Below are 56,476 nucleotides of genomic sequence, written 5' to 3'. Positions count from 1 at the left end.
TCGCATCAGCGGAGGCGCTGCTGATCTTGGATCCACTGCGCGAAAGCGCCTACCGCGCGGTCATGGCCGGATACATGACGCTCGGTGAGAGGGGACAAGCATTGCAGGCGGCCGCGAGATGCCGTCTCGCTCTGGACCGCGAACTCGGTACCGCACCGTCGGCCGAGACGGAGGCGCTGTATCTCCGGATCCTGCGGGCCGACGAGCCCGCGGCCCAGGCGCCACGACCGGCAGACGACGTCGGTGATTACTTCGTCGGACGTGAACGGGAATTGTCGGCGGTGGCCAACGCCGTGGGCCGCGCCGACCGGGGCCGCGGGCAGTTCGTGGTCGTCACCGGCGAGGCCGGAAGCGGCAAGACCACCATCGCGCTCGAGATCATGAAACGTGCGCGTGCGGCCGGCGCTCATGTCCTATTCGGCCGGTGCAGCGAAGAAGCCGTCATGCCGTTCGAGCCATTCGTGGAGGCGATCGGTTGCGAGCTGGACGCATTGAGCCCGTCTGAGATTCGAAAGTGGTTGGAAGTCAACGGTACCGATGTTTTGCGTCTTGTTCCGAGGGTGGCGCGGCGCATGGGCGAGACGGTGCCGACACGGACGGAGGGCGACGAGAGGGTCGCCGTGATGACCGCGGTCTTCGAATGGTTGACCTCGCCGGTCAGGTCGGGACCCACCGTCTTGATCGTCGACGATCTGCAGTGGTCGTCGACGACCACCCTGGCTGTCCTGCGGTATTTGGTCCATGCTTCCGAGCAGACCCGCCTGTGCGTCATAGCCACCGTCCGCGCGGAGTACGCCGACGACACTGACGTCCGCGCGACACTGTCGGGGTTGACGCGGAACAGCGGGATGCACCGAGTCCACTTGGGTGGGCTGAGTTTGGCTGAAGTCGGCGCCCTTGTCGAGGCGGAGGGCAGCACACTCGACCCGACCGCGCTTCACGAACGCACCGACGGCCTCCCCTTGTTCGTCGTTTCGTTGATCAATGCGGATCAGTCCGGTTCCGATGCGACGTTCCCGGTGTCCGTCGCCGAGTCCGTGGCCCAGCGCGAACGTCTACTGACGCCGGCGGCTCGCGGGTTGTTGCGGGTGTGCTCGGTGGTGGGCATGGTCTCCCAACGTCTCGTCTTGCGTTCTGCGGTCGACGATCTCGACGACGTTGCGTTCGCCGACGCGCTCGACGAATTGGAACGCCACCGGTTGGTCGTCGAGACGACTTCGGGCAGCGAGATCCGCTTGCGTCACCCGCTGGTACAGGAGGCCGTATACGAGGGCATCAGCGGCCGCCGTCGTGCGCAGTTGCACACCCGCGTGGCACTCGTGACGGAGCGTCTAGGTGGTGCCACGGCCGCCGAGGATTATGCGCGGCTCGCATATCACTTCTCTCGCGGCTTGGACACCGAACGCCGCCGCGCTGCAGATTTCTCCCGACGGGCCGGCGACCGCGCCATGGCGCTCGGCGCCTATGAGGACGCCGTGGTGTTCTACACCAAGGCCACCGAACAGTTGACGTCGCGTGGGGACTCGGCAGCGCGTTGTCAGATGTTGATCGGTTTGGGCCGCGCCCAGCGCAAGTCACTTGACTCCGCCTTTCGAGACACCCTCTTCGAGGCGGTCGCGATGGCCAGACGACTGGGCGACACGCAATTGCAGGTGGCCGCGACACTTGCAAACGACCGGCCCGGCACTCTCTACGCCCACATTCATCACGATCCCGACCGGATCGACACGCTCCTCGAGGCGCTGCACATCCTGGAATCCGCCGGACATGCCGACGGGTCGGCGGCCGCTCTTCTCTTGGCGCAGTTGGCTATCGAACAAGTCTGGGTGGCCGACTCCGGCGCTCTTCGTGACCTGCTCGACCAATCCATCGAGCTGGCCCGATCCTCCGGCGACAAAGATGCACTCATTGCCGCCCTGTTCGCTGTTTTGGTGGTTCTGCGGGTGCCGTCTAGCGCCGACGTCCGTGAGTCGGCGTACACGGAGCTGATGGGACTGCTAGACGGGTTGCCGTCGCGACGGGTCGACCCCTTGGTGTTGACGTGGGTCGCGCGCCATCAAATCGAGTACGGACTCGTCGTCCACGCCAGGCAGACCCGGTCCACTCTGACCGAGGCGCGCGTCGGGCGCGATCCCGAGTTGGCGTGGATGGTGGCCAACGTCGACTTCGGCATCGACTTGGCCACCGGCAGGCTTCGGCGGTGCGACGAAAACTTCGACGCGCTCCGCGACGTTCCCTCGTCGCCGGCTGTGTCCTACTCCTACGGACGATTGATGGGGCAACTCTTCGCACTTCGTACATTGCGCGGCGACATGGGCGACCTCGTCGCCGCGGCATCGGACATCACCGAACGATTCGACGTCGTCCCCACCTACCGCGCATGCCTGGCGACCGCACACGTCGACGTGGGAAACCTCGAGGCCGCCGTCGAGCTCGTCGACTGGTACGACCGACGACGCATCGAGGACATCCCCGTCGACAACATGTGGCTGAGCACCATCGCCACCATCGGCCGAGTGGCGGCCCAGGTCGGCAACACCGAGGTGTGCGAAATCGTCTACGACCTTCTGGCCGAACACACTGGTAAGACCACGATTTCGTGGGCGTCGATCTTTGGTGTCGTAGACCATCACCTTACCGAGCTGGCCATTGCCCTGCGCCGCTTCGACTTGGCGGCCGAACATCTCGAGGGTGCCCTCTCCGAGCATCAGAAACACGGGTTCCGTGGTTGGCTCGCCGAAACGAGCTATCTCGCCGTCCTTCTGGAGGCGCGACGAGACGGACGTCCGTCGACTCAAGCCGTTACCCGTGCCCGTCGACTAGCCGACGACGTCGGCGCCACCGCCGTGCGTCGACGCGTCGACGTGGTCGCAACACCACCTGACTAGGGGCGGCTGGAGCCGCGACATCAGAAGACGTTGTAGGTGTACGGCGGCAGCCACCCGGGCTCGTCGGGCAGCACCGTGCTGGGTGCCACCGGGTAGGTCTCCTGCGTCTGGACGGTTTCCGGGCGGTAGCCACCGAGGCAAATCGGACCGTTCTCGGGGTGAGAGGGGTTCGTCCAGCAGTTGACGGGCGTGTCGCGTTCCGGGGTGAAGACGGTCCGGGTGCGCTGCCAGGTTCCGTCCGACTGCTGGGGGCCGTCGCAGACCTTGCGGCGGTCGTTGCCGAAGGCGCCCCAGTGGATGACTTCGCATCCCATGGTGGGGCCGGCGGTGGGTCCGGGGTCGGCATGGCCAACGGCGGGGACACCTAGGGCAATCAACGCCGACGCTCCGCTCAGGACGATTCCCCCCAAGAGGCGGCGCATCCGGAGCGAGGTGGAGGTGGTGGTCATCGTGAATCCCCTGTCGTCGGTTGTTCTTTGACACTCTGCGCGGCTGGTGCCGGCGATGTATGAAGCGTGCCGCAGCCCATTGGCCACGTCTGTCCCGCGATCGGACACGGCGCCAGATGAAACACCTGTCCCCCGATCAGGGGACGCCCGCGTGCCCGCTGGTAGTAACCTTCGGCATGGCCGTTGCGCTCGAACCCGCCGTCGACGACGACGTAGAGGGCTGGTTCCTGGAACGGGGACTGCCTGCCGTGCTGACGGTTCGGGCCCGCGCACGGCACCTGTTGTCCCGGTCGGCCCCTGCGCTCGCCGCGTACGCGGTGGTGGTGCTGGCGCTGCTGGTGGTGTACGCCCTAACCGGTACCAGCGAGATCTACATCGACGGCGCCCCGACGCCCGCCGAGCGGATCGTCCTGGCCGTCGTCGCCCTCACCGTTCCGCTGGCGGTGCTGGTCGGCCGCGTGGTGTCACACCGCCTCAGCCGTAGGACGCAGCTCATCACGTCGATCATCGCGGCGCTGGTCGCGGTCGTGGCTGGAGTAATTCAAGGCGGTGTCTCGCATTTGGTGGGCAGCGTCGTCGTCGTCTCGGTCGTCGCGGTTGGTACGGCGACCGGGGCTGGCGCGGTGTTGGGCTGGGCGGTCCGACTGACGATGGTGCAGGCCGTGGCGATGGGGGCCTTGTTCGTCCGCGCGCTGCCGGTGCTTCTGTTGACCGTGGTGGTGTTCCTCAATAGCTACACGTGGATCTTGGCGTCGACGATCAGCCGGACGCGGTTAATGGTCGCGCTGCTCTTCTTGCTCGCGATAAGCATCGCTTTCCTTGTCTCGGTCAGCAATTCGCGCGTCGGCTCGATGCTGTCAGAGGCGGTCACCGGTCCGCACCGCGACACCCATGACTTGAGTTCCAGCCCATTCGCCGCGACGCCGAATCCGGCCGCCGCCGATCCGCTCACCTGGGGCGAGCGGTGCAATGTCGTCGTCGTGCTGGCAGCCGCCCAGGTCGCACATCTCATGATGGTCGCGATCTCAATCGCCGCCATCTACTTCGTCTTGGGATTGATCGTGCTGAGCCCGGAGCTGCTGGGGAAGTGGACTGGTGGCGGGGCCAGCGACGGGACTGTGCTGGGCATGACGATTCCCGTGCCGCAGTCGTTGATCCACATGACCCTCATCCTGTGCGCCCTGACGTTCATGTACGTGAGCGCCCGCACGGTCGGCGACGAAGACTACAAGAAGGACTTCCTCAACCCCCTCATCGAGGAATTGCACGTCACCCTCATCGCCCGCAACCGCTACCGCAGGTTGTCAGACGCACATGAGGCGTAGCGGACGTCCACCGGCTTGCCAACACGGCCGACGCCGGACGCCTGAGCAGCGTGCTCCCCACTGACAATTGTTCATTGGCCGTACGTGCAGCCACGGTCGCACCGGCTGACGATTGGGATTGCAGAGATCGTCGAAAATCGCTGCGGGAGGGGCGGGCTGATTTCGCCTGCGGGAAGCAATGTCCTTCATCAGTTCTCCCGTAGTGGATGTTCATCTCGATCGCTGGCGATCCCCGCTCCCCCAACCGAACCCTGCTCTCTACGTGGAGAACGCTAGTCGCCATGCCGACGTCGTGGTGATACCTCGCCTCGGAGAACCCACGGTTTCATACCGACGACCTGAACTGCTGCCGCAGTCTCCCGTCCCCACGCACCTCCGATGGCACTGACTCGCAACGTCTCCCAGCCACCGTCGATGCTTTCGGCGACCCCGAATCGTCGAGCCACGATGCCGGCCAGCCGGGTTTCATCCCCCTCGTTCATGTTCCCCAGTCAACGCCGCGGCTCAGCTTTCGAGCAACCGATTTTCGTTCAGCGCCGCGTCTTCCTCGGTCGCATCAGATGCCGGCTGAGTGGCTTCAGCGGGTTGTACCGTCAAAGGATCGACGTGCTACCGGCGTTGGCGAGGGTTGTCAGCGATGGCAACCAATTCATCGACCACCTCAGCGAGCGGACGGGTGGTGACGATCTCGTGGGTGGCCGCCTGCCGTAAGAGCGGTTCGACTCGGGAAATGTCGGCGGCAATCTGCCGACGTTGGGCTCGAGTCTTGCCGAATGGATTATTGGTGCGGTGGGCAAGGCGCTCGAATACGACGTCCGGGGGCGCACTCAGCAGCACGACGGCATCGAAGCGGTCGTAGAAGCATCCCTGGTTGGCGACCGTTCCTTGGACGAACAGTGGTGTCGCGCGGGGTCGCGCCAAAAGCTCGTCGATGAGGGCCTCTATCCACAGCGGTTCGCCGTCGAGGACATGAATCCAGTGGGCATCGTCGGTGTCGATGGCGGTGAACCCGCGTCGGGTCAACTCAAGCAACGCCGCCGACTTCCCCACGCCAGACATCCCCGTCACCAAGATCGCCGAGTGGCCCACCATGAGCCACATTCAATCGTTCAACGGGCTCAAGACCAAGACCCGTCCGGCGCGAGTGTCGTCAGCTGAGACCGTTCGACGGGGTCGTCCGCACCCAGCGGCGACGCTCGGCGGTTCGACGATGCCCGTCTGCCCGGTGGTAGTAGCCTTCGGCATGCCCGTTGCACTCGAACCCGCCACCGACGACGACGTCGCCACGTACCTCATCGACGCCGCCGAGTCGTATCGGGTCAATCTGGAGGCCGCCGGCGTCCCTGCGTCCATAGCCAGTACAACCGCGGCGGACACGTTCGCCCGGGACTTCCCGGGCGGACGCGCGGCCCCGGGTCACCTCGTCTTCCGCATCGAAGACGAGGGATTCAACGCCGGCCTGCTGTGGATTGGACCGCAGTCGGCCGAGCAACCCCAGCACTGGTGGGTATTCGACATCATCGTCGCCGAAGCGCGGCGGGGTCGCGGCCTCGGCAGGCAGGTGATGGTTCTGGCCGAACAGGTGGCGCTCCGACACGGCGCTGTAGACCTGGGACTGAACGTCTTTGGCCACAATGCGGTCGCGGTAGGTCTCTATCAATCCTTGGGCTACGAGATGACGTCGATGCGGATGCGCAAGGCACTCCCCTAATCGTCGGTAGTCGATCTTGGGGCGGCGCATCGGCGGCACCGTCATCCGATGAGGAATGCGGCACCAACCAACACAGCGGCAAACACGAGCGTCGTCACCCATTGTGCGCGCACCCGGTGCGTCATGCCGAACGCCGTTGCGCTCACCAACAGGACGGCGTTGACGGCGCCGTCTCGAGTCAGAGGCCAGGCGTCGAATGCAGCCCAGTTCATGAGCATCGCCACCGCCTTGTAGACCGCCACGACGGCTACCGCCCAGTGGCCGTCCTTGTCGAAGTAGTCGCGCAGTGTCTCCCCTGCTCGGAGCTCGTGGGACGGGAGTATCAGCGCAGCGGCCACGTACAGCAGCGTCGCTTCGCTCAGAACCACCAGGAATTTGGGAAATGTCCAGTTTGTGTCGACTTGCGCCAAGTACAAAGTCGCCCAGGATAATTGCAGTAACAGCAGGAAGATCGACCCCGCCCAGACGACGGCCATCCAATCCATCTTGACCTGGTCGCGGACACGGAACAGTGATACGCCCGTCGTCAGAAGACGCGTCAGCCCCAGGGCTAGGACGATGCCCAAAGTCGAGGTGACCCAGTGAAGTTTGTCCATCAGCCTCCCTTCCTCGACGAGTCCTCACCTACACACACCGTCGACGGATCAACCCCCCACGTCACCCGCTCGACTGACGACACAGCGAGAAGAAGACCACCACGATGTCAGTGGATGCGGGCCAGTAGGAGCCGGGTGACCGCGGCCACCAGGGTTCGGTCGTAGGTGAGGACGAAGTCGAAGAGCCGGTCGTCGTCACGTGGATCGGCGCCCGGGTCGTGCTCGCGGGCGATCAGCGCCGAGGCGGTACGCGGGCCCAGGGTGACCACCGTCCATTCCAGACACAACGGATCAGCGGAATCAAGGTCGACGCCTCGAACACCTGGGGCCGGTCGTGGTCCGACGTCATGGCCGAGGATGGCTACCAGCGGCGCGGTCACGGCGAGTCGTTCATAGCGGTGGCGGGTGGCAGGGGTGAGGTTGTGCCCGTGTTGCAGCGCCGTGAGGATCATGGCGGGATCCACGATGTCTGCGGCTTGCCGCTCGATGTGGCGAGAGAATGCGGTGAGGACTTCCTTCCGTGCGGTGCGCACGGTGCGGGTCCAGTCGGTACTCAGCAGGTCGAAGGGTGAGCGTGGTGACTCGGCGGGTGTCGGCCACCCAAAGTGGTGTCCTGACAACGGCATTGGTCGAGGTCGGATCGCCGCGACCTCCGCCGGGGTCGGTGAATGGGGGTGACCGTACAGATAGCCTTGGCCCAGCGTTGCGCCCACTGCCATCGCCCGTTCGAGATGTTCGACGGTCTCGATGCCCTCGGCGAGGATCACCGCGCCGGTCCGTTCGTGGTAAGCGAGAATTGCCGCCAGGGTCTGGGATTGGTGCCGGCGGGTATGCCGCTGGATCAGCTGCCAATCCAATTTCACGATCTCGGGGGCCAAGACGTCGAGCAGCGCAAGCGATTCGGCATTGGCGCCGACGTCGTCCAATGCGACGACGAACCCGTCGTCGCGGATCGCAGCAGCCTTGGCCAACAACGCCGCTGGCTGTTGAAGCAGGGATCGTTCGGTGAGTTCGAACACGATCGCGAACGCGTCGGCAGCGCGATCGAGGAGGGCGTCGTCGTCACGCCCGCTGTAGACGCTGTTGGGTTCGCAGTTCACCGCGAGCATCGCCCCATTGGGGACGCCTGCCCTCACCCCCGATTCGATCGCCGCCCCGATGCACGACCGGTCGAGGGTGTCCAACCGACCTGTGCGCGCAGCGTGGGCGAACACGGCGGCGGGGTCCACTCCCGGAGACGGCCAACGCGCCAACGCCTCGTATCCGACGACCTCCGCATCCGGCAACGCCACGATGGGTTGCAGCAGCGAAAACAAGCCCACGCCCCCGGCCGCGGCCTCCAGCGACACACCACCATCGTCGCGAGCGGGCATCACGTTTGCCAGACTAGCTGCTGTAACGACAAACTGCTGGAAGACGGAACCCGACACCGGTTACCGCCCTTTACAAGATCATTTGACGCGCGGTGACTTGACACCGCGGGGCGGCCACGAACATCGTTGCCATGCGCCGGAGACTGGGCCCTAGCCGTAGTCGCCGGATCTACCAAGTTCTCAAATTCCCGGCGCGGCCGTGACCCATGCAAATGCACGGCCAGTCGCAAGCGGCCGGCCGTGCACCTGTCCAGCGGGTCTTAGGACTTCTCTGCAGCCTTCTGACGCGCTTCTTGGGTCTTGGCTTCCGCGCGGGCCTTCTCGGCCTCCGCTTCCTTCTTGGCGACGTCCTTCTCGGCCTCGGCCTTGTCGACCTGAGCCTTGCCCTGCTCCTGCAGACGGTCGTTGCCAATCAAGATTCCGATGACCTGCTTGGTGAGGCCCACGCTGCCGTCGATGAGGGCTCGTAGAGCCGCGATGGGTCCGCTGGTGTTGTCCGCCATGCCAATCCTTCCGTGGTGAACACCGCAGAATCCTTCTTGGGCCCTTGCGGTGTCGCGGTTGAGTCCGGGCCTGAGGAAGGTGTTCCCGCTGGCGCTAGCAAAAGTACGCAGTTGTTAGCAGGATCTCACTATTGCCCAGATTTACAGGCGGAACCCGGTGGGCCGTCCCCGTAAACCGCCACCGCTCCCCCGTTGGCGGTCGACGCTTCGACGTCCCGAGGCGCCGCCAGGAATTCTGAGTAGGGTTGGTCGCGCCGACGAGGTCGCTGCTAAGTGCCTGTTCATCGCGGGATAAGCGGCCTCGCGCATGGCCACAACCCAAACCGCCGTCGACGGAGGTCTTCTGATCACGACCGATCCCCGACTGCCGATCGTCACGCTCGGCGGCACCGCCCGCGAACGCGGCGCCCAGTACGGCGAACAAGTCGCCGACCGAGTGCGGCGGACCCGCGACGCCTACGCCGAGGTCTACGCCCACTTCGCGAGATGGGATTGGGACCGCGCCCGCGAAGAGGCCGAGGCCTTCGTCGACCCCATCAGGCGATTCCATCCCGCATCCGTCGAGGAAATGGCCGGAATCGCGGAGGGTGCCGGTCTCGACTTCGCCGACGTGCTGGCGATGAACCTGCGCACCGAGATCCTATTCGCGGCGAAGGTTCGGGGTGCCGGCGCGCACCTGCCTCCAATCCTCGAGTGCACGTCCTTCGCCGCGCGGACCGTCGACGGTGAACAGCTCATCGGCCAAACCTGGGACTGGCTGACGTTCTCCGCCGACACCATCGTGCTCGTCGAGGCCGAACCCGACGAAGGTCCGTCATTCATGACGGTCGTCGAGGCCGGGCTTTTGGCCAAGTTCGGGATGAACTCCAGCGGCCTCGCATTGGCGACCAACGCCCTGGTTTGCTCGGCCGATGCGGGCCAACCCGGGGTGCCTTATCACGTCATGCTCCGCGCGCTACTCGACTGCCGGACCGCCGCCGAGGCTGCGACCCTGCTGCAGGCGAGCCGGCGGTCCTCCTCGGCCAATTACCTGTTCGGCACCGGAGAAGGTCTGGTGGCCAACGCAGAGACGCGGCCGGGAGGCTACGCCGAGGTCGTCTGGGGTGTGCCCGACGACGACGGACTCCTGTTGCACGCCAACCACTTCTCCCAGGCACCTGCGGGCACCGTCGAGGATGCCGGCGCCATGCTGATGGCAGACTCCTTGTTTCGGCTGCAACGGGTGCGCAGGCTGGCCCGCGAAACGCCGCACGCCGGAGTCGAGGGGTGGAAACGCATCCTCGCCGACCACGCCGGCAGCCCGGCGGGAATCTGCTGCCATCCGGATCGCGGGATGCACGCGCTGGATCAGTGGACCACGGCCGTCGGGGTGATCTTCGAGCCCGCCCGTCGGCGCGCGCACGTCTCGGTCGGCAATCCGTGCGAGGGGACCTGGCTGACCCGGGACTACGCGCACGCGTGGGCGTGACCAGCTCCGCTCGAGAGTGACGAAAGGTGGCGCCTGCCCGCCAATTCCACGGGCGCCGAGTACCCGCTTGGCACTCTTACCCGCGTCAGCCGGAGTTGCTCGGTTCGACCGCGCTCAACCGTCGCAGGAACAGCTTGAGTACCGGCGAGGTGTTGGCCCTCGAGTAGCCCATCACCACCTCGATCGTCGGCGTTGGGCCCTCGAGCGGGCGACTGACCACCGACTGCGGAAGCAACCCCAGCGCGTAGGCGGGCATCAACGCCAACCCCCGGGTGGAGGCAACCAACGACATGGCCATCGCCATGTTGTCCACGCCGTGATCCACCGCGGCGTCGATGCCACGGCGCCGCAGATAGTCCTCGGTGACCGCTTGCAGGACGCCGGCCTTGTTCGATCCGCCGATGAAGGTCTCCCCGATCAGTTCCCGCGGCGACACGGCGTCGACGGTGGCGAGGCGATGGTCCCTCGGCATCAGCACGATGAGCGGTTCACGTTCCACCACGACGTATTCCAAGGGGTAGGCGGGTTCCGCTCTCATGAAGGCAACGTCCATCCGGCCCCGGGTGAGCGCGTCAGCCAGGTTCGGTGAGTAGTCACTGGAGACCACCACTTGGATGTTCGGCAACCGATCCTGCAAGGCCTCCATCGCCTGCGGCAACCACGTCGGCTCCAGCCCTGTCAGGAAGCCGACGGTGAAGGTTCGCCGCATCGGTTGCGCTGCTCGCCGTGCCGCCTCGACACTCGCCTCGACCTGCATCACGATTGCTCGCGCGTGAGCCAAGAAGACCCGCCCCGCCTCGGTCAACTCGACACCGCGCACGCTGCGGCTCAGCAGATCCACGCCCACCTGGTGTTCCAGATCGCGGATCTGACGGCTGAGCGAGGGCTGCGACGTGTGCAGTCGCCGCGCGGCCGCCTCGGTGAGACTTCCCGTCTCCGCGACGGCCACGAAATAGCGGAGGTGACGCAACTCGAGCGATCCCATGCTTCCAAGATATGCCCTCAGCTTCGAAAGACCTTTCCAGAACACTAACGGCTGCATAGCGTCATACCCAGACGGCTCACTGCGGTCGCACATCGTGCGGCGTCCACCGGTGGCTCACGACGAAAGCAGCCTCATGTCTGACCTGACCTCCAAGGTCGCCCTCGTCACGGGGGCATCTCGCGGCATCGGTGCCGCCATTGCCAAGCGCCTCGCCCACGACGGCGCGATCGTGGCCATCACCTACGCCAAGGGCGCCGAGGACGCCGCCAGGGTCGTGTCTGCGATCGAAGCCGCCGGTGGCACCGCGGTCGCACTACAGGCAGACGCCACCGACGCCGCGGCCGTGTCGTCTGCGGTAGAGGAGGTGGTCACCCTCTACGGGCGGCTCGACATCCTGGTCAACAACGCCGGCACCGCCATCCCGAAGCCCTTCGAGGAAACCACCCTCGAGGAACTCGACCACGTACTGAACCTCAACGTCCGCGGCCTATTCGTGACCACCCAAGCTGCGCTCAAGCATCTACCCGACGGCGGACGCATCATCTCCATCGGCTCCTGCGTCGGCGAGAGGATGATGACTCCCGGCTTGGTCGCCTACTCCGCGACCAAGGGCGCGGTGAGGATGTTCACCCAGGGCTTGGCCCGCGAGGTTGGACCGCGCGGCATCACCGTCAACAACATTCAGCCTGGACCCATCGACACCGACCTCAACCCAGCCGACGACCAGTGGGCCGAACCTCAACTCGCGGCCACCGCACTCAAACGCTACGGCCACGTCGACGACATCGCCCCGTTGGTCTCATTCATCGCCGGACCAGAAGCCGGCTACATCACCGGCGCAAGCCTCACCGTGGACGGGGGCACCAACGCCTGACGTCACGCCGAACCGATACGGCGGCACACGGCGTCGTCACCATCCCGCTCCCACCTCCCTGCCCACCCGGAAGCCAATCCTTGGAGATCTCTGTCCAATTCGCAACGTCTTTGGACTCTCCCCATCACATCGCCATTGCCGAGCAACTGGGTTATGACCGGGCATGGTTGTTCGACACCCCACACCAAAGCCCCGACGTCTGGATGATGCTCGCGTTGGCCGCGCAACGCACCGCCACGATCGGGCTCGGTCCCGGCGCGCTCGTCCCCACCCTGCGCCACCCCATGGTCAACGCCTCGGCCGCAGCAACGCTCGCGGCACTGGCACCGGGGCGAATCGCCGTGGCTTTCGGCACGGGATTTGCCGGCGCACGGGCGATGGGCGCCGCACCCAGTACATGGGCGTTCCTGCGCGAATACGTCCGCACCTTCCGCCAATTGCTCGCCGGAGAGACCGTCGAGTGGGGCGGGGCGCAGATGCAGATGATGCACCCGGCCGGCTTCGCCCCGCCCCGGCCCGTCGCCGTCCCCGTGTTGATCTCCGCCCTCGGACCCAAGGGATTCGCCGTCGCCAGAGAATTGGCCGACGGCCTCTTCACCGTCAACGGCGAGACGGGATTTGCCCCACGGTTCGCCTGGGCCGCGCTCGGCGTCCACGGCACCGTGCTGCGCGGGGACGAATCGCTTCACTCCGACCGCGTGAGGGCGGCCGCAGGGCCCGGTAACGCCCTCGCCTACCACGCAACTCACGAATTTGGCGGCGACGTCGTCGCCCTACCCGCCGGGCGGGTCTGGCTCGACGCGATCAACGAACACCCGCCTGCGTCAAGGCACTTGGCGATTTACGACCAACACCTCGTCGGTCTCAACGACGCCGACTCCACGGCGTGGGATGCAGGCAGCTGGCAGGCCATCCCACAGACCACTCTGACTGGTACCGCAACCGACATCGGTGACCGCGTGGCCGAACTCGCCGTACGAGGGATCACCGAAATCATCTACCAACCTACTGGGCCCGACATCCCGGGCGAACTCGAAGCATTCATCGCAGCGGCCAGGAGACCTGACCACGCCTCAAAGGTGTCGTAGTCGGAAACGGTTCGCGTCGACCGCCGGTCAGGCTGCGCGGGGATTCTCCAGGAGGAGTGCCACGCCCTGCCCGGATCCGATGCAGACGCCGAGCACTCCGTAACGGACGTTGCGCTCGCGCAATTCGGTGGCCAGCGTCAGCACGTATCGGGTGCCTGAGGCACCGAACGGATGACCGATGGCGACTGCTCCCCCGTTCGGTGTCAGCTTGTCGTCGGGAACGACGAATCCGTCCAAATGATGTGGCAGTTCACGCAACACGCCCAGCGCCTGGGCGCTGAATGCCTCGTGGACTTCCCAGACGTCGATCTGCTCTGGCGTGAGGCCGGCACGTTTTATGGCCAGCGGAATGGCCCACGCCGGCGCCAGTCCCATGAACAGCGGGTCGATTCCGTATACCGCGGAAGAAACCACCCGGGCCAATGGCTCGACCCCAAGTTCTGCGGCCCGTTCTCCCGAGGCCAGCACGATGGCGCTGGCACCGTCGGTCAGCGGTGTGGAATTGGCGGCGGTCATCTGGGTGGTGCCCGGCTGGGCCGGCAACTTCGCCAACGTCTCCGCCGTGGTGTCGTCTCGGATGAATTCGTCGTGCTCGAAGAGTCGCTCGGGAGTCTTCCTCGTACCCGGGATCCTCACGGGCATGATCTCCTTGGCCAGCCGACCAGAGTCGCGAGCCGCCTTGGCCTTGCGTTGCGATCGCAGTGCGAACGCGTCGATCTCCTCGCGAGACAGCTCGTAGCGGTCGGCCACGTTCTGCGCCGTCTCGATCATCGCGATGTAGGCGTTGCGGGCCAGCAGCGCCGGGTTGGGTGGACCGCCCGCGCCGGCCCACATGGTGTCGAGCATGAACACCGGGCCACGCGGGCTGAACGCCGCATCGCCCTTCATCAACGCCCAACCCGACCGCGACATCGACTCGACACCACAGGCAATCCCGACGCCGAGATCGCCCGCCTTGATGGCGTGGCTGATGTTGGCCGTCGCGCTCACCGACGAACCACAGAACCGGTTGATCGTCGCACCGGCGACACTGTCGGGGAATCCCGCCGCCAGTGCCGCCCAGCGGGCGACGTCACCCATGCCCTCGTGGGCCGGGTTGACGCAGCCGGCGACGATGTCCTCGATCTGGTCCAACGGCACCCCGACGCGTTCGCACGCCCCCTTCATGGTCATGCCCAGCAGATCGTCGGTGCGGAGGTGCGACAGCGAGCTGCCGTAGCGGGCGAACGGGGTGCGAACCCCGCCAAGGACGAAGGCATCTGTCATCGATGGTCTCTCCTGGGTAGCCGACCAGATCGATCCGGACGGGCCATGGGCGAAATTCTAGGATCGGCTGCCACATTTAGGCGGCGAAAGTCTCGGCGAAGTGCGTCACCTGCTCGGCGGTAGGGGTGTCGGCGAAGTGCAGGACTAGTTCCTGGGCTCCGGCTGCCTCGAAGGCGCCGATCCGCGAGGCCACGGTCTCTGCCGAGCCGATCAGACCGTACGACGCGACGTCGCCGGGATAGATCGGCAGCGGAGCCGCCGGCAGGGTCGCGAGCGCCTCGGCGTCGGTGTCGGCAATGTGAACCAAGACCATCACTGTTCGCTTGATGGTGTCGTAGTCGCGACCGGCGACCTCGGCATGCCGCTTGAGGACGTCGTACTTGTGGCGTAGGACCTCGGGTGCGTCGGCCATGTTGCTGGCGTCGGCATACTTCGCGACCGTGCGCAGGGTGACCTTCTCGCCAGACCCAGCGATCATCAGCGGAATGTGTGGTTGCTGAATACCCTTGGGCTGGTTGATTGCCCCGTCCACTCGGTAGAACGTTCCGTCGAAGGTCACCTCGTCCTGAGTCCACAACCCGAGAACGATCTGGGCGGCTTCCTCGAGTCGCTGCAGGCGCTCCTTCGCGCTGCCGAAGTCGAATCCGTACTGCACGTAGTCCGGCTCGTGCCAGCCGGCCCCGAGCCCAAAGATCAGGCGTCCGCCGGAGATGACGTCGACGGTGCTGGCGATCTTGGCCGCCAACGCGGGGTTGCGGTAGCCGACCGAGGCGACGAGCAACCCGAGTCGCACCCGCGTGGTGACTCCGGCGAGGCCGGTGATCGTTGACCATGCCTCGAATTGCGTCTGTTGTGCGGGCTGCATGGCGGTGAGGTGGTCGGGCATCAGCAGGGCTTCGAAGCCGGACTCGTCGGCGGCGCGGGCGATCCGTACCAGGCCTTCATACGCCTCGCGGGGCTCGGGAATGTCGGCGAATTCGTGGGTGAAACCGCTCGGGAGGAAGATGCTGAACTTCATGGTGGTCCCTTCGTAGAGGATCGGCGTATTGCGTGAAGTCGTTTTACGGCAACGACTTTGCTCAGGTGAGATTGCCAACACCTGGGCGGCTCATGTCCGGACCCGGACGCAAGACGGGACCCGCCGCGATGGCGACCTTTTCGAACACCTCATGCGCACTCTCCTTTGGGTTGGTAAATCCAACCTAGCTCCTGGATGGGAAATGTCAATCCAGGCGTATCCTGAGCGCATGCCCTTCCGATCATTGGACGACGTACAGTGCTCGATCGAACGTGCGCTGCGCGTGGTCGGCGAGCGGTGGAGTCTGCTGGTCCTGCGCGAAGCGCGCGGCGGTGCAACGCGTTTCGATCAATTCAAGGACGCGCTGGGCGTCTCGTCGGACATCCTTGCCGCACGTTTGTCTACCCTGGTGGAGTACGGCGTGCTCGAACGTCGACCGTATCGGGAACCGGGTCGCCGGGAGCGCCACGAATACCACCTCACCCAGGCCGGACACGATCTCCAACTCGTCTTGGGCGCACTCGGACAATGGGGTGACGATCACCTGCCGCGGGTACAGGGGCCGTCGATCGAACGACGTTCACCGGCAGGGGAATTGGTGCGATTGCACTATCTTGACGAGTCGGGTCGCGAGGTAGCGCCAGCGGATGTCGAGTCGCACCGCACCGCAGCGTATCGCTGAGGGAGGTGATCGAAGCGCGGCCGACCTGATGCTCAGGCGGTGATCCTGCCGAACGCCTCAGCAACGCGGTCCAGCAGCAGCTCCCCCACGCGGGTCTGGAACCCCACCCGGGTGATGGTCAGAACGTCACGGTGGGGCAGGGCGAAATCCTGGCCGCAGTCGACCAAGGCCAGCCGTGATCGGTTGTGCGGAGCGGAGAACACCGACGCAGGAAGAAGTCCCACTGCGGCGCCGCTGACGATCAACTCGACCGCGGTGTGACAATCGCGGGTCTCGTGGCTGACTCGAGGATGGAAGCCGAATTGTCCGGCCCACCGCGACAGCAGCTGCCGGTCGACGTCGCGGCGAGAACCTGCCACCCAATCGGCGTCCATGCAGTCCGCCAGAGTCTTCGAAGGGCCTGCTGCCGAGGTGAGCACCAGCATGGGCTCCTGGCCCAAGAAACGTGCGTCGGTGTTCTCTCCCGACGGTGGCTGCTCCTCTGGCAGATAGCGATGGGCAATGAGCACGTCGAGCTCTCCGGTGTCGATCAGCGAAACACCCTCGGCAGGTTCGACTTCGACGGTCTCGATGCGCGCGCTAGGAGTGGCGCCCTCCAACGTCGTCAACACGTCGGGAAGCAGGAAGCTGAGTGCGGTGCCGTAGGCGCCCACCCGTAGGACCACCCCGTCCCCGTCGGAGATCCGGCGCGCCGCGTCGCCGAAGACGGCCGCCGCGGCCAGCATGTTCTCGGCGGCATCCGCCAGCGCGCGCCCCGCCGCCGTCAGTACCAACCGGCTGCCCGGCTTGCGGATGAACAGCAAGGATCCGCCCAGCCGATGCTCGAGCGCGGTGATGTGCTGTGACACCGCGGAGGGGACGTAGTCCAGCTCGGCGGCGGCCTTGGTGATCGAACCCTGCGCCGCGACCTTTGCAAAGCTGGAGAGCAAGCGAAGGTCGGCAACTTCAAGATTCGTGAAGGATTGCTTCACGAATCTTCACGCTACATGGACAGCGGCTGCGGCGCAGCGCTCGTAGGGTCCCTGCTAACCAGGACCGGCACACGAAGGACACGAGGCAGATGAGCGCTGAACCGAGTACCACCGAAGGACGCCACGACCTGCCCGACGGCACTGCGGCCCAGGGCCTGCGCAAGAACTCCATGTCATGGGTCGGCGCCGCCTTGCTCGGCGCCATCATCATGTCGCCTGCCAGCGGCCTCTACTTCAACTTCACTCCGATCGAGGCGACAGCGGGCCCCGTGGTGCCGTTGATCTTCCTCATCGCCATCGTGGTGACGCTGCCCACCGCCCTGTCATACGCAGCCCTGTCGAGGTCCCTGCCGAGCGCCGGCAGCGCCTACACCTGGGTCCGATGCGCCATCGGACCGAAGACCGGCGTCTTCGCGGGCTGGATCCTCAACGGCTTCTACCTGCTGGCCCAAATCGTGCTGCCTGGCATCGGGGCACTCTTCTTCAACGACATCCTCAGCCAGGTCGGCGTCCCCACCGGATACTTCACCTGGGCCGTCGGCGTGCTGCTGATGACGGTGATCGTGGCTGCGATCAACTTTCGCGGCATCGACCTGAGCCTCAAGGGCACGGTCATCTTCATGATCCTGGAGTCGGTGGTGGTGTTCGCGCTGATGCTCACCATCTTCATCGTGCAGACCGGCAACGGGTCGTTCACCACCACCGACGTCGCCAACTCGTTCACTCCGTCGGCCGCGACCGGTGGCACGGTCGCAATCTTCGCCGCGCTGGTGTTCGGCATCCAAGCCAACGTCGGGTTCGACGCCGTCTCCACGCTGGCCGAAGAGACGCACACCCCACGCAAGTTCATTCCCATCGCCACCGTCGTCGCCGTGGTCGCCGTCGGTGCCTACTGGGTCATCACCGCGCTCGGCTTCGTCGCCGCGTTTCCCGTCCAGCAGGTCGTCGACGTCGTCGCCAACGGCGGGACGCCGGTCTCGGCGATGGCCGACAAGTTCTGGGGTGGCATCGGACAGCTCGTGATCTCGGTGATCGCGTTCACGTCGATCACCGCGATCTTCCTGGCGCAGAACGTCGCCAGCAGCCGGGCGCTATACGCCATGGGTCGCCAGGGCACGGTCCCCGCCTGGCTGGGTCACCTCAAGCCGGGTGCGCGGGTACCCGGCAACGCGATGACCCTTGGCCTGGTGGTAACCGTGGTGGTGACCCTCGCACTCGGCGCCGCGCTCGGCACCGCCAGCCAGTACAACTGGTCGGCCACCATGGCGTCGTCACTCGCCCTGCTGACCTACCTCGGTGTCAACATCGCGAACATCGTGTATCACCTACGTTTTCAGCGGGCACGCTTCCACGTGCTGATGCACGGCATCGTCCCCGTCATCGGCATCGCCGTGGTCTGCTTCGTCATCTACAAGTCCTACCTGGGCTCGCTGTGGGACGCCGGCTGGACGTTCGGCCGCAGCGTGCAGATCGCAGTCGTCGTCTGGCTGCTGCTGGGCGCCGCCTGGGTGCTCTACGTTCGCCGCGCGACGCCAGAGGTCATGCGGGACGAGGAGTTCGACCGAGCATGACGGCCTACGTCGACCTGAGCATGCCCATCTCGCCGGACATGCCGACCAATCAGCCCGACCACTTTCCGCCGGTGCTGCAACCCTATTCCCACATTGCGTCCGACGGCTGGGCCGGCACGGCGATCACCATCGACTCGCACTGCGGCACCCACGTGGACGCGCCGTCGCACTTCGTCGCCGGTGAGATCGGCGTCGACGAGATCCCCATCGAGGTGCTGGTCGGGGCGAGCCAGCGAATCGCCGTCGATGCCAGGGTCGTCACGCCGGAGCATCTCGGGGCGGTAGCGAGCGAGCGGGTCGTCGTACACACCGGTTGGAGCGACCGCACTGACACTGCCGAATACCTGTCTGGCTCAACGCATCTGAACGCGGATGCCGCGCTCCACCTGGTTGGCAGAGGCGTGCGGCTCGTCGGCATCGACAGTCCGTCGGTGGACGCCCCCGGGTGCGACGACGTGCACCAGATCCTGCTCGGGCACGGCGTGATCATCGTGGAGAACCTGTCCAACACCGCTGCGCTGCCAGATCACTTCGACCTGATCGTCAGCCCGCTGCGCATCGTCGGTGCCGACGGCAGCCCCGCGCGAGTCATCGCCGTCGTGGCGGAGCCAGCGCCGTGACGCTCGGCATGGACCGCACGACCATTCGCGGTGTCGAGGTGACACCACTCGGCCTGGGAACTGCACCATTGGGCGGACTGTTCACCCCGGTGACGGAAGAGGACGCCACCGCGACCGTCGATGCGGCCTGGGACCACGGGGTACGCTTCTTCGACACCGCCCCTCTCTACGGCTACGGCAATGCCGAACGCCGCCTCGGTCGCGCACTCGCCCGACGACCACGCGCTGAGTTCACCGTCGCGACGAAGGTAGGCCGCCTGCTCCGGGACCCCGCGGTCATCGGGTCGGCTGAGCTAGACACGACCCAGGAATTCGACGGCCAGCCTTTCTACCGCGGGACCGGCCGCGAAGTACCGGTCTTCGACTTCTCCTACGACGGTGCGCTGCGCGCCCTGGAGGAGAGCCTGACCCGGCTCGGCCTGGATCGCGTCGACGTCGTCCACGTCCACGACGCGGACGACCACGTCCAGCCCGCGATCGACGGTGCCTACCGCGCGCTGAACAGGCTTCGCGACGAGGGCGTCGTCGGCGCGATCGGGCTCGGCATCGACCACTGCGAACCCGCCGTGGACATCCTGCGCGCCGTCGACTTGGACTGCGTGTTGATCGCGGGTCGGTGGACCTTGCTGGACCAGAGCGCGGCCGTCGAATTGCTGCCACTTGCCGAGGACCGCGGCGTGGCGATCGTCGCCGCCGGGGTCTTCAACAGCGGGGTTCTCGCCGACCCGGGCGCCCCCGGCGCCACGTTCGACTACGTGCCGAGCGACCCGCTGATCACTGCGAGAGCCGCCGCCATGGCGGCGGTGTGCGCGCGGCACGGCGTACCGCTCAAGGCCGCAGCACTGCAGTTCCCCCACCGGCATCCGGCGGTTCGGGTGGTGCTCACCGGCGCTCGCACCCCCGCCGAACTCTGCGAGAACACGGCGCTGGCGAATCTCGCCATCCCCGAGGAACTTTGGGCCGACCTCGCACTCGAGTGCGGCGTGCCATCTCCCGCATGACGCCTCCGTCCTGCCCGCCGTACGGCTACACCGGACGCCTCCGGCACGTCGACCTCACCTCCGGTGCGGTGTCCGCCGAAGTGCTGCCGGAACGGATTTGGCGACGCTACGTGGGCGGCGGCCTTCTAGGGGTGCGCCAACTGTTGACTTCGACGCCACCGGGGCTCGACGCGTTCGATCCCGCCTCGCTGTTGATGTTCCTGTCCAGCGTCATCGGTGGCCACCATGCCGTCGGGCTGTCGAAGTTCACCATCGTCGCCAAGTCGCCCCTGACTGGTGGTGTCGGCGAAGCGCGCGTCACCGGGCCATTTGGCATGGCGCTGAAGGCCTCTGGATGTGACGGGGTGGTGTTGCGCGGTCGCGCAACCGAACCGACCTACCTGCTCGTCGACCCCAATGGCGCCCAGCTGCGTCCGGCGGTCGACCTCTGGGGAGCAGAGACCCAGGTCGCCACCGAGACTCTGAAGCGGCGTCACGGCGCCGAGGCGGCGGTCGCCACGATCGGGCCCGCCGGGGAACGCCTGGTGCGCTACGCAAGCGTCCTCACCGAATGGATCCATCCCGCCAATCGGATGGGTCTCGGGGCGGTGATGGGGTCGAAGAACCTCAAGGCGATCGTCGTCATCCCCGGCGACCTGCCCCCGGTGTACGACCCGGACGAACTGGAGGCGGTCACCGAGGGATACCGACGCCGGATGACGCACAACGCGCTGACCGCAGCGCAGCTGTCCCCCACCGGGTTCGGCGGCTGGTTCCTCGGCGACGGCATGACCGGATACGCCGCCTCGCGCAACTTCGAGACCAATGTCCTGCCCACGTTCCCCGCCGACGCCGCCGAGCGACTCGCGGATGCGTTGACCGGCTCCGCAGGTGGATGTCCCGGCTGCCCGAACGACTGCATCAAGCGATACGCCAACGCCGTCGACGAACGGCTCGGCGGCCTCGACGAGGAAGGGCTCGCCGCACTCGTCCTCGGGTGCGGCATCACCGATCTGGCGACCGCGTTGACCGTGCACGCCCGCTGCCACGCGCTGGGCCTCGATCCCGTCTCGCTGTCGGCGGTCTGGGCCCACGTCGGAGAAGTCAACGGCGATGGCGGTGAGGGCCTGGCCTCGGCGGCCGAGAGGATCGCGCACCGAACCGACGGCGCCGGGCCGCTCGGCGAGGGGGTGCGCCGGCTCGCCGAGGCGCACGGCGACACCGGCGCGGCGATGCACGTCAAGGGACTGGAACTGGGGCGCTATGACCCCAGGGCCTCGGCCGGGCAGGCGCTGGCCTATGCGGTTAGCCCACTGGGGCCCCGGTACGAGATCGTGGAGCACGACCTCGACTTCGATCCGGTCGACGGGCCGTCCAACGCGTTGAGTCAGATGCGCACGCTGGGCGTCGACGAGTGGGAACCGATGGAGCGACTCGACTCGGCCAGAGTGGCCCGCACCGCGACCTTACTGGACCTGTGGAGCGGCCTGGATGCGCTGGGTCTCTGCCTGTTCGCCGGCCCGCCGATGCGGGAGCTGACCCAGCGGCACGTCGCCCAACTCGTCCACACCGTGACCGGGTGGCTGACCAGCGATCACGAGATCTTCATGTGGGGTCGGCGGCGCTGGAACCTGATGCGGCTGTACAACCTTCGCGAGGGTATCGACGCCGAAGACGACCGGCTGCCGGACCGGTTCTTCGACGAACCGATCGACGCCGGGCGGCTGGCCGGAGCGGTCCTCGACAGATCGACCTTCGCCGCGTCCGTTCGCGAGTACTACGCCCTGGCCGGCTGGGACGATCGCGGACGTCCCCTTCCGATCACGCTGGCCTCCCTTGGTCTGCTCTGGGCAGACGACTCCCCCACTAGCGAAAGCTGCGACCAATCGACACCGACATGACATACGTACTGGCCTCCGACAACTGGTCCGGGGCGCACCCCGAGGTCCTCGACGCCCTCATCGCGGCGAACGCCGGCGAGGAGATGAGCTACGGACGCGACCGGTACACCGCGCGACTGCAGGACATCATCAGGTCCCACTTCGGCCCCCGGGCCGAGGCGTTCCCGGTCTTCAACGGCACCGGCGCGAACGTGGTTGCCCTGCAGTCGATGCAACCGTCGTGGGGTGGAGTCATCTGCGCGAGCTCCGCTCACGTGAACACCGACGAGGGGGGCGCTCCCGAGCGCGTGGCCGGGCTGAAGATGCTGCCCGCAGCCACCACCGATGGCAAGCTCACCCCGCGACACGTTCGCGAGCTGGCCCGCGACTTCGGCAACGTCCATCACGCCCAGCCCTCGGTGGTGTCCATCACCCAGAGCACCGAACTCGGCACGCTGTACACCCCCGACGAGATCGCCGATATCGCCGACCTCGCCCACGGATACGGGATGTCGGTTCACCTCGACGGTGCCAGGTTGGCGAATGCGGCTGCGGCCCTCGATGTTCCGCTCAGCGCATTGACCACCGACCTTGGCGTCGACGTCGTGTCCCTTGGTGGCACCAAGAACGGCCTGCTGTTTGGCGAGCTGGTCGTGGTGCTGGACCCCGCACGCTCAGTGGGAATCGGTTACATCCGCAAGTACACGATGCAACTGGCGTCGAAGATGCGTTACATCTCCGCGCAGTTCATCGCCCTTCTCGAGGGAGACCTGTGGCTGAGGGGCGCTCACCACGCCAACGCGCAGGCAGCGCTGCTGCGCAGCCTGGTCGAGGACGTGCCCGGCCTGACGATCACCCAGCCAACCCAGGCGAACGCGGTCTTCGCCATCCTGCCGCCGGCCATCGACGACGCGGTACGTCGAATCGCCGAGTTTCAGACCTGGAACTCCGTCACCGGCGAGGTGCGGTGGATGTGCTCCCACGAGACGGATGACGCCACCGTGCGTGGCTTCGCAGCGGCGCTGCACGAATTGTCGGCCGGCCTCATCGCCGGGTGTTGAGCGGGGCCTATCGCTCCGACCGAGGCCCAAGAGGCGAGCCCGGGTCGGTCGTTGCGCTGAGATTTCGTGGGCGAAGGCCTAGATTGAGCGCGCATGGCGGCTGAGCGCGGTGGAGGCAGGGTGACGTTGCGTGACGTGGCACTCGCCGCGAACGTGTCCACCACGACGGTGTCGGATTCGCTGAACGGTAATGGTTCCCTGCCCGAGAAGACCCGGCAGCGGGTGCGCCGGATCGCCGTCGAGCTCGGCTACCGGCCCAGTGTGACGGCGCGGTCGCTGCGCAGCGGACGCACCGGGATCCTGGTCATCACGATGCTGCCGAGTGACGTCGACGCCGAATCGCTCTGGCAGGTCGAATACTTCATGCGGGTGATGGCCGGCGCCGCAATCGAGGCGAATCAACGCGGCTTCCTCTTGACGGTCGCCCCGGCACAGATGCAGCTGGACGTCGCTCACGACGGGCTGATCGCCGTCGACCCCGCCATGGGCGACGAATTGCTCGCGGCCGCGCACCGCCGGGGCACCCCGGTGAGCACGGTGGGCCGCACCGACTCCGCCGCGGCGAGCTGGGTCGACAACGATTGGGCCGGCGTGGTTGCCGAGGTCCTCGACCATCTGCAACGCGCCGGTTCGCGTCGGCCGATGCTCGTCAGCCCGGAATCGCCGGCCTCGTACATCCACTCCGTCGAGCACCACTTCACGTCCTGGTGTGCCACGCGCGGAGTAGCCAGCCGCAGCGTGCGCATTCCGGGCGCCTTCAGGCCGTCGGTGGCCCACGCCGCCATACGCGACATCCTCGACGGTCCCGACCCTCCCGACGCGCTCTTCGTCGGCCTGGACCAGCTGGCGCTGGCTGCGGAATCGGCAGCGATGGACCTGGGGCTACGCATCCCGCAGGACCTGATGCTGGTGAACATCGGCGACGGTGCGGCGATTGCCCATGCGGCCGTACCGATCTCGGTGGTCGAACTGCACGCCGAGGACATGGGGCGCGCCGCGGTCCGGATGCTGATCGACCAGATCGAACTCGACGCCGAGCCACGCCAGGAAGTCGTACCGGGGCATCTCGTCGTCCGAAGCAGCTCTCAGCGCTAGAGGTCGAGCACGTCACGACGCCGTAGCGGACGGTAACAGGAACGTTACTGTAGCAGCCGTTCGGCGTCATGTGATCTCTCTACCTTCGGTCGCAGAAACGTTCCTGCATCGGCAGGAGCACGGCCGGAGGAGCGCCCGTGGACGACATCGCGACCCGTGCAGGTACGAGTACGGTCACCGCCACCGCACCGATGCGACGCGAGTTCAGCATGTGGTCGGCAGCCATGCTGGGCTTCGTCTTCGTCTCGCCGATCGTGGCCATGTACATGGTGTTCGGACTCGGCCTGGCCGCGGCCGGACCCGGTTTCTGGTGGGCCTTGCTCGTCGTGCTGATCGGGCAGGTGCTGATCGGCGTGACGTTCGGTGTGCTGGCGTCACGGTGGCCGATGGCCGGCGGGGTGTACCAGTGGTCGCGGCGCTTGCTCGGGCCGGCCTACGGGTGGTTCGCCGGATGGGCCTACATGTGGACGCTGATGATCACCTTGACCGCGGTGTCCTATGGGGGCGCACTGTTCGCCGCGGCCGCGTTCGACCTCGACACGGACGACCGGACACTCATGACGGTCATCGGGATGGTGATCCTCGCCGGCGCGGTGCTCGTCAACGTGCTGGGCCGCGCGGCAGTGCGGACAGTCGGCTTCCTGTGTCTGGTCGCCGAGGTGGTCGGTTCCGTGGGGATCGCGTTCTGGCTGTTGTGCTTTCACTCGGTGAACAGCGTCGCGACGCTCGGCAACGGGCTCACCTGGCCATCCGGAACGGCCTTCATGGCCACCCCGTTCGTGGTCGCGATCATGTTCGCCGGGTGGTCCTTCCTCGGTTTCGAGAGCGCCAGCACCCTCGCCGAGGAGGTCCGCGAGCCCCAGCGCGACATCCCGAAGGCAATCGTCGGATCCCTCGTTGGCGTCGGACTCGTCGTGCTCCTCACGTGCTTCGCCTTCTTGATGGCCATGCCCGAGAGCGCCGCCGCCGCGGCCGACCCCGTCGCGGCCACGCTCACTGCGTATCTCCCGCCGCCAGCCTTCAAGGCGGTCATGATCCTGTTCGTCGTCGCCTACTTCGCCACCGTGGTGGCGGTCAGTTCGGCCGTGTCCCGCATCGTGTGGTCCTACGGACGCAACGGAGAATTGCCGGTGAGCCGTCACCTCGGCAGACTGCACCGGCGGATCAACACCCCGACCATCGCCACCGTGGTCACCGGCGCGATCGGCATCCTGCTGTACTTGCCGTTCCAGAGCGTGCAGATCTACACACTGCTGGTCACATTCGTCACCGCAGGCTTCTTCCTGTCGTTCGCCTTCCCCATCGTCGGGCTGGCGGTCGCCAAGATGCGGGGCACCTGGGATCGTTCGGAACCGACATTCCTTGGCCGCGCCGGGCACGCCGCGGGATGGCTCGCCCTCATCTGGGTGATCGCCGAGACCGTCAACGTGTTGTGGCCTCGCACCGGCACCCCGTTGGTCGACTGGGCGCCATTCATCGTCACGGCCGCATTGTTTGGCATCGGCCTTGCCATCCGGACCGGCCTAAAGCTTGCAACCCCCGACCAAGAGAAAGTAGTGGCACACCCGTGACAGACAAGAAGTTCCATCTCGGCTGGTTCATGAACTTCACCTCCGACCTGTGGACCGGACCGTTCGAGCAGGGCGGCGGAACGCCGTGGGACGGCCAGTTCTACGTCGAGATGGCGAAGAACCTCGAGCGTGCCGGCTTCGACTTCATCATGATGGAGGACAAGCTGGCCGTCTCCGAGGCGTTCGGCGGCACGAAGGAAGCGGTGCTCAAACACGCATTCGGCATGGTGCCCAAACACGATCCGGCGCCCCTGGCGGCGTTGATCAGTGGCGCCACAAGGCATCTCGGCATCGTGGCCACGCTGTCGACGCTGGGCTACCCGCCGTTCCTGCTGGCTCGGTTGTGCTCGACGATCGACCACATCTCCCACGGACGGTTCGGCTGGAACATCGTGACCAGCGCCGAGAACGCCGCGGCGCAGAACTTCGGTCTGGATCAGCTGCCGCCGCGGGAAGATCGCTACGCCATGGCCGACGAGTACATGGATCTGGTCAACCAATTGTGGGATTCGTGGGAGCCGGACGCCGTCGTCGTCGACCGTCAACGCGGTATGCACACCGATTTCACCAAGGTGCACGAGATCAACTTCCACGGCAAGTACTACAAGTGCCGGGGACCGCTCAACACCGCGCCGTCGCCGCAGATCCGGCCGACCTTCTTGCAGGCCGGCGGATCCCCGCGGGGCCGCGACTTCGCGGCCAAGCACGCCGACGCCATCATCACGATCGCCGACGGCGTCGACGGGATGCGGGACTACCGCGCGGACATCCGTGGCCGGGCTGCCGCCCAGGGCCGCGATCCGGACCAGATCAAAGTCATGTACCTGGTCATTCCGACGTTGGGCGAGACCACCGAGGAGGCACAGGCGCGACGCGAACGATTGGTCACCTCCCAGGCGTTCGCCGAACAGTCGCTGTCGCTGCTGTCGTCGATCACCGACATCGACTTCGCCGAGTTCGATCTCGACTCGCCACTGCCCCATCTGACCACCAACGGCGAGCAAGGCTCACTGGACAAGTTCCAGCAATCCGGTTCGGGCAAGACACTGCGGGAACTCGTCTACGACGCTGCGGAGTTCACCTCGTCCTATCCGCTGATCGGTACGCCGTCGGCCGTAGCCGACGAGATGGAATGGCTGATGGACGAGGTCGGCGGCGACGGTTTCCTGATCACCCTGCACAACCAGGGCGTGAGCCGCAGACACGTCATCGAGGTCACCGACGGTCTCGTGCCCGAATTGCAGCGACGGGGTGTCGTCCGCACGCAGTACACGAAGCAGACCTTGCGAGAGACGTTGCGGGAGTTCTGACGACGTCCGACGTGGACTCGAGGTGGCGAGCTCCGGCCAGATGGCCTCCGGTATCAGGTGCCACCGAAGGTGACGGCGTCGTATTGTGGCCGATGTCGCGGAACCCCAATGGCCGACGCAAACGTCGGGTCTAGCGCGTACAGCGACTCGCCCCCGAATAGAGCAACGGCAATAGCCGCCGCGGCGGGAGTGTCGAGGGGTGGCTCGTGCGGTGGATGCCGGCGCCGCCGGTGGGTGAGAAGCGCACCGAGCAGCCCTGTTTCGACGACCCGCCTCGGTGGTGCGAGGTCGGAGTGGCGTCGCCGCAGATCGCTCAGCACGGCCCTCCCTGCGAGGGTGCGCTTGGGCACCGTCACCGCGAACGCCGTGAGAAGGCCGATGAGAACGGTGGCGCTCAACACCTTGCCGACCGGCGCGCCACTGACGAGGTCCGTCGCCACGCGTGCCATGCCCATTCCCACGACCAGGAACTGCGCGTACACGAACCAGCGGGCGCGAGCACGCTGCGTCGGCGTCAGCAGAAACCCACCTTCCTCCAGTTGGCTGCGAATCGACGTGAGTGACGTCGCGACCGCGGGGTCACGATTGAGTTCACCTGCGGTCACTCCGCTCGTCGTCGCCCCGTAGATCGCCCGACCCAGTCGTGTCGCGTTCACCGGTAGTGGCGCGGCTGGCGAGAGGACGCCGTTGGGAGTCGCGTCGACTGCGCCGGCACGGCGCAGCTCGCTGAGCGCGGCGTACACGGCCAGCTGAGGACCTCCTGTCAGAAAGCCTGCGTGATAGGCGTCGACGGCGTCGCTGGACCCGGGGAACCGACGGAACGCGAAGTACCGGTACACCATCGATGTGACCGCGACGATCGCCGCGACCACCACGTACCAGTTGACGAAGGTGTGGTCGGAGATCCCCCATGCTCCATGCATGCACACATCATCGCCGCCGGCGCGGCCCAACTGCTCCGAAAGGCCGACTCTTCGATCAGATCCATCTGCCGTCAGAGGTAGCGCTCACCAGACGACCGCGGGCCCATTGCTCCGCTGTCAGAGTGGGAATGCCGTGAGTTACGTTGTAGGAATCAGACTTTGGCCACGATACGCCAATCCCCCGCGCGAAGACCGCCCGATACTTGCTCATCCCGTCATGGGGGTCCCGGTCGACGTCGCCAAGCAAATACGGGACCGTCCACAGGTTGCGGGTGACGGGTATGCCTCCCACTCGCTCGACGACATCTGCGAGTTCGCGATAGCTGATGGTGTCGCCGGCGACGTAGACGACTTGATTGACGATGCGGGGCCGGGACTGAATGATCTCGGCTGTCAGGGTCCCGATGTCCTCGGCGGTGGTGACGGTGACCTCCGTGTCCCAACTGCCAAGGGCATTCACCGTGTGATTGGCAGCGTCCACGACGCCGAAGCCGGGATCGAACAGGAAGCTGGTGAACATGCCGGTGGACACGATCACCCACTCGGTCGCGGTTTGAGCGCGCAGCAAGTCACGGACGTCGAGTTGCTCGTCGAAGAGGTCCTGCGGGCTGCCGCGGCCGATCACATCGTAGTCCACGCCGAATTGCCATGGTAGATAACGCGGTACCCCAGCCTGCAGGACGGCATGGGTGAGCTTCCTCTGCGTTCCGGGACCTGCGGCGAAGCCGATGCAGCTTACGACGGTCGAAAACGGCCGGAGCAATTCGGCCAGCTCGTCGACCGGTGCCGTCGCCACGTCCGCCTCGGCGACCGTCACACCACGGTCGGCCAGGTCGGCGCGCAGGCGAGTGCCCTGCGGCGTGCTGGAGGGCCGCAGCAGGACGGTCACCGGACCGGCGTCTCGATGGTGCGACAGCGCCTGTACGACGTTGCTGCCGAGCTCACCGGCCCCGATGACGAGTATTCCGGACTGACGTGATGACTCCTGTGGTGACATTGCCTCTCCTGGGTTCATGTGTCTGGAGTGAGAGCTAAACCATGCCGGCGGGCCGGAAACGCCCGCGGCGGTGACGGCGGAGCGTTCCGGCAAGGGGCTAGCGCGCAGGTGGCAGATCTCGAGGTAGGCGAAGTTGCACCGAGTTCGTCCGCGGCGGCTGAAGTGTCATTCCTCCATCGAACAGAGGAGACCGGGTTCGCATTCCCCATGGCCGTCGACGTGCAGCCTCTCGCCGCTACGTCGTCGAGGTGATTGATGGCTCAGCGTGCGCGCATCCAGTCACTGCGGGGGTAGGGCGTCGTCGATGAGCACGACGGCAATGGATGCGGCGGTCGCAAAGGTGTCTGCGTCGAGAACGCGGTTGCGTGCCGAGGCGCCGTCGAGCAGCAGCGCCAGTTGCTCGCCGAGTTGCTCGGGTTTGGGGGCGCCGGCCTCGCGGGCGGTGTCGGTCAGCCGTGCGGCGAAGGCCATCTTGTAGTCGCGCGCGCTCAGGCGGGCCGGGTGGGCGGGGTCGTGGAGTTCGACCGCGGCGGCGATGAACGGGCACAGCGGCGAGTAGATGTCGAAGACTGCGAGAAGCCGCTCTCGGGGCGTGAGGTCGGTGCGGTCGAACACCTCGGGAAGGATGTCGGGGTCGAACCGGCGGAGGTGCTCGGTGATCAAGTCGTCCTTGCTCGGAAAGTGTTGGTAAAACGTTCGTTTGGACACTTGGGCGACTGCGCAGAGTTGGTCCAATCCCGTGCCGTTGATGCCCTGGTCGCGGAACAGTTGCCGTGATGCACCAAGGATGCGCTCACGTGCGCCCCGGCCCCGGCGCACGCCGCGCGGCCCCTTCTCCAACTCGGTCACGTCTGCAGCCTAACCCATTTCGGTACGAATCGGTGTACATAGCTTGCGCCCGCAGGATCGACCCGATACGTTAAGCACGTCAATCGGTGTACTTAACGTCGTCGTCACCAATCGCAGGGAGCAATCATGGGAAAGCTGGATGGCAAGGTCGCGGTGATCACCGGTGCGACGAGCGGGATGGCACTTGCCGGTGCCAAGTCGTTCGTCGACGAGGGCGCGTACGTGTTCATCACCGGCCGACGTCAGGAGGCCGTCGACGACGCCGTGGACCACATCGGCCGTAATGTGACTGGCGTGCAGGGCGATTCGGCCGATCTGGCGGACTTGGACCGTCTGTTCGACACCGTCAAGCGCGAGAAGGGCACGATCGACGTGTTGTGGGCGAGCGCTGGGGTCGGCAAGCAGGCCCCACTTGGCGACATCACCGAGGAGGATTTCCACGACGCCTTCTGGCTGAATGCGCGCGGCACCCTGTTCACCGTCCAGAAGGCGCTCCCGCTCCTCAACGACCGTGCCTCGATCTTCATGACGGGGTCGAATGCATCGCTGCGGGGCTACCCGAGTTGGAGTGTGTACGCCGGAAGCAAGGCAGTGTTGCCTGCCTACGCGCGGGCATGGGTGTCGGAGTTGCGAGACAGGAAGATTCGAGTCAACGTGCTGACCCCCGGTCAGGTGGCCACGCCGGCCCTGGAACAGGTGATGACCGAGGAGCAGAAGGCACAGTTCGAGTCGGTGATTCCTAGGCGAGAGTCAGGGCACCCCGCGGAGATTGCCTCGGCCGCAGTGTTCCTCGCCTCCGACGACTCGAGCTACGTCAACGGTCAAGAGCTCGTGGTCGACGGCGGCACCACCGTCATCTAGGAGCAGCCATGACGACACCAGCCCGACACCGCGACACCGTGATTGCCTTCGTCGACGGCATGCACGGGGGCGCCGACGACTCCGCGCTCTCCCCCATCCTCGCCGAGAACGTCGTGATGTTCGGCCCACTCGACGACTCACCGGTCACCGGTCGCGACGCGGTTCTGCGGGCCATACAGGCAATCGGCACCGTCGCGACACACCTCGCTTACGACGAAGTCCTCAGTGGCACAACCCACCACGCCGCACACTTTCGTCTCCAGGTCGACGAGACCGTCGTCGACGGAGTCGACTACATCCGGGTGGACGGGGACGGGAAGATCGCCGAGGTGACCATCTGGTGGCGGCCACTGCCGTCGGGGGTCCGAATGCAGCGACGCCTGGCCAGCCTCCTCGGCATGACGCCGTGGGAACTACTGACCGAAACCTAGAGACGACCTTGGCAACGTCCTCGCCACCGGCGTGGGCGTCACGAGACACACGCAGGAGAGAAGATCATGAGCAGCATCAGCATCATCGGCACTGGCAACATGGCCCGAACCATTGGCACCCTTGCCGTCGCAGGGGGTAACGCCGTGGAGATCATCGGACGCAATGCCGCCAAGGCCGCAGCGCTGGCCGCGACACTGGGTGGCGGCACCGCCACCAAGCCGTTCGGCGCCGCCCCATCCGGAGACATCGTCATCGTGGCGGTGAGGTATGCCGATGTCGTTCCGGTCGTCTCTCAGTACGGAGAGGCGCTCGCGGGCAAGGTCATCGTCGACCTCAGCAACCCGTTCAACGACGCCGCCGACGGGCTCGCCATCCCCGATGACACCTCGATTGCGCAACAGGTCTCGGAGGTGGCCCCGGCCGACGCCCACGTGGTGAAGGCGCTCAACACCGTCTTCGGGCACGTCCTGGACAAGGGCCACAGGCCCGACGTCTTCTACGCCGGTGATGACCTGCAGGCCAAAGCAGACGTGTCCAGATTCATTGCCTCCCTGGGGCTGCGCCCGCTCGACGTCGGCGGCGTGAAGATGGCGCACTGGCTGGAAGGAGCTGGTCTACTCCTGATGGGTGTGGCCCGTCACGGAGTGGACGACTTCGACGTCGCGCTCGGCGCCACCACGTTCACTGCGTGAGGGACCGACCCGCTCGCGGGGCGGCGTGCAGCGGTTCGACCGCGGCCCCCGAGGATCCCCGAGAGCACGCCGATGACCAGCCACGTCAACGCGTGAACGGCCATCGAGTAGACCCGGAACTCGCCGAGGACCTCGGCCGGGAAGCCGTCGAGCAGCAGCCCGTCAGGCCCGACGATCGGGCCAGGGACTTCGTGAAAGTTGGGTAGCAGCAGCATCGCAGTCAGGATCACCGCGGCGTAGCCGCTGACGGCGGCGCCGGCGGCCCGCCAACCTCCCCACCGTCGCGCCCATGCCAGTCCAGCCGCCAGCGCCACTCCCGCGGTCACCACCGAGACGACGGTCATCGTCAGGAACGCCGAACTCCGCGCCCCGATGGTGTCCTCCAATCCGACCGTCGGCGGGTTCGCCGGATACTTCAACCCGGGGGCCAGGGCGATGGCGACGAACATGCCCGCGGCCACCAAGAGCGCCAGGGCCGAGGCGTCAGGCCGGAAGCCGCGGCGCACCAAGACGCCGCGAACCACGTGATGGACGACGGCGAACAAGATGCCCATCGCGATGCCGAACACGATGACGCCCACGGCGGCACCCACGTTCTCCTGGACTGCGCGGGTGAACAATTCGTGATCGTGGCCGTGGTCACCGCCGCCGGCAAGCTGGGCCTCGACGTGCTCACGCGCGCCCTCGTAATCCACCGCGGCACTGATGAGCGGCTCGATCAGCAGCCGACTGAAGGCGACGGCGACCAGTCCTGCTGCCGCACCCGGTACGAGAAAGCCGATCGCCGCACGGGCGTCGCCGCTCAGTGGCACGGAAACCCCAGCAGGTGACGCGCGTCGTGCACGAACTCGTGAACATGGGTGTCGGAACCGAAGACCGACACCGCGCCCTGGTCGAAGCCGAGGAAGTAGTAGGCGGTCAGCGCGAGAAGCGTCACCGCCGCGAGCCACGCGGGCGTGGCAACGGCGGCGGCGATCCCGCGCGCGTCGACGCGCGGAGTCGGCAGGGCGGGAATGGCAGGGGTGGCGGGGTTCATCTGGTCGTCCTCCTAATGGTCGTGGTCGTGGGCAACGGCGTGGTCGTTGGCATCGGTGAGAACCGGGGCCGTCAACAAGTGGTGGCGGTCGACGAGCTTGTCGAGGGTGGCGACCCAGTGGTCGTAGTACTCCCATTGCCCCCGTTCGGCTTCCGGCGCAGCCTCCCACTCTCCGATCGTCGCGATGAGGCCCTCTTGGAATTCGCTCCAGTCGTAGTGTCGAAACTCCGACAGCGCGAGCGCCAGCCCGAACGCCCGCCGCTGCCAATCGTGGTCGAACTGCGGTGCGGCCTGGTCGGTGGTGCAGGTCTCGTGCAGCATCATGACGCCGGCCCGGCCAATGCGACGCCAATCATCGCTTCAGTGGTCACCAGGTCCATCAGCATGTCGTCGGTGAAGTGTTCGGTGCCAGCGGGCCGCTCGGGAATGACGAACCACCGCGAATGCCCACTGGAGTCCCACACCTTGATCTCGGTATCGGCGGGCAAGTCGACCCCGACTTCGGCGAGCACCTTGCGCGGTTCCCGGGCCGCCCGGGCCCGAAAGGTGGGGTCCTTGTACCAGTAGGGCGGCAGTCCGAGCACCGGCCAGGGGAAGCACGAGCACAGGGTGCAGATGACCAAGTTGTGCACCCCCGAGGTGTTGGCCACCGCCTGCAGGTGCTCGCCTTCGGCACCCGCCATACCGTCGGGCAGGTCCATCTCGGCAATCGCCGCGGGTGTGTCTGCGACGACCTTCTCGGCGAAAGCCGCATCCTTCCAAGCCCGTACGACGATCTTCTTGCCGTTGAGCGGTGTCATCTCGGTCTCGAAGTAGGCGAGCACCTTGTCCACGGTCTGCGGGGTGATGACGCCCTTCTCGATGAGCAGGGCCTCCAGGGCGGCGACCTTCTTGGCGCTGGCCTCTTCACGGTCGGGTGGATAGGCGAACTGGTCGGTCATGATTCCTCCTCGATGGGCGCCAAATAGGCTTCGAACAGCTCGGCGTAGAGCTTCTCCGGGCCCGCCTCGGCGCGCGGTCCCCAGATGTCGGTCGGTTCGAACTCGACGATGTAGATCGGCATGGGTTCGCCGATTCCGTCACCGGTGTGGGTGAAGTAGGCGTAGTCGCCCTCGAAGACGCGCTCCACGGTTCCGGTGCGGCCGCGAAGGTAGCCCGGCAGCCGACTGTGTGCGTCGGTGGACGGATTGGCGATCTCGACGGCAGAGCCGATCGGAAACTTCGGATGCGCGACATCGCGCCGCGGGCTGTCGCCCAGCCGCAGGTAGGCGATCACCTGATCGTCGATGGCCGCTTCGGGTGCACCAGTCGCCGGGGTGAGGCCCCCGACCTTGGCGGCCAGCTCCTCTTCGGTCACGTAACCCTTGTCGACGAAGAACTGGGTGATGCCACCCAACCACTTCTCGTAGTAGCGAAACTTGAAGTAGTCGAACGGGTTCATGGCCTCGGCCCCGGTGCGCAGGTCGGCCCACGTCCATTCGTCCTGAAAGGCAGTCGGCACACCGTCGATGGGGTACTCGGGCAGCGCCGTGCCGAGGTGCTTCGACAGCCCCATCATGGCGACGTGAATGCCGAAGATGCGCTTCTCCCAATCTTCGACGAAGACACGCCGTTCCATCTCCAGTGGTTCCGGTAGGCCTTCGAGGCCACCGAGATAGTGCTGCAGTTTCATGCGGGCGTTCCTTCGATCGGCGGGGGGACGGAACTCGTGGCGGGGGCGCCGGCTGACTTGGTCATGACGGTCGCGAGGTACTCCGAGAGCAAGCCGAAGCTCGCTCCGAGAATGCAGGCGACGGCGGCGACCAAGCCGGGATGGGAAATGGTGACGACGGTGACGTCATGGCCGCGTCCGGCGACCGTCGACACCGTGGAGGCGAACCCGATCACGACGGCAGGGGTGGTCGCCAGCAGCGGCACCCACGATGCCTGCACCATGATCGCACTGCCGACGCCCACCGCGATCGCGGTCACCAGCAGGCTGCCGCCCATGAGGTGGGCGGCGAACAAGCTGGCCGACGCGATCACGACGCCGACGATGTTCGACGACACCGACCTGACCCAGCCGGCGACGCCGCCCCCGACGAAGAAGAACGACGCCCATGCGAGGAACACCACCCAGATGGGCACCGTGATGACGTCGGCGGTGAGAGCGACCGCGAGGCCGCCGAGTACACCGATGCTCAGCGTCAAGGCTGTCCGTGAGTCCATGAAATGAGCTTGGAGTCAGGAGGTTTCGTAAGCATTACGTCGGCATTGCCCTGCCCGTCAGGTCCGGACATGAATCGGGCGATTTCGGACGTCGGCCCGCTCGCGTTGCCGTCCGAGAAACCCAAGACTACGTTGGCCTCACCTCACGGGCCACGGGAAGGACAGCCGCAGGTGTCCGACATCGAGCCGAAGGCGCCCAAGACCGTGGTGTTCGCGTTGTACGACAAGGTCACCTTGCAGGACGTCGCGGCGCCACTCGAAATCTTCGCCCGGGCAAACGATTTCGGTGCCAACTACGAGGTCACCCTGGTGTCCCCGACCGGCAGGGCTGCCGCCACGACGTCGTTCGTCTCACTGAACGTCGACATGGCGATGGCCGACGTGCCAGAGCGGTTCGACACCTTGATCGTGCCGGGCGGAGTACCACCCGACTTCTACTTCACCCCCGGTGAACACGACATCCCGGAGGAGAAGACGCCGGACGCCGTAGTGGAGGCTTTGCAGATGGTCGGCGACCTGGCGCCGCGAGCGCGCCGCGTCGCCTCGGTATGCACGGGGGCGTTCGTCCTGGCGGCGCTGGGCCTGCTCGACGGCCGCCGCGCGACCACCCACTGGGCGCACTGCCAAGAGCTGTCGCGGCTCTACCCCGACGTCGAGGTCGTACCCGATTCGCTCTTCGTAAAAGACGGCCGGTTCATCACCGGTGCCGGCATCACCGCGGGCATCGACCTCGGCCTTGCCATGGTGGAGAGCGACTTCGGTCCCGACGTAGCCCGGCGGGTGGCCCGCTGGATGGTGGTGTTCCTTCAACGGCCAGGCGGCCAGGCTCAGTTCAGCGTCTGGACTGAATCGGAACTGCCCGTGTCGGGCGGTTTGCGCGAGATCCTCGACGCGGTGGTCGCCGACCCGGCTGCCGACCACTCGATCGCGGCCATGGCCGATCGGGCGGCGGTCAGCGAACGGCACCTCGTCCGCATGTTCCGCGTTCAGGTTGGGATGACCCCGGCGCGATTCGTCGAGCAGGCGCGGCTGGAGGCGGCGAAGGTGCTGCTCGCGACCGGCGATCACGGGCAGGAAGCAGTGGCGCGCCGCGCCGGCTTTGGTTCAGCCGACACCATGCGACGCACCTTTCGGCGCGCGCTGGGCGTGTCCCCGAGTACGTACCGCAGCCGCTTTCGGACTACCGGCATTCACCAACCCTTCTAGCCGCTCTCAACCTCTGGCCGACGGTGGACAGGAAGCGGGTTGGAGGCCAAGGGCATTGCTCATCGCATTCTGATTTTGACAGGCGACGACCGCCGAATCTGGTGGCGTGTTCGGTCCCTGGGTCGACCTACAGGTGGGAGGTTGCAGACCGATGGCGACGGTCATGGCGCCCTGGTCTTGACACGCGGTCACCCCCGAATCCGGTGGCGTGTTCGGTCCCTGGGTCGACCTACAGGTGGGAGGTTGCAGACCGATGGCGACGGTCATGGCGCCCTGGTCTTGACACGCGGTCATCCCCGAATCCGGTGGCGTGTTCGGTCCCTGGGTCGACCTACAGGTGGGAGGTTGCAGACCGATGGCGACGGTCATGGCGCCCTGGTCTTGACACGCCGTCACCGCAGAATCTGGTGGCGCATTCACCGACGAGGTCGCCGACGGGGTCGCCGACGTCGGGCTGGTGCTTGAGGGGGCACTCGAGGTCTCACTGCTGTCGGACCCTGGCGCGGACGTGCTGCAGGGCGGAGGGTTGTAGCCACCGTTTTCGAAGCAATCGGGAAGGGCCCTGCCCGACGGGGCGACCCCACCGGCGACGGCAGCAGAAGCGATCACACACGCGACCACCGTGTGTAGGAGCACCCGCCGTGGCGGGGACACCGTCCGGTGACGGAGAGCGGAAACCTGCTCTTGCACCAGGTTTTGCGCAGCCGAACGCCGTCCGATCTGCACGTTCCAACCCTAGCGTGACCGCGTCACGAGAAGTAGGCGTCGAACTGGTCGACGTCCGCCAGGTTCGCCGCGACGTTCGCGACCTTGCCGTTCCGAATGGTCAAGACGTTGACGACATCCTGGTCGAGCGTCTTGCCGTTGCGCTCGCCGCTGTCGTGCAGTCGGACGGCTACCGTGTCGACTCCGTACGCAAAACCTTGAACCTCGATGCGCAGGCCGTACTGCGCCAGGACGTCGGCCAGCTTCGCGACCGCGTCGACCCCGCTGACCTGACCCGATACCACGCTCTCACCAGGAATCGTCCAGACGATGTCGGGCGCCGCGGTGGCGGCGATACCGGCGTGGTCGTCGTGTACGACGGCCGTTGCAAATGCGCTGACGATCTGTTGCCGCTGCTGATCCGTCAGTCCGGGATTGCCCGGCGAGGCAACCGCCTGTGGACTCCCGACGATCGACACGAAACCGATTCCAACCCCGCTCACCAGCGCCATCGTGGCGATGCGCGCTCGTCGCTTCATCATGGCTGCAGACGGGTTCGTCGATTCCTTCATCTCACTGCTCCCAGTTGGAGGTAGTCATGTCCCGCGCCAGTGCCGGGTGCGGTCAGCCCTGTGCCACTTCGACATCCGACATCAGAATGCGCACTCCACCATCGGCGAGTTGAAACAGCGCCTGGATGAAGGCCCCCGCCTCTGGCGTAGTCACGGCGAGGCAGGCGGCGTCGTAGTCGGCGAAGTACAGATCGATCATGCGGTACGCCGGTGTCGGCGTGCCGTCCTCCTTGGGCCACACCTTTGACGCCTCGAGGCGAAGATACCCCGGAATCTTGCGGGCAGCCTCCAGTTGGTCTGCCACGTATGCGGTTTCGAAGGCGTCGGGATCGGTGGGGTTGTCGTAGATCACCGTGAGCTTGGTTTCAGACATCGTAGATCTCGCTTTCGTAGGGGGGACGAGGAGAAGATGACGGGATTTCGAATACTCGGCTCAGCACAGCGCCGGGGCAGCCAGCCAGCTGAACCGCCCGAGCCGTGATCGCAACCAGGTGTCGAGGCTCCACGTCGACCCGGCCGCGGCGAAGAACAGCGCAAGCGAGGCGAAGACGTATCCCGCCGACGGGCCGAGATCGGTCATACCGGCGTGGAAGGGCAGGTGAAACCCTTCGGCTCCCGACCAGATGCCGAACGACAGCACCGCCGTTCCGATGAACGCGAGGTTGGACAAGACACCGAAGATCAAGGCCACGGCGGCGAGCGACTCGAGGATGGCCATCATGGTCGCGAAGAGGCCGGGGTTGGCCAGGGCGACGGTGTTCCAGAGTTCCAGCCATTGATGGATTACGGGCGTCTGGACCTTCCCGGCCCTACTGAGTTCGTCGGGCAGCGTCTGTCCCCCGCGAAAACCCGGCGACCACTTGAAGCTGGCGTCGACTGCCCAGAGAAGTCCGAACAGAATGCGTACGACGGCCGCGCCATGGAGCCAGCGCGTGCCGAAGACACCGCCGCGGGCCGTCGACGGAGGGCCCGCGCTAGCAGTTGGGATGTACGAGGACTGGATGATCACGGGGTTCCTTTCGATCGGTTCATCGATGTGAACACGACGTGGACTGCCACTTGGTTCAGCAAGGATCAACGGACGACCGACGGCCAGGCACGGGTCGTCATGATCGTGCCCGGCAACTGAGCAGGGACTGTCCCACACGATGCCGGGACCCCACGTTCATGGGAGGCCGCCGCAGACATGCTGACGACGACGAGGACGAGGCCGTTGGTGACTAGTATTTCCCGATAACGTTGCGCAGCAGTCTGTTTCGTACGTTGATATCCGGTTTGCCGATGACCACTCTGAACAGCTTCCTGCACGCTCGTCAGCTAAGAGGAGAACGGCCCTTGCCTAAATTCGGCGGCCGTTGTAACGTCGCTCACAACGCAGGTAACCGGTTACCTCAGGGCGGAGTAAGGCACGGTGGGTCAGGTCGAGCTCGAGAAGATCGGACCGGTGGGCGTCATTCGGCTGGTCAACCCGCCGTTGAACCCCCTCACCAACCACATGCGCGCAAGGCTGCGTGACGTCGCACACGACGTCACCGGGCGATCGGACATTCGGGCCGTAGTCCTGACGTCGCACGGTGACCGGTCGCTCTCGGTCGGATCCGACATCAAGGGCTTTCCTACAACCCCGGAGGCGGGACGAGCGGTATCCGAAGCCGAACACGAAGCCTACGACGCATTTGCCGCCATACCGCAGCCGACCGTCGCGGTGCTACGGGGGACGACGCTCGGCGGAGGACTCGAGCTGTCACTGACCGCTGACATTCGAGTCGCCGAGGAGTCGGCGGTGCTCGGCCTACCCGAAGTGAAGGTTGGCGTCTTCGCCTCGGGTGGGGGTACGCAACGACTGCCCCAGCTCATCGGAACGACCCGTGCCACACGGCTTCTCCTGCTGGGCGACAGCATTGACGCCGCCACGGCGCTCGACTGGGGTCTCGTCACCTTCGTCGTACCCGACCGCGCTGCAGAATCAGAAGCCCTGCGCATCGCCGAGCGGCTCGCAGCGCTGCCCCAGCTCGCGCTCCGCGCTTCGAAGCATTGCGTCCACACCGGACTCCTCCACGGCAGGAGTTCCGGAAGACAAGCCGAGATTGATTCCATCGCAACGATTTACGGCTCCGCCGACGCCCACGAGGGCGTTGCCGCGTTCATCCAGAAGCGCGAACCACGCTTCACTCACCAGCACGACACGGAAGGACCCGTTCGATGAAGGTCGTCGACGCCGACGAAGCAGTGCGTGCGATAAAACCCCGCGACACCGTGGTGATCGGCGGCTCCGGCGGCGGTCACGCCGTACCGGAGAGCCTGCTCGAGGCGTTGGAGCGACGTTTCCTCGACGACGGGTCTCCCACCGAGCTGACGACGGTCCACCCGGTAGGCATCGGAGACAAGTCGACCAAGGGACTGCACCGCCTACGCCATCAGGGTCTCCTCAAGCGGGTGGTCTGTGGAACCGTCGTCGATGCACCCGGCATTGCGGACGCCGCCAGCCGCAAGGAGATCGAACTGTTCACGCTGCCCCAAGGCTCGCTGTCTCAGCTGATGCGCGAGTCCGCAGCCAAGCGGCCCGGCTTGTTCACCGACGTCGGGATCGGCACCTACGTCGACCCCCGACTCGGCGGCGGACGCCAAGGCGCGGAAGCCGCCGACCCGCCGTCGGTGGCCGTCGAGGTCGACGGCCGTCCGCTCATCCACTACCGGCCCGTCACACCGCACGTCGCACTGCTGAGGGGAACGACCGCCGACACGTTGGGAAACATCTCCATGGAGGGCGAGGCATACTTCGGGGAGATGCTGTCGATGGCTCAGGCGGTCTACAACAACGGCGGAACGGTCATCGTCCAGGTGGCCCACGTGGTCGAGAAACACACGCTCGCACCGAAATCGGTGAAGATTCCGCACTTCCTGGTCCACCTCGTCGTGGTCGCCCCAGACCAGACGACGACCTACGAGTCGGCCGACAACCCGGGGTTCGCCGGAACGGCGCGGGTGCCCCTGGACGAGCTTCCGCCGCTGCCGAAGGGCCCCCGCGGGCTCATCGCCCGCCGGGCGGCACAGGAGCTGTTCGCCGGTGCGGTATGCAACCTCGGTTCCGGCATCTCGACGGGCGTAGCGATGGCGGCCGCTGAATCCGGCGTCCTGGATTGCGTCGTACTCACCAATGAGCAGGGCCTCGTCGGCGGACTTCCCATGAGCGGGCTCGACGCCGGCGCCGCCGTGAACTACGACGCGATGATCGACCAGCCCTACCAATTCGACTTCTACGACGGCGGGGGTCTCGACGTCGCGTTCCTCTCGTTCGCCGAAGTCTCTCCTCATGGCGACGTGAACATCTCACGCTTCGGCGGACGCATCGTCGGTGTCGGCGGGTTCGTCAACATCAGCCAAGGCGCCCGCACGGTGGTCTTCAGCGGAACCCTCACCGCCGGTGGCTTGGCGACGTCGTGGAACACCGCCACCGGTGCCCTCTCCGTCGACGCCGAAGGCCGGGCCCGCCGGTTCGTGGCAGAGGTCGAACAGGTCTCCTTCAACGGCCCACTCGCCGTCGAGCGCGGCCAGCGGGTCGTCTTCATCACCGAACGGGCAGTCTTCGAGATCAACGACCGCGGCGATCTCGAACTCGTCGAGGTCGCACCCGGCGTCGACGTCGAACGCGACGTGCTTGCGCTAGTTGGCTTCCCGGTCTCCATCCCTCATGAGCCAAAGGAGATGGACCGCTCACTGTTCGATCGTTCGTACTGAGATCACGTCGCCGTCAATCGAATCGCCCAACTTCCCACTGACACCAAAGGATGCTGCAGTGACTGACACACCCTCATCGTCGAGCTCACCGACCAACCCACCACCCGGGGTCGACCCCGTCCAGGAACGCCGAGTGCTGGTCGCCGGCACCGTCGGCTCGGTCGTCGAATGGTATGACTTCGGCCTCTTCGGTGCCGCGTCGGCACTCGTCATCGGCCCGTTGTTCTTCTCCAGCGACCTATCGCCGTCGGCGGCCACCCTGGCCGCGTTCGCCACCTTCGCCGTCGGGTTCTTCGCCCGCCCCGTCGGTGGCATGCTCATCGCGAACTTCGGCGACAAGATCGGCCGCAAACCAGCACTGATCTTCACCCTCGTGCTGATGGGTGCGTCGACGTTCCTGATGGGGTGCCTGCCGACCTACGACGAGATCGGCCTTTGGGCCCCTGCCCTCCTGGTTTTCCTGCGCTTACTGCAAGGTGCCGGCGCCGGTGCCGAATTGGCGGGCACCTTCACCATCATCTCCGAGACGATCCGGCCCAGCCGACGCGCATTCGGCACCGCCGTACCAAACGGTGCGACGGCCATCGGCACGGCGTTGGGCGTGGTGACCTTCCTCGTGGTCGCGCTGTTGCCCGGCGACGTGTTCCTGACGTGGGGTTGGCGCATCCCCTTCCTGTTCAGTGCCGTCATCCTCTTCGTGGCCGTGTTCATCCGCAACAAGGTGGAGGAGGCGCCAGAATTCCTGGCCGCCAAGGAACGCGCCGAACGCAAGGCGGAGAAACGAGTTCCGGTGCTCGCGCTGCTGCGGGGCCACTGGCGCAGCGTGCTCGTCGGCTTCGGCGTCATGGTCGGACACCAGGCGATGACCTACATCACCACTACGTTCGCGCTGAGCTACATCACCACCACACTCGACATGCCCAGAAGCGTCGCGCTCACCGCATCGTTGACTGCGTCCATCGTCGGTGCAGTGCTGTGCGCTTGCTTTGGTCTCCTTGCCGACCGCATCGGGGTCTACCACCGAGTCATCACCTTCGGAGCCGCCTACTGCATGCTGATGGCCTTCCCCATGTTCGCCCTGCTGGACACGCGCGTGCCCGTGTTGATCGGAGTGGCGCTGGTGCTGACCTATTCGGTGTCCTTCGGCGCGATGGGCGGCGCGCAAGGAGCCTTCCTGGTAGGTCTGTTTCCGCCCGACGTCCGCTTCTCGGGAGTGGCGCTCTGCCGTGAACTCTCGGGCACCCTTGTCGGCGGGCCTGCTCCCCTCGTGGCGGCAAGCCTGGTCATCGCGGCAGGCGGCTCACCATGGCCGGTGGCAATGATGTTGGCCGCTTGCTGCGCCGTCACCCTCGTCTCGCTGGCCGTCGCCCGAGCCAGGATTCGGCGCGGCACCGCGCACGTCGAGCCCAGCGCAACCGTCGCCCGGGCGGGCTGATGGCGTCGGACACCACCGTGACCGGGCCATTTCGGCTGGACGGTGAGATCGTCCTGATCACCGGGGCGACAGGTGGTCTCGGCTCCGCCCTCACCCGAGCCTTCGGTGCCGCGGGGGCCACGGTCGTGGTGCATCACCTCGACGACCACGACGGTGCGGACGCCCTGGTGCGAGAATTGAGGGTCGCGGGAGGTCGCGCGATGTCGGTCGGAGGCGACGTCACCGACGAACCCACGGTCGATGCGATCTTCTCCAGGATCGCCGAACGGCTCGGTCCGTGCACCATCCTCGTCAACAACGCCGGCATGATGGACCGCCATCGCTTCGTCGAGATGACCCTCAGCGACTGGAACCGGACCATCGGCGCCGACCTGACCGGACCGATGTTGATGGCTCAACGCTTCGCCCGCCAACCCGGCGCGCACGGCTCGATCGTCAACGTCTCGTCGCAGTTGGCCTTCAAGGGTGCCCACGACTTCGTCTCGTACTCCGCTGCCAAGGCCGGTGTCATCGGGCTGACGCGCGCATTGGCGCGCGAACTCGGCCCGCAGATCCGGGTCAACGCCATCGCGCCCGGCCCGGTCGCGACCCCGCTCGTCGCCGACCTGGCGCAGGACCCCGAATGGATCCGCGAACGCACGGGAGGATCGGTGACGAAGGAGTTGGCGACCGCGGAGGACATCGCCCCCACGGTCGTGTTCCTCGCCGCTCCGGCCGCCCGCCTGATGCACGGCCAGACACTGCACGTCAACGGTGGTGGCGTGATGGCGTGACAGCCTAAGATCGTGGCGATGACCATTCGGCCCACCGCCAAGAAGCCGACTGTCAGAGATGTCGCCGCTGCGGCCGAGGTGTCGGTGGCCACGGTGTCACGGGTGCTGGCCGGAGCCCCGAAGGCGGTCACCGACAGCACCCAACGCCGAGTGCTGGACGCGGCCGCACGCCTGGGCTACGAAGTGAACGTCGCAGCCAAGTCACTTGCCACCGGCCGCCATGGAAATGTCGCGGTGCTGGTCCCCGACCTCGGCAATCAGCACTTCACCAGCGTCGTACAGTCAGTCATCCACGCGTCCAACGACGTCGGCATGCACGTGTTCGTCGGTGACAGCTTGAACTCCCCCGAGTTGGAGGTCGCCCTCGCCACCGAGATGCTGTTGCGGTCAGACGGGCTCATCATGTGCAGCCCGCGGTCCTCTGATGAGGGTGTGCGGGCAATCCTCGACACCGGCAAGCCCATCGTGACGGTCAACCGCCGGTTCAAGTCGTCGGGTCGGACGGCGTCGGTTCAGACCGACGCGGTCGACGCCACGACCCAAATCGTCGACTCACTCTTGGATCTCGGTCACCGCTCGTTCGCGTTCGTGGTGGCCCAGAGTGGTTCTCAGCAGGTGTCGATGCGCTGGGAGGTGGTGCACAACCGGACCGCCGCAGCCGGCGGGACGGCGGTGCACATCGCCCTTCCCGAACCGCTCGGCGAAGTCACACCCGAGGTGCGCGCCGCCGTCGACCGCGGCTGCACGGCGTTGATCTGCGCCAACGACGTGACGGCGGCAGCAGTCATCTACGCGGTGTCCGAGATGGGCCTTCGCGTCCCCGGCGATGTCTCGGTCACCGGTTTCGACGACACTCCCCTTGCTCGTTGGGTGACGCCTCGACTGACCACCGCGCGCATGCACGAGGAGCAGTTGGGACGCGCCGCCTGGGAGGCGATGACTCAGCTGTTGCTTCCGAACCCGGTCCGAGCCGATCGCATCTTCCACGCCGACGTCGTCTTTCGAGATTCCGCCGGCCCAGCGCCACGCCACTGACACGACATCTAAGTCACAAGGTGGCGACACCCTGCACCATGGCGTCGACGGCCACCTGCGGAGGCACGGCCGCCCACCGGTCACTGAGAACCTCGACCTCCACCAACCCCCGGAAACCGGCAGCACGAACGATCGCCATGAACCCGCGAAGATCGATCACTCCCTCACCAGGCATGCCGCGGCTGCGTAACTGATGGTGAATCGGCACCGTCCAGTCGCTGATCTGAACGGTGTGAATGCGGCCCGAGGCGCGCATGGCCTCGCGGGGATAGTCCACGTCCCAGAACACGTGGTAGGCGTCGAGGGCGACTCCGACCCGAGGGTCTGCGGTCCTCTCGACGAGGTCGACCGCCTCGGACAACGACGTGACGACCGACCGGTCGGCAATCATCATCGGATGCATCGGTTCCACCGCTAACGACACACCGGCGGTGGCGGCATAGCGGGCCAGATCGCTCAGGCCGTCCTCGACGTGGCGACGGGCCGCGTTCAGGTCCGGGGTCGCCGCAGCACCGCACACGACGACCAAACACTCTGCGCCCAGCGCATGCGCCTCGTCCACCGCGCGGACATTGTCGTCGCGCGTCGCACGCGCGTTGACGTCCGAGGCCGTCGGGAACATCCCTGCCCGGCACACCGAGGTCACCGCCAACCCCGCCGATGTGATCATGCGGGAAGCCTGGTGAACGCCGATGTCTGCATAGACATGCCGCCACAGTCCAATTCCTCCCAGGGAGTTGCCGACCGCGACGTCTACCAGATCGGCCACGCCCAGACTCGGCAAGGTGGCGGAATTCAAGCTCAGCGACGCAGCGTCCACGGGTCATCCAATCCCATGCGCAGCGAAGAAGGTCCGCAGACGCGTCTCGGTGAAATCCGGGTCGGGAAAGTACTCCATGGCGTTCGCCAGGTGAACCAATTCGGCGAGATGCAGCAAGTCGCGTCCGGTCTCGAAACCGCCCAGCATGCGTGGATGATGTTGCCCACCAACGAGATAAGCGAGCCACGCGATGCCAACCTTGTAGTACTGCGTCGGTGCCACGAACACGGCGCGACTGAGCGGCTGAGTCGGCTCGAGGATCGCCCGAAACCCGCTCACGTCACCTGCGTCGAGACGGCTGAATGCTGCCGACGCCCAGGGTGCGAGAGCGGCGAACGCACCAAGTAGGGCATGACTGTGTCCGTGGCCGTCCCCGGCGATCATCTCGGTGTAATTGAAATCGTCACCGGTGAACACGGCCACGCCTGGGGGCAACCGTCTCCGCAGTTCCAACTCGAAGACGGGATCCAACAGTGAGACCTTGATGCCTGCGACCTTGCTGCGATGCGTCGTGATGAGATCTACGACCGTGTCCAGGGCTATACCCGGATCGCCTGCGCCCCAGTATCTGGCCAGCGCCGGGTCGAAGACCTCACCGAGCCAATGCAGGATCACCGGCTTGTTGGAGTGAGTCAGCAGGTCCCCGTACACCTGGTGGTAGTCGTCCGGCTCGCCGGCCGAGCGAGCTAGGTGTCTGCTGGCCATCAGGACCGCCGTGCCACCGTGATCGGTCACGAAGTCAAGCTGCTGCACGTAGGCCTCGGTGATCTCAGACAGCGACCTGGGCCCGGTAGGAAGTGCATCGGTGGTGACGCCGACTACCGTTCCGGCACCACCGCGCGGGTCGGCGGCCAGGGTGCGCTTGGCGAGTTCCATTGCCTCGGGTGCCGACAATCCCATCCCCCGCTGCGCGGTATCCATGGACTCGGCCACACCCAAGCCCACGTCCCAAATATCCTGGCGTAGAGCCAGTGTGGCGTCCCAATCGATTCGGCCGGTGGCCGTGGAGGTCCGCAGCGGGTCGGCGACCACGTGGCTCGCCGCAAACACCATGCGACTGGTCGGCGGGGTCGCCGACACCTGGAGCTGGGGACGGGGCGAGATGCGGACTTCGGAAAGCTCACCGTCTGCGGTGGGCAGGATCACGGACATTTGTCATCACCTTAGGTAACCGGTTACCTTAGGGACGGTAACACCTCATCGTCGAGAGGGGAATGCGTGAACCGCGAGCCCGTGTCATGGTCCGATCTGTTGGTCGGCGTCACCTTCGACAGCCCCAGTCGCACGATCACCGAAACCGACGTCGTCATGTTCGCCGGCACCACTGCTGATTACTCGCCCATACACGTGGACCACGAATTCGCGCGGGCATCCCAGTTCGGCGGTGTGATCGCCCACGGACTGCTCGGTTTGTCGATAGCCCACGGACTGATGTTCGGCGGCGGACTGTTGGGCCGCAACGCGATTGCCTTCCTCGGCATCAAGGACTGGAACTTTCGCGCGCCGATCCTTCTCGGCGACACGATCCACGTCGAGTTCGAGGTCGTCGAACGACGCCGTCGCTCCAGCGTTCCCGACCAAGGAATCGTCACCTTCGCCGTCCGAGTCGTCAATCAGCGTGACCACGTAGTTCAAGAGGGCAGGAAGGCACTGCTCTTGCACGCCCCATCCTGATCGTGTCGACGCACTTCGCCGAGTGGTAGGCAACCTCGCGGGCTCAAGCTCCATCTCTCGGTCAGTCTGGCCAGACGCCGAACATTCGAGCAGATGCGCGTCGGGCTGCTACGAGGTGGACCCGCCATCGTCGAGGGCTGCGCCGGTGGCGTCGAGGATCAGCCGCACCGTCTCCTCGGGTCGGTCCCAGTGGGGAAAGTGACCACAGTGGGAGAACCAATGCAGGGTGGCGTCGGGGAACGCGCGCATCGCGGTGTCCGCTTGGCTTGGGAGGGTCACGCGGTCGTTGCGGCCCCAGCCGATCGTCACGCGCCCCTTCACCGACCCTGCCGGTGCGCCTTGTTGTTTGGGTCCGTGCACCAACGCACGCACGGCGGCGTCCAGGCTCGGAGAGGTGTTGAAGTTTCGCAACTCGCCCAGCACCAGATCCGGGGGTAGTCGCCACGGCGCGGCGGAGAATTGCAGCAGCAGTGCGGTGCGTCCGGCGGCGCTCTTGGTCAAGGCGGGCAGCAGCGGTTGAATGCGCTTGACCAATGCGATCGACGGGCCCACGGTGGCACCGAAGACCTTGACTTGCCGGTCGGACCAGAATCCGCCCGGGTCGAGCGCGACGACGTCACCGGTGTGACCGCGGCGCGCCAGTTCGAGCGCCATGCGGGCGCCCATCGAACTGCCGACGACGTCGACGCCGCCGAGACCCTGTTCGGCGACGAAGTTCTCGACCGCGTCGGTGAGAGTGGCGACGGAGACCTCGCCGGCCAGGGGTGGACTCTGGCCGAAGCCGGGGAGGTCGACGGCGATCACCGTGCGTTCGGCTGCGAGGGCGGGGACGACGAGGTCCCAATTGTGCAGGTTGGAGATCCCGTGGACGAGTAGAAGCGGTCTGCCTGATCCGGTGCGAACTGAGTGCATCACTGGCGGATACCCCCAATGGTGGACTCGAAAGACTTTCCCGTCCTTTACGTCGCACGGGGGGATCACCCCACGGTGACGCGGTGGTCGTTCGCGCACGCGCGCGTGCGCGTGCGATCAAGGCCCCGCCGGTGTCAGGTTCCCAGGGCAGCGAGGATGTTGGTGTCTTGTTGCTTGCCGTAGTCGGTGACCAGATCGAGCGGAACGGGGTCGCCGGCGGCCCCGTTGAAGCGCACGGCCGCGACCGCCGGACCCTGGGTGAAGATGAGGACGCTTGCGTCTTGACCGTTGGTCGCCCGCCCCGTGATCAGAGTTCCGTTTTGGCCTACGGCGATTGGGCGCGATGACGCCCCGGGGATGTCGGCGAGCACGTCGCCGCGACTGACGTCCAACGCCACGGTGGCGGCTTGCTCGTCGGGCAGCACGAGGATGATGTCGGTGATGGCCCGGGTGCCGTCGCGATGGTTGTAGACGACCTCGATGCCTGGTTTTCCATCGGGGTCCTGCACCGGCGGATCGGCTCTATAGGCCGTCGAGTCGGTGACGACATTGGGGTCGACGGGCAGCGAAGCGTAGTCGACTGGCGCCGCCGTCGCGGCCGACGGGCAGACCGCCAACGTCGCCGCGACGACCCCAGCGGACACCGCTAGAGTCCGAATCAGCATGGGTAGCAACCGAATCCGCGCCATCCGTCGCGCCAGAAGAAACCGGCCCCGCAACCACGGTCGCCCGTCGTGCCCTGGCAGTCGAACATGTGCAGGGTAGGTGCCGTCGACACCGGTACCGGCACGGGCACCGGCGGCACGTTCACCACCTGAGCGGCATGCGCGGCCGGTGCGCTCAGGATCACGCCTCCCGCCAACAAGAATCCAGCGGCCAAGCCGCGCCCCCGAGACATCAATCCAACCCCCATCGAATAATTGTCGAGTGCGTCATATAGTGCATCTTCCGACGCGGCCAGGCAAGGGTGGCTTGTCTTCACCGGACCGTGTCGCCACATCGGCCGTATGGATGCGTATAGTTGCGCGAGACTATACGAGACGATACGAGGGTGACCCGTGCTCCCAAGCCCGTACTCCCCTGGCGCGGTGCCCGTCTACCTCGCCGGTCGCGGCACTGAACTCGAGACTATCCGCGCCCGGCTGGCGCGCACCAGCATGTTGGGGCGCTCCGGTGGGCCGCTGCTGGCGTTCTACGGATCCCGGGGCCTGGGAAAGACGTCGTTGTTGCGCGCCGCGCAGCGCGAGGCCACCGCCGCCGGCTACCTCACCGCGTGGGTCACCGGCCGTGACGACGCCGCGCTCGGCCCCGAACTCGCCGCATCACTCAAGGAGGAGATCAGCCGTCGATCGACGAGCCAAAAGGCCAAGGCGGTACTCCGTAGCCTCGAGAAGGTGCACGTCGAGGTCGGACTTCCCGGGGCCAAGCTGGGGGTCGAAGCCCAACGAGACCGGGCGATCGCTGCGGTCGAGCGCAGTCTTGCCGACGCTGGCCGCTTCGCCCGCGATCACCAGCAGCACGGCCTCGCGGTGTTCGTCGACGAGTTCCAAGAAGCACGGCTGGCCGATCGACGATCCCTGCTGATCGCGTTGCAACACTTCGACGGTGCACCGGAAGGATGCCCGGTGGCGATCGTCGCGGCGGGCCTGCCGTCTTTGCTCAGAGCCGTACCCGAGGCCGCAACCTTCGGCGAGAGAACCGAATTCGTCGAGATGGGTCTTCTCGGCGAAGTCGCGGTGGCCGAAGCGCTGCGACTGCCAGCTCAAGAACTCGGGGTGTCGTGGACTGATGACGCCGTGGTCGCAGCCATTGAGTTGGCCGAGGGTTATCCCCACCGAGTGCAGCTGATCGGTGACGCCGCATGGGACGTCGCGCGGCCCCGAAGGGGCGACGTCGTCGAGGCAGCGCTGGTCCGCACGGCTTCCGAGCGCGTCGACCGACGAATGGCGGCACTGTTCCGCAGCCGAATGGCCAAACTCAACCCGGAGCAACGACGAGTCGTCCAGGCCATGGCCGAACTCGGTGACCGTCCCGTGTCCCGAAGCGCCGTTGCGCAACGGCTGGGCATCACGTCCGAGGCGTTGAGTCGCCCACGACAGGAACTCATCGACCGCGGTGTGATCGAGCCGGCCGGCCGCGGTCTCCTTCGGTTCACCATTCCGGGATTCGCCGCCTTCCTCCGAGCCGACGCCGACGCCGAATGACCGAGCCAAGGAACGATGGTGCCGCTGCGGCAAGAAGTCGTAGTCTCCGTCGATGTCGGAAATAGGTCCCTCCCCCGGTTTCGATGCCGAGTTCGACTTCGTCATCGTGGGAGCAGGCAGCGCGGGTTGTCTGCTGGCCAACCGACTCAGCGCCAACCCCCGTCACCGTGTGCTGCTGGTGGAGGCCGGCGGCAAGGACGACTGGTTGTGGATCAAGGTCCCGGTGGGCTACCTCTACACGATCGCCAACCCCCGCACCGACTGGTGCTTCACGACCGACCCGGACCCAGGCCTGGCCGGCCGGAGCATCCACTACGCACGCGGACGGGTGATCGGGGGCAGTTCGTCGATCAACGCCATGATCCACATGCGCGGACAGATCAGCGATTACGACCTGTGGGCGCTTGCCACCGATGACGACCGCTGGAGGTGGGGTGGCCCGGCCGGCCAGACGTTGACGATCTACAAGGAATTGGAGGACTACTTCGGCGGCGCCGACGAATGGCACGGCGTCGGTGGCGAGATCCGCGTCGAACGGCCGCGGGTGCGCTGGAAGATCCTGGACGCCTGGCAAGCCGCCGCCGCCCAGAAGGGCATCGTCCCCCTCGACGAATTCAACCGAGGCGACAACGCCGGTAGCGCGTACTTCCACGTCAACCAACGGCGCGGCCGACGCTGGTCCATGGCCGACGCCTTCCTGCACCCGGTTGCCCGGCGACCCAACCTCACCGTCTACACCCGCGCCCAGGCCACGAAACTGCTGATGGACGACCACGTCCGCGACGAGCAGCGTCGGGGCGCCTGGACGTCGGCTCGGCACAGGGCAATCGGGGTGCGGCTTCTCAAGGACGGCCACGTCATGAACGTCCGGGCCCACGCGGAAGTGATCCTGAGTGCTGGAGCGATTGGAACGCCACACCTCATGCAGGCGTCGGGCCTGGGCCCTGCCGGGCTACTGTCCAGTCACCAGGTGCCGCTGACCGTCGACCTGCCGGGTGTTGGCGAAAACCTCCAGGATCACTTGCAACTGCGAACGGTCTACCGGGTACGAGGCGCGCGGACCGTCAACACGCTATACCGCAACTGGGTGACCCGGGCAGGCATGGGACTGCAGTACCTAATGCTGCGTTCTGGGCCGATGACGATGCCACCTTCCACGCTCGGCGCCTTCGCCAAGAGCGACCCCTCGTTCGCCAGCCCCGACTTGGAATGGCACGTGCAACCCTTGTCGTTGGCCAAGTTCGGCGAGCCGCTACATCGCTTTGGGGCGATTACCCCCTCGGTGTGCAACCTGCGGCCGAGTTCACGCGGCCACGTGCGCATCACCGGCGCCGATCCGTTGACCCATCCGGCGATCTCCTGCAACTACCTGTCCACCGACGCCGACCGTCACGCCGCCGTCGTGGGCTTGCGGATGACCCGGCAGATCATGGCGGCCCCCGCACTGGCCCGCTACCGCCCGCAGGAAATGCTCCCCGGCCCTGGACTGACGAGCGACGACGACCTTCAGCAAGCCGCCCGCGAACTCGGCACGACCATCTTCCACCCGGTGGGCACCTGCGCGATGGGATCCTTTGACGCGCAGGGCGTTCCGCGATCGGCCGCCAGTGTCGTGGACACCGACTGCCGGGTGTACCGTGTCGCCGGCCTTCGAGTGGCCGACGCTTCGGCGATGCCCACCATCACGTCGGGGAACACCAACGCGCCGGTCATGCTGATCGCCGAGCGCGCGGCACGGGCCATCCTGACATGAGCGTCGCCGTGCCGATCAGAGCCCTGAGGGAACGACTTTGCCGTCGACGGTCACCTCGACCTGATCCGTCTTGGGGTCGTACTCGACCTTGCCGTGCTCGAACGTGGTGACCAGGAGATCGCCGACGGGCTCCTCGTCGCTGGTGGGCGCGCCCAGTGGGCCCACGGAGCCGTTCTCGCCGGTGACCGACGGCGCTCCCTGGGGATCCCGCGGCACGTTCCACGCCTGCCGGATCTTGCCCCAGGTGATGTAGCCGGGCGTGCCCGCGGAGTCGTTCCTGGCAGTGATGACGCCCCCCTGGAACTGTTGGAACACCAGGCCGCTCTCCCGGGTTCCCGCATTGCGATCACCCGTCAGCGGCTTGCCAAGAGCCTGCCGCTGGTACTCGGTGGCCGACGCGTACTTGGCCGCAATCGGACCGGTCAGCGTCACCTCGACGTCTCTCTCCCCCACGAGCGTCACCTGGGTGGGCGGGGCTGGTGCCTCGGACGTGGCGATCAACGCGACCTGCGGTAACGCCGACTCGTCGAGGTTCGTACCCTGGCCGCAGCCTGCGGTGGCCAACGCGACCACGGCCAAGCCGACGACTGCCGTATGACGGTATGCGCGTGTGCTCATCGCCTCACTCTCGCGTCTGACCGCGGGTGGGTCAAATGCGGCGACGGTGGAGGCCGTGCTTCGCTGGCGCCGCGCTCCGGCGCCACGTCACCACCAGTAGTGGGGGTACCGCACCCCGTTGACCTTGTTGCCGGCCAGTCCTACCGCAACCAGGATGACCGCCGCGCATCCGACCAGGACGACGAATTCCCACCGGGGACCGACGGGGGCGACCGCGATCATCGCGGTGGCGGCGGCCGGGGAATGAGACACCCGCAGGAGTTTCATCGCGCTCAGGGCGAGGGCACCGGCCAACGCGCCAGCCCAGAGGGCGTCCATGCCAATCAGACCGACGAGCACGCCGACGACCGAGGACGCGACATGCCCGCCGATGACGTTGCGGGGTTGCGCAAGTGGGAAGTGGGCACCGCCGACGATCAGCGCCATGCTCGCCGCGAACGGCGGAATCAGCCACGGGTCGTGCGTCACGACCGTCAGCGCCCCGACGAGGGCGAGCGCCGCCAAGCTGGCGAGGGTCTCGACGACGATGACCCTCAGCCGTTGCCGAGGCGGGGCGCCACTGACGTACCACGGCGTCCGGGAAGGGCCGGACGACTCGGGTGACGCCGAGGCGATCGACCGTTCGCTCACCTCGCCCGCCTGGCTCGCCGAACTCATTGAAGAGAAGCTATACGCGGGTCGTGGGTTCCGGAAGCACACGGCAGTGATCACGTCATTGACGTTGGTTATCGTGCGCTGCAACGGTTTTGCCACGTTGAGCGGCAACCACGATTGACTAGGCCTATCACCGGTGATCCCGGGTCCAGTCCCGTGTTGCCATACCCGGAGGGCCATCATGACCGCTGCGGTATGTTCTCTTCCTACGTCCGTCGCTGAGCAGCATGCGACGGCACCGTTCTCTAGCCGCGTGAACGCCTGTCAGTGCCTTCATTCTGGCTCCGCATGAAGGTGCGTTCACGATGACTGATGATTCCTCCATCGTCGACTCCATTGTTCGGCTGTCGACGACGTCGCGTGCCGTGGAGGCGCTGCGTCGACTTCAAGACGCCGAAGAGCCCCTCGACGAAGTGTTGACGCGGGTGGCCGAAACCGCCGTGAAGGCCATCCTGGATGCGGACGCCGTCACCATCACGGTGCTGCCAAAGGATGGTGATGCGCACACCGCCGCCTTCACCGACGAGCAGATGGTGGAGGTCGACACTCGACAGTACGAGTCCGGACGGGGCCCGTGCCTGGAGGCGGCGCGGCGGCGTATGCCGGTACGCGTGGTCGTCGACGTCGAGGAGGACCGGTGGCCGGAGTTCGTGGCCGCTGCGAAGGCTCACGGGGTTCGAGCAACCCTGTCGGCTCCGCTGCTCGTCGGTGACGTCGGAGCCGACCGTGAAATGGTGGGCTCGCTCAACGTCTACAGTCGCACCACATCGGCGTTCGACTCGTTCGACGAGGAGCTGGTTCGGCTGTTCACGGTCGCGGCCAGCATGGCGATCACCAACGCACAACGGTGGCAGCAAACGCGCGACACCGTGTCACAGCTGGAGCGGGCGCTGAGTTCGCGTTCCATCATCGACCAGGCCAAGGGAGTGTTGAGGCTGCTCTACGACTTGGACGCCGACGAGGCGTTCGCGATGCTGGTGAAGCAGTCCCAGGATCGCAACGTCAAGCTCTACACCGTGGCCGAGGACATCTTGGAAGCCCTGCGCCGCAAGGATTCCGAGACGGGCGCCGCGCAGCGCGTCGACACGGCCATGACGGATCCCTAGACCACGTGACGAGGTCTACCCCACCGGCAGCTTCAGCACCCGCTGGGGGTCGTCGGTGACGTAGACGCTGCCCGCGGAATCCACCGCAACGGACGTGGGGGCCTCGAGTCCGTTGAACGGCAGCACCTGCTGGCTCGAGGAGCCGGCCCCGAGCGTCGCCACACGTTGGCTTCCGTGGTCGGTGACGTAGACACCGCCGTCGGGACCCACGGCCACCCCGGACGGGTCGTCGAGCTCGCTGAACGGCAGTACGTCCTGGGTGACGGAACCCGCCGCCAACTTCACGACGCGTGCGTTGCCTGCGTCGCTGACGTAGACGTTGCCCCCGGGGTCTACCGCCACACCGTAGGGGGCGTTGAGTCCACCGAACGGCAGCACCTCCTGGCTGGACGAGCCGGCAGGCAACTTCACGACCCGGTTGACCATCCGATCGGTGACGTACAGGGCGCCAGCCGAATCGACCGCCACGTTCTCGGGCGAGTCCAGGCCGTCGAACGGCAGCACCTCCTGTTCCGACGAGCCAGCCGGCAGCTTCAGCACCCGGCGGTTGCCGTAGTCGGCGACGTAGACATTGCCCGACGAATCCACCGCCACCCCACTGGGTTTGACGAGCTGAGAGAACGGCAGCGTCACCTGATCCAGGGTGCCGGCGGTCAACTTCACGACGCGGTCGTGGCCGTAGTCGGCGACGTAGACGTTACCGACGGGATCCACCGCGACCTGACCGGGCAGGTCGAGCCCGGAGATTGGCAGCACGTGCTGTGACGACCAGGACCTCGAAGCCGACGTTGCGGAATCGGCCGTCGACGGCGAGCGCCCACCACGGACCATGCCGAACACGACAGCCACCACGGCCACCACGGCCACGACGCCGACGCCCGACAGGAGCGCGATCTTGGTCCGCCGGCCAAGCCTTGGACTGCGCGCCGAACGCGGTGAAGTCCCGGGCATTTTCGCCGCGGCAAGGGTCGCCGTTTGCGACGCCGGGTCGCTGACGGCCGCGCGGGCAGCGTTTGCCAAGTCGACGGTGGTCGCGTATCGCTCGCCGGGGTCCTTGGCCATGCCCTTGGCGATCACGGCGTCAAGCTGGGCGGGTACGTGCGGCCGGGTCGTCGACGGTTTGGGCGGGGGGCTGTTCAGATGTGCGGCAATCAGACTGGGGTGATCGGTACCCCTGAAGGGCGGCTCTCCCGTGAGGCATTCGTAGAGACTGCAAGCCAGGGCGTAGACGTCCACGCCGGCGCCCTCGTCTTCGAGGTCTTCCCGAAACCTCTCTGGCGCCATGTAGCGAAGCGTTCCCGGCGCGAAACCAGCCTCGGTCAAACGGGTGTCGTCGGCAGCACGCGCAATTCCGAAGTCGATGAGGTAGGCGAAGTCGTCTGCGTCGAGAAGGACGTTGGAGGGTTTGACGTCGCGATGCACCAGCCCAGCCCGATGCGCGGCGTGCAGCGCCTTGGCGACCTGCTCGATGATGCTCACCGCCCGCTGAGGCTGCATCGGACCGTCGGACATCACTTCTTCCAGGTCGCGGCCTTCGACCAGGCGCATGTCGACGTAGAGCCGACCGTCGATTTCACCGTAGTTGTGGATGGGGACGATGTGCGGGTCGTTCAGTCGGGCGGCCGCATGAGCCTCCCGCCGAAAGCGCGCGGAATACGTGCTGTCAGAGGCTAAATGGGGCGGCAGCAGCTTGATCGCCACCATGCGGTCGTTGGCTTCCGCGTCGCGGGCGCGCCACACCTCACCCATGCCGCCGCGCCCGAGCAATTCGATGAGACGGTAACGACCGAAGGGAGTTCCCTGCATGAGTTCTACTGCACCCGTGCGAGTGGTGTGAGCTTTCGTCCGCGGACGTAGACCTCGGCGATGGAGCTCTCGCGCAGACCCATCAGCAGGGCGAACAACGTCTGATCACGAGCCAGGTCGGCATCATCAGCACGATAGGCGTTGTCCAACAACCCCTTCAACGCATCCGCCGGCTCCACCAC

At 66.2% G+C, this 56,476-nt stretch carries 56 protein-coding genes (1 of these 56 cut by a window edge); 28 read left to right on the top strand and 28 right to left on the bottom strand.

Annotated elements, in window-relative coordinates; all coding sequences use genetic code 11:
* A protein-coding gene (locus H7K45_RS23640) for an ATP-binding protein (RefSeq protein WP_263998487.1) crosses the window boundary here: on the top strand, positions 1-2,888 show its 3' portion. Its footprint begins 541 nt before the window's first position; only the last 2,888 of its 3,429 coding nucleotides appear in the window; its start codon lies off the left edge, out of view; its stop codon occupies positions 2,886-2,888.
* A 20-nt stretch (positions 2,889-2,908) separates the two neighbouring features.
* On the opposite strand, the gene H7K45_RS23635 is transcribed toward H7K45_RS23640, so the two are convergent.
* Complete coding sequence (locus H7K45_RS23635; protein ID WP_263998486.1) at positions 2,909-3,337, bottom strand: CDGP domain-containing protein; 429 nt, start codon at positions 3,335-3,337, stop codon at positions 2,909-2,911.
* A 176-nt stretch (positions 3,338-3,513) separates the two neighbouring features.
* On the opposite strand from H7K45_RS23635, the gene H7K45_RS23630 reads away from it, so the two are divergent.
* Positions 3,514-4,662 carry a hypothetical protein gene (locus H7K45_RS23630; RefSeq protein WP_263998485.1) on the top strand — a complete coding sequence of 383 codons (1,149 nt, stop codon included), beginning with the start codon at positions 3,514-3,516 and terminating at the stop codon, positions 4,660-4,662.
* Between the two features lie 609 nt (positions 4,663-5,271).
* Here the strand turns inward: H7K45_RS23630 and H7K45_RS23625 are convergent.
* Entirely contained in the window at positions 5,272-5,763 is a 492-nt protein-coding gene (locus H7K45_RS23625; RefSeq protein WP_263998484.1) for an AAA family ATPase, read from the bottom strand.
* Positions 5,764-5,905: 142 nt separating this feature from the next.
* On the opposite strand from H7K45_RS23625, the gene H7K45_RS23620 reads away from it, so the two are divergent.
* Positions 5,906-6,373: a GNAT family N-acetyltransferase gene (locus tag H7K45_RS23620; protein ID WP_263998483.1), complete on the top strand. Its 468-nt coding sequence runs from the start codon at positions 5,906-5,908 to the stop codon at positions 6,371-6,373.
* Positions 6,374-6,414: 41 nt separating this feature from the next.
* Here the strand turns inward: H7K45_RS23620 and H7K45_RS23615 are convergent, their stop codons facing one another.
* The 3 genes from H7K45_RS23615 to mbp1 form a co-directional block, all read right to left on the bottom strand.
* On the bottom strand, positions 6,415-6,969 hold the full coding sequence (locus H7K45_RS23615) for a hypothetical protein (protein WP_263998482.1): 555 nt from the start codon (positions 6,967-6,969) through the stop codon (positions 6,415-6,417).
* A 107-nt stretch (positions 6,970-7,076) separates the two neighbouring features.
* Positions 7,077-8,342 carry a sensor domain-containing phosphodiesterase gene (locus H7K45_RS23610; protein WP_263998492.1) on the bottom strand — a complete coding sequence of 422 codons (1,266 nt, stop codon included), beginning with the start codon at positions 8,340-8,342 and terminating at the stop codon, positions 7,077-7,079.
* A gap of 260 nt (positions 8,343-8,602) precedes the next feature.
* Positions 8,603-8,845, bottom strand: a complete 243-nt coding sequence (gene mbp1 / locus H7K45_RS23605; RefSeq protein ID WP_263998480.1) for a microaggregate-binding protein 1 — start codon at positions 8,843-8,845, stop codon at positions 8,603-8,605.
* Positions 8,846-9,152: 307 nt separating this feature from the next.
* Here mbp1 and H7K45_RS23600 point away from each other — a divergent pair, with 307 nt between their 5' ends.
* Positions 9,153-10,313, top strand: coding sequence for a C45 family autoproteolytic acyltransferase/hydrolase (locus H7K45_RS23600; RefSeq protein ID WP_263998478.1), 1,161 nt, complete (start codon positions 9,153-9,155; stop codon positions 10,311-10,313).
* A gap of 85 nt (positions 10,314-10,398) precedes the next feature.
* On the opposite strand, the gene H7K45_RS23595 is transcribed toward H7K45_RS23600, so the two are convergent.
* Positions 10,399-11,298, bottom strand: coding sequence for a LysR family transcriptional regulator (locus tag H7K45_RS23595; protein WP_263998477.1), 900 nt, complete (start codon positions 11,296-11,298; stop codon positions 10,399-10,401).
* Positions 11,299-11,431: 133 nt separating this feature from the next.
* Between H7K45_RS23595 and H7K45_RS23590 the strand changes: the two genes are divergently transcribed.
* On the top strand, positions 11,432-12,172 hold the full coding sequence (locus tag H7K45_RS23590) for an SDR family NAD(P)-dependent oxidoreductase (RefSeq protein WP_263998476.1): 741 nt from the start codon (positions 11,432-11,434) through the stop codon (positions 12,170-12,172).
* A gap of 110 nt (positions 12,173-12,282) precedes the next feature.
* Positions 12,283-13,260 carry an LLM class flavin-dependent oxidoreductase gene (locus tag H7K45_RS23585; RefSeq protein WP_263998475.1) on the top strand — a complete coding sequence of 326 codons (978 nt, stop codon included), beginning with the start codon at positions 12,283-12,285 and terminating at the stop codon, positions 13,258-13,260.
* 27 nt (positions 13,261-13,287) lie between these two features.
* Here the strand turns inward: H7K45_RS23585 and H7K45_RS23580 are convergent, their stop codons facing one another.
* Complete coding sequence (locus H7K45_RS23580; RefSeq protein WP_263998473.1) at positions 13,288-14,526, bottom strand: thiolase family protein; 1,239 nt, start codon at positions 14,524-14,526, stop codon at positions 13,288-13,290.
* 76 nt (positions 14,527-14,602) lie between these two features.
* On the bottom strand, positions 14,603-15,544 hold the full coding sequence (locus H7K45_RS23575) for an LLM class F420-dependent oxidoreductase (RefSeq protein WP_263998472.1): 942 nt from the start codon (positions 15,542-15,544) through the stop codon (positions 14,603-14,605).
* 151 nt (positions 15,545-15,695) lie between these two features.
* Between H7K45_RS23575 and H7K45_RS23570 the strand changes: the two genes are divergently transcribed.
* Positions 15,696-16,226, top strand: a complete 531-nt coding sequence (locus H7K45_RS23570) for a winged helix-turn-helix transcriptional regulator (RefSeq protein ID WP_263998471.1) — start codon at positions 15,696-15,698, stop codon at positions 16,224-16,226.
* 32 nt (positions 16,227-16,258) lie between these two features.
* Here the strand turns inward: H7K45_RS23570 and H7K45_RS23565 are convergent, their stop codons facing one another.
* Positions 16,259-17,197: a LysR family transcriptional regulator gene (locus H7K45_RS23565; protein WP_263998470.1), complete on the bottom strand. Its 939-nt coding sequence runs from the start codon at positions 17,195-17,197 to the stop codon at positions 16,259-16,261.
* Positions 17,198-17,286: 89 nt separating this feature from the next.
* Here H7K45_RS23565 and H7K45_RS23560 point away from each other — a divergent pair, with 89 nt between their 5' ends.
* From H7K45_RS23560 to H7K45_RS23525, 8 genes are all read left to right on the top strand, one after another.
* Positions 17,287-18,768 (top strand): APC family permease, encoded by a 1,482-nt coding sequence (locus H7K45_RS23560; RefSeq protein WP_263998469.1) that lies wholly within the window; start codon positions 17,287-17,289, stop codon positions 18,766-18,768.
* Positions 18,765-19,388, top strand: coding sequence for a cyclase family protein (locus tag H7K45_RS23555; RefSeq protein ID WP_263998468.1), 624 nt, complete (start codon positions 18,765-18,767; stop codon positions 19,386-19,388). The genes H7K45_RS23560 and H7K45_RS23555 overlap by 4 nt, the downstream gene beginning before the upstream one ends.
* On the top strand, positions 19,385-20,389 hold the full coding sequence (locus H7K45_RS23550; protein WP_263998467.1) for an aldo/keto reductase: 1,005 nt from the start codon (positions 19,385-19,387) through the stop codon (positions 20,387-20,389). Before H7K45_RS23555 ends, H7K45_RS23550 begins: the two co-directional genes overlap by 4 nt.
* Entirely contained in the window at positions 20,386-22,269 is a 1,884-nt protein-coding gene (locus tag H7K45_RS23545) for an aldehyde ferredoxin oxidoreductase C-terminal domain-containing protein (protein ID WP_263998466.1), read from the top strand. The genes H7K45_RS23550 and H7K45_RS23545 overlap by 4 nt, the downstream gene beginning before the upstream one ends.
* Entirely contained in the window at positions 22,266-23,309 is a 1,044-nt protein-coding gene (locus H7K45_RS23540; protein WP_263998464.1) for a threonine aldolase family protein, read from the top strand. Before H7K45_RS23545 ends, H7K45_RS23540 begins: the two co-directional genes overlap by 4 nt.
* Positions 23,310-23,402: 93 nt before the next feature.
* A complete protein-coding gene (locus H7K45_RS23535) occupies positions 23,403-24,404 on the top strand; it encodes a LacI family DNA-binding transcriptional regulator (RefSeq protein ID WP_263998463.1) in 1,002 nt (333 codons plus the stop codon).
* A 137-nt stretch (positions 24,405-24,541) separates the two neighbouring features.
* Positions 24,542-25,975: an amino acid permease gene (locus tag H7K45_RS23530; RefSeq protein ID WP_263998462.1), complete on the top strand. Its 1,434-nt coding sequence runs from the start codon at positions 24,542-24,544 to the stop codon at positions 25,973-25,975.
* Positions 25,972-27,285 (top strand): NtaA/DmoA family FMN-dependent monooxygenase, encoded by a 1,314-nt coding sequence (locus H7K45_RS23525; protein ID WP_263998461.1) that lies wholly within the window; start codon positions 25,972-25,974, stop codon positions 27,283-27,285. The genes H7K45_RS23530 and H7K45_RS23525 overlap by 4 nt, the downstream gene beginning before the upstream one ends.
* A gap of 53 nt (positions 27,286-27,338) precedes the next feature.
* On the opposite strand, the gene H7K45_RS23520 is transcribed toward H7K45_RS23525, so the two are convergent.
* From H7K45_RS23520 to H7K45_RS23510, 3 genes are all read right to left on the bottom strand, one after another.
* A complete protein-coding gene (locus H7K45_RS23520) occupies positions 27,339-28,208 on the bottom strand; it encodes a TIGR04222 domain-containing membrane protein (RefSeq protein WP_263998460.1) in 870 nt (289 codons plus the stop codon).
* A 55-nt stretch (positions 28,209-28,263) separates the two neighbouring features.
* A complete protein-coding gene (locus H7K45_RS23515) occupies positions 28,264-29,205 on the bottom strand; it encodes an aromatic alcohol reductase (protein ID WP_263998458.1) in 942 nt (313 codons plus the stop codon).
* Between the two features lie 279 nt (positions 29,206-29,484).
* On the bottom strand, positions 29,485-30,054 hold the full coding sequence (locus H7K45_RS23510) for a TetR/AcrR family transcriptional regulator (RefSeq protein WP_263998457.1): 570 nt from the start codon (positions 30,052-30,054) through the stop codon (positions 29,485-29,487).
* Between the two features lie 126 nt (positions 30,055-30,180).
* Here H7K45_RS23510 and H7K45_RS23505 point away from each other — a divergent pair, with 126 nt between their 5' ends.
* The 3 genes from H7K45_RS23505 (at position 30,181) to H7K45_RS23495 (ending at position 32,039) form a co-directional block, all read left to right on the top strand.
* Positions 30,181-30,915 carry an SDR family NAD(P)-dependent oxidoreductase gene (locus H7K45_RS23505; protein ID WP_263998455.1) on the top strand — a complete coding sequence of 245 codons (735 nt, stop codon included), beginning with the start codon at positions 30,181-30,183 and terminating at the stop codon, positions 30,913-30,915.
* Between the two features lie 8 nt (positions 30,916-30,923).
* Positions 30,924-31,346, top strand: a complete 423-nt coding sequence (locus tag H7K45_RS23500) for a nuclear transport factor 2 family protein (RefSeq protein ID WP_263998454.1) — start codon at positions 30,924-30,926, stop codon at positions 31,344-31,346.
* Positions 31,347-31,412: 66 nt separating this feature from the next.
* The gene (locus H7K45_RS23495; protein ID WP_263998453.1) at positions 31,413-32,039 is read left to right on the top strand and encodes an NADPH-dependent F420 reductase; all 627 of its coding nucleotides are present in this window, start codon (positions 31,413-31,415) and stop codon (positions 32,037-32,039) included.
* Here the strand turns inward: H7K45_RS23495 and H7K45_RS23490 are convergent.
* Genes H7K45_RS23490 through H7K45_RS23465 form a run of 6 tightly spaced genes read right to left on the bottom strand, consistent with a single transcriptional unit; the run spans position 31,985 to position 35,283 of the window.
* Positions 31,985-32,851: a CbtA family protein gene (locus H7K45_RS23490; RefSeq protein WP_263998452.1), complete on the bottom strand. Its 867-nt coding sequence runs from the start codon at positions 32,849-32,851 to the stop codon at positions 31,985-31,987. The genes H7K45_RS23495 and H7K45_RS23490 overlap by 55 nt on opposite strands.
* The gene (locus H7K45_RS23485; protein WP_263998451.1) at positions 32,842-33,075 is read right to left on the bottom strand and encodes a CbtB domain-containing protein; all 234 of its coding nucleotides are present in this window, start codon (positions 33,073-33,075) and stop codon (positions 32,842-32,844) included. Before H7K45_RS23485 ends, H7K45_RS23490 begins: the two co-directional genes overlap by 10 nt.
* Before the next feature lie 12 nt (positions 33,076-33,087).
* On the bottom strand, positions 33,088-33,399 hold the full coding sequence (locus H7K45_RS23480) for a nitrile hydratase accessory protein (RefSeq protein WP_263998449.1): 312 nt from the start codon (positions 33,397-33,399) through the stop codon (positions 33,088-33,090).
* On the bottom strand, positions 33,396-34,016 hold the full coding sequence (gene nthA, locus H7K45_RS23475; protein WP_263998448.1) for a nitrile hydratase subunit alpha: 621 nt from the start codon (positions 34,014-34,016) through the stop codon (positions 33,396-33,398). The genes H7K45_RS23480 and nthA overlap by 4 nt, the downstream gene beginning before the upstream one ends.
* The gene (gene nthB / locus H7K45_RS23470; protein ID WP_263998447.1) at positions 34,013-34,747 is read right to left on the bottom strand and encodes a nitrile hydratase subunit beta; all 735 of its coding nucleotides are present in this window, start codon (positions 34,745-34,747) and stop codon (positions 34,013-34,015) included. The genes nthA and nthB overlap by 4 nt, the downstream gene beginning before the upstream one ends.
* On the bottom strand, positions 34,744-35,283 hold the full coding sequence (locus tag H7K45_RS23465) for a DUF1097 domain-containing protein (RefSeq protein ID WP_263998446.1): 540 nt from the start codon (positions 35,281-35,283) through the stop codon (positions 34,744-34,746). Before H7K45_RS23465 ends, nthB begins: the two co-directional genes overlap by 4 nt.
* Positions 35,284-35,454: 171 nt before the next feature.
* Between H7K45_RS23465 and H7K45_RS23460 the strand changes: the two genes are divergently transcribed.
* Positions 35,455-36,489, top strand: a complete 1,035-nt coding sequence (locus H7K45_RS23460) for a GlxA family transcriptional regulator (RefSeq protein WP_263998445.1) — start codon at positions 35,455-35,457, stop codon at positions 36,487-36,489.
* Between the two features lie 749 nt (positions 36,490-37,238).
* On the opposite strand, the gene H7K45_RS23455 is transcribed toward H7K45_RS23460, so the two are convergent.
* Genes H7K45_RS23455 through H7K45_RS23445 form a run of 3 tightly spaced genes read right to left on the bottom strand, consistent with a single transcriptional unit; the run spans position 37,239 to position 38,775 of the window.
* Positions 37,239-37,766 carry a nuclear transport factor 2 family protein gene (locus H7K45_RS23455; RefSeq protein WP_263998444.1) on the bottom strand — a complete coding sequence of 176 codons (528 nt, stop codon included), beginning with the start codon at positions 37,764-37,766 and terminating at the stop codon, positions 37,239-37,241.
* A 52-nt stretch (positions 37,767-37,818) separates the two neighbouring features.
* A complete protein-coding gene (locus H7K45_RS23450) occupies positions 37,819-38,139 on the bottom strand; it encodes an EthD family reductase (protein ID WP_263998443.1) in 321 nt (106 codons plus the stop codon).
* Between the two features lie 60 nt (positions 38,140-38,199).
* Complete coding sequence (locus H7K45_RS23445) at positions 38,200-38,775, bottom strand: hypothetical protein (RefSeq protein WP_263998442.1); 576 nt, start codon at positions 38,773-38,775, stop codon at positions 38,200-38,202.
* A 402-nt stretch (positions 38,776-39,177) separates the two neighbouring features.
* On the opposite strand from H7K45_RS23445, the gene H7K45_RS23440 reads away from it, so the two are divergent.
* Genes H7K45_RS23440 through H7K45_RS23420 form a run of 5 tightly spaced genes read left to right on the top strand, consistent with a single transcriptional unit; the run spans position 39,178 to position 44,747 of the window.
* Positions 39,178-39,972 carry an enoyl-CoA hydratase/isomerase family protein gene (locus H7K45_RS23440; protein ID WP_263998441.1) on the top strand — a complete coding sequence of 265 codons (795 nt, stop codon included), beginning with the start codon at positions 39,178-39,180 and terminating at the stop codon, positions 39,970-39,972.
* Positions 39,969-41,504, top strand: coding sequence for an acyl CoA:acetate/3-ketoacid CoA transferase (locus H7K45_RS23435; RefSeq protein WP_263998440.1), 1,536 nt, complete (start codon positions 39,969-39,971; stop codon positions 41,502-41,504). Before H7K45_RS23440 ends, H7K45_RS23435 begins: the two co-directional genes overlap by 4 nt.
* Positions 41,505-41,562: 58 nt before the next feature.
* Positions 41,563-42,939: an MFS transporter gene (locus tag H7K45_RS23430; RefSeq protein ID WP_263998439.1), complete on the top strand. Its 1,377-nt coding sequence runs from the start codon at positions 41,563-41,565 to the stop codon at positions 42,937-42,939.
* A complete protein-coding gene (locus H7K45_RS23425) occupies positions 42,939-43,712 on the top strand; it encodes an SDR family NAD(P)-dependent oxidoreductase (protein WP_263998438.1) in 774 nt (257 codons plus the stop codon). The genes H7K45_RS23430 and H7K45_RS23425 overlap by 1 nt, the downstream gene beginning before the upstream one ends.
* 18 nt (positions 43,713-43,730) lie before the next feature.
* On the top strand, positions 43,731-44,747 hold the full coding sequence (locus H7K45_RS23420) for a LacI family DNA-binding transcriptional regulator (protein ID WP_263998437.1): 1,017 nt from the start codon (positions 43,731-43,733) through the stop codon (positions 44,745-44,747).
* 13 nt (positions 44,748-44,760) lie between these two features.
* On the opposite strand, the gene H7K45_RS23415 is transcribed toward H7K45_RS23420, so the two are convergent.
* Both H7K45_RS23415 and H7K45_RS23410 read right to left on the bottom strand, forming a co-directional pair.
* Positions 44,761-45,516, bottom strand: a complete 756-nt coding sequence (locus tag H7K45_RS23415) for a sugar phosphate isomerase/epimerase family protein (protein ID WP_263998491.1) — start codon at positions 45,514-45,516, stop codon at positions 44,761-44,763.
* Positions 45,517-45,570: 54 nt separating this feature from the next.
* Complete coding sequence (locus H7K45_RS23410) at positions 45,571-46,719, bottom strand: DUF993 family protein (RefSeq protein WP_263998436.1); 1,149 nt, start codon at positions 46,717-46,719, stop codon at positions 45,571-45,573.
* A gap of 66 nt (positions 46,720-46,785) precedes the next feature.
* On the opposite strand from H7K45_RS23410, the gene H7K45_RS23405 reads away from it, so the two are divergent.
* Entirely contained in the window at positions 46,786-47,241 is a 456-nt protein-coding gene (locus tag H7K45_RS23405; RefSeq protein WP_263998435.1) for a MaoC/PaaZ C-terminal domain-containing protein, read from the top strand.
* Between the two features lie 108 nt (positions 47,242-47,349).
* Here H7K45_RS23405 and H7K45_RS23400 read toward each other — a convergent pair whose 3' ends face one another.
* Together H7K45_RS23400 and H7K45_RS23395 are read right to left on the bottom strand one after the other, a co-directional pair.
* Positions 47,350-48,153: an alpha/beta fold hydrolase gene (locus tag H7K45_RS23400; RefSeq protein ID WP_263998434.1), complete on the bottom strand. Its 804-nt coding sequence runs from the start codon at positions 48,151-48,153 to the stop codon at positions 47,350-47,352.
* 134 nt (positions 48,154-48,287) lie between these two features.
* Entirely contained in the window at positions 48,288-48,797 is a 510-nt protein-coding gene (locus H7K45_RS23395; RefSeq protein ID WP_263998433.1) for a hypothetical protein, read from the bottom strand.
* A gap of 414 nt (positions 48,798-49,211) precedes the next feature.
* Here H7K45_RS23395 and H7K45_RS23390 point away from each other — a divergent pair, with 414 nt between their 5' ends.
* Together H7K45_RS23390 and H7K45_RS23385 are read left to right on the top strand one after the other, a co-directional pair.
* Positions 49,212-50,357 carry a DUF8462 domain-containing protein gene (locus H7K45_RS23390; RefSeq protein WP_263998432.1) on the top strand — a complete coding sequence of 382 codons (1,146 nt, stop codon included), beginning with the start codon at positions 49,212-49,214 and terminating at the stop codon, positions 50,355-50,357.
* A gap of 52 nt (positions 50,358-50,409) precedes the next feature.
* Positions 50,410-52,110 (top strand): GMC family oxidoreductase, encoded by a 1,701-nt coding sequence (locus H7K45_RS23385; RefSeq protein ID WP_263998431.1) that lies wholly within the window; start codon positions 50,410-50,412, stop codon positions 52,108-52,110.
* Positions 52,111-52,125: 15 nt separating this feature from the next.
* Here H7K45_RS23385 and H7K45_RS23380 read toward each other — a convergent pair whose 3' ends face one another.
* Together H7K45_RS23380 and H7K45_RS23375 are read right to left on the bottom strand one after the other, a co-directional pair.
* Entirely contained in the window at positions 52,126-52,728 is a 603-nt protein-coding gene (locus tag H7K45_RS23380) for an LGFP repeat-containing protein (RefSeq protein WP_263998430.1), read from the bottom strand.
* 87 nt (positions 52,729-52,815) lie between these two features.
* Positions 52,816-53,385 (bottom strand): HPP family protein, encoded by a 570-nt coding sequence (locus tag H7K45_RS23375; protein ID WP_263998429.1) that lies wholly within the window; start codon positions 53,383-53,385, stop codon positions 52,816-52,818.
* 302 nt (positions 53,386-53,687) lie between these two features.
* Here H7K45_RS23375 and H7K45_RS23370 point away from each other — a divergent pair, with 302 nt between their 5' ends.
* Positions 53,688-54,488, top strand: coding sequence for a GAF and ANTAR domain-containing protein (locus H7K45_RS23370; RefSeq protein ID WP_263998428.1), 801 nt, complete (start codon positions 53,688-53,690; stop codon positions 54,486-54,488).
* Positions 54,489-54,503: 15 nt separating this feature from the next.
* Here H7K45_RS23370 and H7K45_RS23365 read toward each other — a convergent pair whose 3' ends face one another.
* A complete protein-coding gene (locus tag H7K45_RS23365) occupies positions 54,504-56,294 on the bottom strand; it encodes a serine/threonine-protein kinase PknD (RefSeq protein ID WP_263998427.1) in 1,791 nt (596 codons plus the stop codon).
* Positions 56,295-56,476 lie beyond the last annotated feature (182 nt).

The organism is Mycobacterium yunnanensis (genome assembly GCF_025823185.1).
GTDB classification, from domain to species: domain Bacteria; phylum Actinomycetota; class Actinomycetes; order Mycobacteriales; family Mycobacteriaceae; genus Mycobacterium; species Mycobacterium yunnanensis.
This window is presented reverse-complemented; position numbering and strand designations above follow the sequence as displayed.

Bases quoted from the DNA above. Each gene is read 5' to 3' on its own strand.
- H7K45_RS23385 (WP_263998431.1), top strand. From the start codon at position 50,410: ATGTCGGAAATAGGTCCCTCCCCCGGTTTCGATGCCGAGTTCGACTTC.
- H7K45_RS23575 (WP_263998472.1), bottom strand. From the start codon at position 15,544: ATGAAGTTCAGCATCTTCCTCCCGAGCGGTTTCACCCACGAATTCGCC.
- H7K45_RS23495 (WP_263998453.1), top strand. From the start codon at position 31,413: ATGAGCAGCATCAGCATCATCGGCACTGGCAACATGGCCCGAACCATT.
- H7K45_RS23615 (WP_263998482.1), bottom strand. From the start codon at position 6,969: ATGGACAAACTTCACTGGGTCACCTCGACTTTGGGCATCGTCCTAGCC.
- H7K45_RS23410 (WP_263998436.1), bottom strand. From the start codon at position 46,719: ATGTCCGTGATCCTGCCCACCGCAGACGGTGAGCTTTCCGAAGTCCGC.
- H7K45_RS23520 (WP_263998460.1), bottom strand. From the start codon at position 28,208: ATGCATGGAGCATGGGGGATCTCCGACCACACCTTCGTCAACTGGTAC.
- H7K45_RS23600 (WP_263998478.1), top strand. From the start codon at position 9,153: ATGGCCACAACCCAAACCGCCGTCGACGGAGGTCTTCTGATCACGACC.
- H7K45_RS23590 (WP_263998476.1), top strand. From the start codon at position 11,432: ATGTCTGACCTGACCTCCAAGGTCGCCCTCGTCACGGGGGCATCTCGC.
- H7K45_RS23380 (WP_263998430.1), bottom strand. From the start codon at position 52,728: ATGAGCACACGCGCATACCGTCATACGGCAGTCGTCGGCTTGGCCGTG.
- H7K45_RS23420 (WP_263998437.1), top strand. From the start codon at position 43,731: ATGACCATTCGGCCCACCGCCAAGAAGCCGACTGTCAGAGATGTCGCC.
- H7K45_RS23465 (WP_263998446.1), bottom strand. From the start codon at position 35,283: ATGGACTCACGGACAGCCTTGACGCTGAGCATCGGTGTACTCGGCGGC.
- H7K45_RS23505 (WP_263998455.1), top strand. From the start codon at position 30,181: ATGGGAAAGCTGGATGGCAAGGTCGCGGTGATCACCGGTGCGACGAGC.
- H7K45_RS23625 (WP_263998484.1), bottom strand. From the start codon at position 5,763: ATGTGGCTCATGGTGGGCCACTCGGCGATCTTGGTGACGGGGATGTCT.
- H7K45_RS23425 (WP_263998438.1), top strand. From the start codon at position 42,939: ATGGCGTCGGACACCACCGTGACCGGGCCATTTCGGCTGGACGGTGAG.
- H7K45_RS23435 (WP_263998440.1), top strand. From the start codon at position 39,969: ATGAAGGTCGTCGACGCCGACGAAGCAGTGCGTGCGATAAAACCCCGC.
- H7K45_RS23555 (WP_263998468.1), top strand. From the start codon at position 18,765: ATGACGGCCTACGTCGACCTGAGCATGCCCATCTCGCCGGACATGCCG.
- H7K45_RS23365 (WP_263998427.1), bottom strand. From the start codon at position 56,294: ATGCAGGGAACTCCCTTCGGTCGTTACCGTCTCATCGAATTGCTCGGG.
- H7K45_RS23485 (WP_263998451.1), bottom strand. From the start codon at position 33,075: ATGAACCCCGCCACCCCTGCCATTCCCGCCCTGCCGACTCCGCGCGTC.
- H7K45_RS23620 (WP_263998483.1), top strand. From the start codon at position 5,906: ATGCCCGTTGCACTCGAACCCGCCACCGACGACGACGTCGCCACGTAC.
- H7K45_RS23370 (WP_263998428.1), top strand. From the start codon at position 53,688: ATGACTGATGATTCCTCCATCGTCGACTCCATTGTTCGGCTGTCGACG.
- nthB (WP_263998447.1), bottom strand. From the start codon at position 34,747: ATGAAACTGCAGCACTATCTCGGTGGCCTCGAAGGCCTACCGGAACCA.
- H7K45_RS23500 (WP_263998454.1), top strand. From the start codon at position 30,924: ATGACGACACCAGCCCGACACCGCGACACCGTGATTGCCTTCGTCGAC.
- H7K45_RS23535 (WP_263998463.1), top strand. From the start codon at position 23,403: ATGGCGGCTGAGCGCGGTGGAGGCAGGGTGACGTTGCGTGACGTGGCA.
- H7K45_RS23560 (WP_263998469.1), top strand. From the start codon at position 17,287: ATGAGCGCTGAACCGAGTACCACCGAAGGACGCCACGACCTGCCCGAC.
- H7K45_RS23450 (WP_263998443.1), bottom strand. From the start codon at position 38,139: ATGTCTGAAACCAAGCTCACGGTGATCTACGACAACCCCACCGATCCC.
- H7K45_RS23375 (WP_263998429.1), bottom strand. From the start codon at position 53,385: ATGAGTTCGGCGAGCCAGGCGGGCGAGGTGAGCGAACGGTCGATCGCC.
- H7K45_RS23540 (WP_263998464.1), top strand. From the start codon at position 22,266: ATGACATACGTACTGGCCTCCGACAACTGGTCCGGGGCGCACCCCGAG.
- H7K45_RS23515 (WP_263998458.1), bottom strand. From the start codon at position 29,205: ATGTCACCACAGGAGTCATCACGTCAGTCCGGAATACTCGTCATCGGG.
- H7K45_RS23400 (WP_263998434.1), bottom strand. From the start codon at position 48,153: ATGCACTCAGTTCGCACCGGATCAGGCAGACCGCTTCTACTCGTCCAC.
- H7K45_RS23580 (WP_263998473.1), bottom strand. From the start codon at position 14,526: ATGACAGATGCCTTCGTCCTTGGCGGGGTTCGCACCCCGTTCGCCCGC.
- H7K45_RS23545 (WP_263998466.1), top strand. From the start codon at position 20,386: ATGACGCCTCCGTCCTGCCCGCCGTACGGCTACACCGGACGCCTCCGG.
- nthA (WP_263998448.1), bottom strand. From the start codon at position 34,016: ATGACCGACCAGTTCGCCTATCCACCCGACCGTGAAGAGGCCAGCGCC.
- H7K45_RS23480 (WP_263998449.1), bottom strand. From the start codon at position 33,399: ATGATGCTGCACGAGACCTGCACCACCGACCAGGCCGCACCGCAGTTC.
- H7K45_RS23635 (WP_263998486.1), bottom strand. From the start codon at position 3,337: ATGACCACCACCTCCACCTCGCTCCGGATGCGCCGCCTCTTGGGGGGA.
- mbp1 (WP_263998480.1), bottom strand. From the start codon at position 8,845: ATGGCGGACAACACCAGCGGACCCATCGCGGCTCTACGAGCCCTCATC.
- H7K45_RS23595 (WP_263998477.1), bottom strand. From the start codon at position 11,298: ATGGGATCGCTCGAGTTGCGTCACCTCCGCTATTTCGTGGCCGTCGCG.
- H7K45_RS23630 (WP_263998485.1), top strand. From the start codon at position 3,514: ATGGCCGTTGCGCTCGAACCCGCCGTCGACGACGACGTAGAGGGCTGG.
- H7K45_RS23570 (WP_263998471.1), top strand. From the start codon at position 15,696: ATGCGCACTCTCCTTTGGGTTGGTAAATCCAACCTAGCTCCTGGATGG.
- H7K45_RS23455 (WP_263998444.1), bottom strand. From the start codon at position 37,766: ATGAAGGAATCGACGAACCCGTCTGCAGCCATGATGAAGCGACGAGCG.
- H7K45_RS23610 (WP_263998492.1), bottom strand. From the start codon at position 8,342: ATGCCCGCTCGCGACGATGGTGGTGTGTCGCTGGAGGCCGCGGCCGGG.